The sequence below is a fragment of the Pedobacter sp. GW456-11-11-14-TSB4 genome (assembly GCF_059424425.1).
This window is the reverse complement of sequence record NZ_JBWKZK010000001.1, coordinates 969,503-1,027,173: the sequence shown is the minus strand read 5'-3', so window position 1 is coordinate 1,027,173 and position 57,671 is coordinate 969,503. Positions and strand designations below refer to the sequence as shown.

Here is a 57,671-nt window from a genome sequence, read left to right as displayed (position 1 = left end):
GTATGGTAACCCAGGTTTATCTGGTGGATTAAGACCGTCGCAATTACCTAATCCAAGCTTAACTTGGGAAGTATCAAAACAAGTTAACATAGGTTTAGATTTAGGGTTTTTACAAAACAGAGTTACTTTAGCTTTTGATATCTACCGTAAAACAAATTCTGATTTGATATTAGGAAGAACACTTCCTGGTGATTCTGGATTTGGCTCAATTAATGAAAACGCTGGTAAAGCTAAAACTGAAGGTGTTGACATTGATTTGAATACAGTTAACGTTAATAGTAGAGATTTAAAATGGACTACAAATTTTAATATCGCCTTTAACAGAAACGAATTAATCCAGTTAAATAACGGCCTAACCAATATTAGTGATTTCTTCTATACTGTTGGTATGCCACTTTCACAGATTTTCACCTATAAATATGCTGGTGTTAATCCTTCAGATGGTAGAGTAATGTATTATGATAAAAATATGAACATTACTTACAGTCCAACAAATACTGATCGATATTATATTGGTGATCAAAATCCTGATTTCTTTGGTGGATTAACAAATACAATTACTTACAAAGGGCTAAGCTTAGATTTCTTATTTCAATATGAGTATGGAAAATCTGCTTACCTACAAAGCGCACAATATATTGAGCTCTCAGGAAGTATTGCTAACAACCAAGTAACTTCACAATTAGACAGATGGACAACTCCTGGTCAATTAACAGCTGTGCCAAGAGCATATAATACGCTTATTGAGCCTGGAAGTCTTTCACAACAAACACTCTCAAGTAGATTTATTGAAAAAGCATCTTACATACGCTTAAAACAAGCTAATTTAAGCTACAGAATACCAGAAAGCATTTCTCAAAGAGTTAAAATACCAAACGTTACGGTATCAATACAAGGACAAAATCTTTTAACATTTACCAATTATAGAGGAGATGATCCTGAAAACACTGGTAATAACTTAAATTTTTATCCTAATCCAAGAATAATCTCTGGCGGTTTAAGCATTCAATTTTAAAATATTAGAAATGAAAAACAAGTTATATATATGTTTAGTTGCAGCATTAGTGGTTACTGCAACTAGCTGCGAAAAAATTGTGGAGATTGACCCACAAAACTCAGTTACCCCAGAAGTTGCTTTAGGTGATGTAGATGGATACCAATCTGTATTGATATCTGTTTATGACAGATTACAAGCCTATGGTTATTATGGTAGAGATATGGCATTAATGGGCGATGCTTTATCCGATAATATTTGGACAATTGCCGCACAAGCTGGAAACAGGTATGCAAACCAAAATTTGAATACTAGAAATTCGCATTATGGAATATGGGGCAATGCATACAGTGCAATTAATGAATTAAATAATATTATAGCAGGAATTGACAATATCCCGAACATGCCAGCAAGTAAAGCAGGTTTACGTGCTAGGGTTAAAGCTGAGGCATTGGCTTTAAGAGCTTTGATATATTTTGATATTGCTAGAGTATACGGCTATGAGCCAAACAGAGTGCCTACTACTGGAACAAATGCAAATTTTAATAAAAGTGCTGTTATAAGACTGGTGCCAACAAAACTAGCATCAGAAGCTACATCAAAGCCTAGAGCTACAATTCTAGAAACTTATGCTGTAATTGAAAAGGATTTAACTGACGCAATTGCTGCATTTAAAAGCGGGCCTACGGTAGATCCCGCTTTCGCTGTAAAATCCACAAATCCCTATAGGGTAACAGAAAGTTTTGCCCATGCATTATTAGGCAAAGTTTATTTGTATTGGGGAGGTAAAGATGGGCTTGCAGTTCAAGAATTTGATAGAGCTCTAAATACAACTATTGCTTCTGCTGTTCTTTCTCCTGCAGGCAACGCTGCAGCTGACTTTAAGAAAGTTCCGCACCCTGAATCTTTATTCGAATTAAACTATGTACAATCTGTTGAAGTTGTTGGTGTAACTGGAAGTAATGATGGGTTATTTACTTACACGCAACCAACCACAAGAAATGCAAGTAATTTAGCAACTTTTGGTGGTCAGACAGTTCCAAATGAGTTAATTGCATTATTCGAAACTACTGATGACAGAAGACCATTAATTTTTAGTTCAAATACTGGAACTACATCAACTGTTTATAACTGGGCAAATAAATATCCTAGTGCAAACGGTGCTTATACAGATAATGTAAAAGTGATGAGATATGCAGATGTTTTGTTAATGAAAGCAGAAGCGTTAGCAAACCAAGCTTTGTATCCAGAGGCTGCCGCATTAGTAGTGCAATTACGTGCTGCTCGTAATGCTAGTGTGATTGGTGTGCCAGCAACAATTGCGATTATAGATTATATTCAGAATGAAAGAAGAAGAGAATTGTTTTTTGAAGGCCATAGATGGTTTGATCTTAAACGTTTAGGCAGGACTATTACTAAACCAGCTCAAGCCCCTTCTGCTGCGGCAGTTCTTTCTACTGATTACAGAATATTAGCCCCAATTCCTACTGGTGAAATTTCTCTAAATCCAGCATTACCACAAAATCCAAACTATTAATATTATGTTAAAGAAATATATCATATACCCAATCGCATTATTAGTTCTAGGAACAACTTTTGTTGGGTGTTTCCCAGAAAAATCGGAAACTGCACTTATTTACGATGGCCCAGTTGTAGTAGAAGTGAAAAACTTTACATTGGGTCAATTGGCTTCCGTCCTTTCTGCTAAAGGAGTTTCAACAACTGCCGGAACACAGACCGATTCTACTAGAACAGTTTTATTAAATACTAGAGGCACGGATAGTGTTTTAGTTCAGTTGGTTGGGCCTCAAAGCGCTGGCGCTATAGATGTAAACTTTAGAGTTAGAGCAACAAGTACAGCAGTAGAAGGCACTCATTATAATTTTAATCCGGCTGGAGTTAGAAAAGTTACTTTCGCTCCAAATACATCACAAGCGTTTATTAAAATTAATATGGTTCCTAACAGCTTAACAACTGTTGGCGATCAAAGAACAGTACAAATTGATTTATTAAGTGATGGTGAGGTTAAGCCAAATCCTAACTTTAGCAAGTTTTTTGTTACTTTAAGAAGATAATTAAGTTTAGTTTAAAAAAAGTCCGTTGAATTTCAACGGACTTTTTTACATATAATGTGAGATCTAAATTCAACCTACTTAAACACACAATTATGAAAAACATATTTTTAATATTGATTTCTTTAAGTCTCCCATTATTTGGTTTATCACAAGACAGAACATTAAATCAATTATATTTAACCAGTGGAGTTAGTGTTCCGAGTGATATTGTAGGTAAAGATGATTTTACAGGCACTCCATTTTTAAATAACTCTTGGGCTGACGCAATTGTTAAAACCCAAAAAGGTGAAGTATATAAAAATATCAAAGTGAAGTTTAGCATAGCTGAAAATCAATTATATTTTTTAGGTGAAGACAATATGACAATGAAATTCGTCCTCCCTATTAAAGAATTTTCTATATTTTCTGAACCAATACCTCAAGTTTTTAAAAGTGGCTTCCCTAAAATTGCCAATTTAGATGGTAGTTCATTCTACCAAATTTTAGCAGAAGGAAAGATTTCCATGTTAAAAAAGGTTACAAAAAGAATAATTGAAAATCGAGAATATAATTCTGCCATTACTAAAGGAAAATATGTAGACAATGTTAAATATTTTATTTTTGATAATAGTACTATAACTGAGTTAAAAAGGGACAAAAAATTTATAGATGCTAACTTCGCAAAAAATGTAAAAGTTAACAATTATTTAAAGGAAAACAATGTTGATTTTAAGAATGAAAATCATTTAATTAAGCTTATAAATTTCTATAATTCAATATTATAATTTACTATTTCCAATCTTCACTACATTTACCAAGGTCAATAAAAATCAAACCTAAAACAATTTCCAATTCAATAACATGGATTGCTCCAGGCATCGCATATGACAAAATGTATTAAATGAACATTGAAACTGTAGGGAAAATATTTTACAGGCAATCTTTAAATCACTACCCTCTAAAGGGCGTCTACAATCTCAGAATGTTCGCAAAAGCTTATGCCTATTATTTTCATGTTGTTGCATAATCCAACAAAGATCTTTTGCCTTTCATATTTGGTATAATATGTGAATTATCATTGTTAATCGGCCAACCATTAAAATTAACAATAAGATGTTTCAGTATCTGCCTAAAGTTTCTAAAATTGCCATTATTATAAATAATTAAAATCTATTTATTTTTTTGTGAAGATAACTTTTTCCAAAATCCACGGCTTAGGTATAAGCAATGCCCATTTTGGGAATAGAAACAGAATGGAAAATCATATTCTTTAAAGAGCAAAAAATTTATATCTTCTGGCGTTTGTTCATAGGCGATTCTTTCTATTTAAACTCAGGTAAATACGCCAACTATTAATCGTTAAAGATTAGAAAGTTTATTTGCAATCTTAATCTGCAAATTGCTCCATTTTTAAAATATTTCATATCACCAAAGGTTTTCAGTTTTAAAAAAATTATACTAAAAATCCTAATTTTTAACTATAGGTTATTAAAATATTTCTTGAGTTATTTTTTTAATCAAACAGCAATGAAAATTTCTTAAGGATTTATTTTTACAAAAATCAGTAATTGTTTATGACTTTTTTGTGACAATAAAATTTCTTTAAAATTTAAGTTTTTAATTCATAAGAAAATTTACACCAGTTTTTTTAATTTTTCGTAATCAATCTGTATTTCAATGCTTTATAAAGTTTGTGTTACATGTCATTAGTTATTATGTTTGGTGCTAATAACTAAACTAAAACTGTCCAAATGATAAAAAATTTATGCACCTACTTAGAGTAAAAACAAACGTTTTTACTCATCCTTTTCTAGATTTTAAAATTTAAAATCTAACAACAAATCAAACGGCTTTTACTTAACTACTAACTCAAATAGTGGCAACTAATTTTTTATGATTTGTGATCAATTTTTTTTAAACATTTAAATTATTTTATGAAAAAATTTATACTATTTTTATTTTTCTTTGTAACAACTGCTATTAGTAGTTTTGCTCAAGATCGTACTATAACTGGTATGGTAACGTCAAGTGATGATGGGCTGCCAATCCCAGGCGCATCAGTAAGAGCTAAAGAACTTTCTGGCGTAGGAACTACAACAGGAGCTGATGGAAAATATTCATTAAAGGTTTCTGCATCAGCAAGAAATTTAACAATATCTTACATTGGTTTTACTACAAAACAAATTGCAATTTCTGGCAATGTACAGAATGTTTCACTTTCTCCAGATCAAAAAGTTTTAGGCGAAGTAATTATTACCGGTGTTGCTGGTGCAACAGAAAAGGCAAAAATGACTGTTTCTGTAACTAAAATTAGTGCAGAGCAAATTAATGCTACTCCAGCATTATCAATGTCATCGGCGTTAAGTGGTAAAGTTTCGGGTGTTAAATCTAGTTCTACAAGTGGCGCTCCCGGGTCTTCAATTGATATTCAGCTAAGGTCGGATAACAACTTAAACAATGTTGGTTCTGGCCCATTGGTACTAATTGATGGTGTTATCTTAACAGGTGGCATATCTGACATTAATGCTGATGATGTTGAGTCTATGGAAGTTGTAAAAGGAGCTGCAGCTTCAGCATTATATGGCTCTAGAGCTGGTAATGGTGTTATCGCAATTACAACCAAAAGAGGTAAAGGTCTTGCTTTAAATTCTGTAAATGTAAATGTAAGAAATGAGGTAGGTGTACAGCAAATTGCAAGAACAATAGATTTGGCAACTCATCATCCCTATGCGCTGGCAGCAGACGCAGGTAGTTTTTTAGGACAATATACTAAATATCAAGGTGTAACATATCCTTCTGGATATTCTGGCGCTGGTTTTAATCCAAACATTACTGGTAATAGAGTAATTGATGCAGATCACTATGCAGATAATGCCTATGGTGTAACTAATGATCAACAAGATTTATTTTTCCGTTCTGGAGTAAACTATTCAAATTTTGTTTCTATAGCTACAAATTCTGAAAAAAGTTCAATTTATGCCTCGTTTGAGAACAATGCTCAAAAAGGGATTATTAAATTTACTGATGGGTACAAAAGACAAAATTTTAGATTTAATATTGATCAAAGATTAACCCCTTGGTTAAAGTTTTCTTCTAGTAATTTATTTATCAATACTGCAACCAAATATCCTGGAAGCGGTGGTGGTGTATTTTTTGATATCGTGTTAGCAGAACCTGATGCTAATTTATTACAAAGTAATCCTATTGATAATCAACCATATTATCCAAGAGCATTGCATTTTGTTGGTACATATAATAACCCATTATACAATTTGTACAAACAAGATAGAGATGATAAAACAAGAAGGTGGATTGGAAACTATGCTTTCAATGCTAAAATTGCAAAATGGGCTACTTTTGATATTTCTCATTCAATTGAGATTGAAAACTATAGATTTACACAATATAGCCCTAAAGATACATGGACATCTACTGGAGGCACACCAGCAACATACGGTATGTCTTATACCAATGGTTCATTAAGAAAGTTCTCTTCTGAAAGTAATAGCCAAAATACACAGGCTACTTTAAGTTTAGAACATAAGTTCTCAGACTTAACAGTAAGAGGAAAATTATCATATTTATATGAGAATAGAAAATATGAAGATTTTGATGTGAGCTCATCTCAATTTAAAATTAAAGATATTCCAACATTTGATAATTTCTCTACAATCAATAACGCTGGTTCAAGTCAAGAAACCGAAAGAGCTCAAAACTATTTCGCGATTTTAGGATTGGATTTTAAGGATAGGTATTTGTTGGACGGGATGTTCCGTTATGATGGTTCATCATTATTTGGTTCAGAAGCTAGATGGAACCCATATTACAGAATTTCTGGTGCATACCGTATCAGCAAGGATGTAACAATTCCTGGAGTTGACGAGTTAAAGGTTAGAGCAGCTTATGGTACTGCAGGTATTCGCCCAGGTTTTGCATGGCAATATGAAACGTATAATCTTTCTTCAGGAAATACATCTCCTAGTCAAAAAGGTAATATAAACTTAAAACCATCAAAAACTGCTGAAACAGAGTTCGGTTTAAATGTTGATTTCTTAAAGAAATTTAGCTTTGAAGCAGTTTATGCGAGTTCAAAAACTACAGATCAATTTATTAATGTGCCATTAATAGCATTTTTAAATGATGGTTATACTAATCAATACCAAAACGCAGGTACAGTTAAAGCAAACACAATTGAATTAACTTTAGGCGCAAAATGGCTAAAAACACCTAGCTTCACTTGGTCATCAAACATTGTATTTTCAAGAGTTAGACAAAAAATCACCGAACTTCCAATTCCTCCTTATTTGTTTGGTACAACTGATGGAGGTGGTGCTCAAATGTTTTATGTTAAAGAGGGCGAAACATATGGCGCTATGTATGGTAATGATTGGGTTAAAAGCTTAGATCAAATGAGCCAACAGTTACCAGCTGGTAAAACAATCTCAGATTATGAGATAAATAGTGCTGGTTTTGTAATTGCAAAAGGCACACAAGGTACACTTAATGAAAAAGCTATCAAACGTTTAGATGCTAGTGGAGCAATTTGGTATGGAAAAATAGGCGACGGAAATGCTGATTTTAATATGGGAATTGCAAATACTTTCAATTATAAAGGCATTTCATTATACTTTTTGCTAGATGTTAAAAAAGGTGGAGATGTATATAATTCAAAAGCTCAATGGATTACCAGAGATTTCAGAAATGCTGAAATGGATATGAGTAATGTGCCGGCTGGTGAGAAGAAAACCTATGATTATTTCTTAAACTTTTATGATGTAAATAATGTAAATAGTTATTGGGTAGAAGATGCTAGTTATATTAAACTTCGTGAACTAGCCATTGGTTATACTTTTCCTAAAAAAGCCTTAGCTTTTGCTAAAGGCGCTATTAAAGGAATATCCGCTAAAGTTGTAGGTAGAAATTTATTTACCATAACTGGATATTCAGGTTATGATCCAGAAGTTGGCTCGTTAAGACAGCCTTATGATGGTACTGCCAAATATCCAAATTTCAGAAACTATGCTTTCTCTTTATCTCTTGATCTTTAATTGATTAATAAAAAATATTATTATGAAAAAATGTAAATTATTATTATTACTAATAGTTGGACTAGTATTCACACAGAGTTGCAAAGACGATTTATTAGAAGTACAAAATGAAAATAATCCTGATTTTGCTAAAGTATATAGTAGTGGAGAAGATTTGGAGAATCTTGCATCTGCATTATTTAATACTCTTTATACAGGTATGCACTCTGCTGGAGGTGTAGAGCCAATGTTAGCAACGGCATCAGACAATGTGAGTTGCTCTTGGGGTAATTTCGGTATGAGAGATATGTCTTTTGAACCTAGAAATAATGCTTGGAATAATGCGCCAAGTTATTCATATAATGCCAATACAAAATATTATTTTGATAAAAACTATGCTTCTATTAATACCGCGTCAAACATCATTAAAGCGATGAATGGTGGTGTTCAAATTGGAGCAGCGGGGGTAAATAATAATAGAACAAAAGCATTTTGCAGATTTGCACAAGGCTTGGGCTATTCAAATTTAGCGATGGTTTTTGATAAGGCTTTTATTGTTGATGAAGTAACGACAATAGACAATGCTACGTTGAATGATGCAAAAGCTTATGGTGTGATTGCAGCGGCAGCTTTAAAATATCTTGATGAAGCTATAGCTTTATCTACAGCAAGTACTTTTACAATTCCAAAATCATGGTTAGGTACGGCATCCGATATTTCAAGTGCAGATTTTGCTAAAATTTGTAATACTTATGCTGCTAGATCATTAGCTTATACGCCACGTAATAAGACTGAATTGGCGGCTGTAAATTGGTCTAAAGTTAAAACTTATGCTGATGCAGGCATAACATCGGATTTTACAGTAATACAAGATGGTTACACAAATTGGTATGATGAAGCAGGTGATTATTTAGTTTATAGTGGATGGGGGGTAACTGATATGTATGTAGTAAATAAAATGGATCCAACTAAACCAGCTCACTGGGATGATAGAGCATCATTTCCTTATCCAACACCTTCAGTAAATCCATTAGATAAAAGAATGAATACTGATTTTGAATACTTGCCTTCAAACTGGTTTCAAGCAGCAAGGGGATATTACCATTTCTCTAGCGTTCGTAATAAAAGATATGATGCGATGTATGTTGCAGGTATCGGTCCTAAGCCAGAAGTGATGAAGGCAGAAAACGACATGCTAAAAGCAGAAGCAAGGGTATATTCATCTTCTCCTGATTTATCTGGAGCTGCGGCCATTATCAACTCTAGTACTTATGTTACAAGAGGCCAAATGCCAATTGTTACAGCAGTTGCTACAAACTTAGTTAAGGCAATAAGTCACGAACGCCACGTTGAAATGTATACAACTGGTTGTGGATTACAGTTTTTTGAAATGAGGAAATTAGACTTATTACAAAAAGGTACGCCGTTACATTTGCCACTTCCGGCAAAACTTCTCGAAACATTTGGTGTAACATTACCATTTTATACATATGGTACTGTAGCTAAAGCAGATGGAATTAATGTTTCTAATGCAGGTTGGAGATAATGCAAAACTTCTAATTAAAAGCGGCAGAGAAAACATTTTCTGCCGCTTTTTTTTTGCATTAAATTAAAATTTAGTAATAGGTTATATCGAAAAAAATTTAAAATATTCTGGCTAAAATATTAAGGTTGTTGAGAATAACCTATAATGATACCTCTAAAGTTACTATGAATCCAGAAAATTAGCAGCATCAATTTGATTTAGGCGAGTTGTTGGCATTTTAATATAAATCCTTACTTCTTATCAATACTATATTTACCTGGCCCAATAAAAATTAAACCTAAAAACACAATACCCAATTCAATGGCATGGCTTGCTCCACTTAGGCCATCGCCTTTGGCAAAATGAACTAGCACTGCAATAAGCATGGTAAAGACTAGCATCATGTTAACTGGCCTAAAAAATAAACCCAGAATTAGTAAAAAGCCGCCTAAGCCCTCGCTAATTGCTGCAAGAAATCCCCAAACAGTTGGTAAAAAGTCTATGCCAACTACTTTCATACTTCCGCCTAAATCTGCCCAGCCAGATGGCCCTCCCATTATTTTCGGTAATCCGTGAGTCATCATCATTACACCTAAACCCACTCTTAAAATTAATAATCCAGTATTTCGGTATTTGCCTAAGCTGTCGAAAATTGCCATTGTTATAAATATTTAAAATCTACTTTGTTCGTATCAACTGTTAAATTTACGGTTTTTCCCAAAACCATAGCACGGTTATCATCAATATGTCCTGTCGGGAAGTTAAAGCAAACAGGGTATTCATATTCTTTTACCAAATCCCAAATAATTTCTTCTGGAGTTTGGCCGAAGGGGATTTTTTCTTCACTAATTTCATTAAAAGCACCAATTATTAAACCTTTTAATTTAGCCAATTTTCCTGCTCTTTCTAACAAGCGCATCATTCTGTCTATTGAATATTCATGCTCGCCAACATCTTCTAAAAATAAAATTTTATCGGCATAATCCATTTCAGATTTAGAGCCTTCTACAGCTACCAATAAGCTTAAGTTTCCACCAATTAATATTCCTTCTGCTTTGCCTATTCTGTTTTTGATTTCACTCGTGTAACTATATTCAGAAGGTTCGCCAAATAGACTTTTTCGTAAGCTTTCTAACGCTTCTGGTGTGCTTTCATCAAAGGTATATGGCATTTGACCATGAATACTTTGCGTTTGTAGCGCAGCAAAGGTATGCGATAATAGAATAGTAATATCACTAAAGCCAATTAACCATTTCGGGTTTTTATTAAATATGGTAAAATCTAATGCATCAATAATCCTTATGGTGCCATAACCACCTCTGCCTGCAATAATTGCTTTTATGCTTTTATCGTCTAAAAATTGTTGCAAATCTGCAGCTCGCTCTTGGTCTGTACCAGCAAATTGATGAAAAGAGCCAGACACTGTTTTGCCTATAACAACCTCTAATCCCCAATCCTTTAAAATGCTAATTCCAACATCAATACTTTTTGGTAATTTTTTTGCCGGACAAACAATTGCAATTTTGTCTCCTTTTTTTAAATACGCTGGCTGTTTAATCATTTTTAAAACACTTATCTTTGCCAAAATAAATAAATAGTTTTGGATAACAGTAAAATAAAAAGATATACCGTAACGGCAGCTTTGCCTTACACTAATGGTCCGGTGCATATTGGTCATTTGGCAGGTGTATATTTGCCAGCAGATACCTACGTTCGTTACCTACGCTCAAACAAAAGAGACGTAAAATTTATTTGCGGATCTGATGAAAATGGGGTGCCAATTACCTTAAAGGCGAAAAAAGAAGGCATAACACCCCAAGAAGTAGTAGATAAATACCATAAAATTATTGGAGATTCATTTAAAGAATTTGGTGTTTCTTTCGATATCTATCACCGCACTTCATCATTAACACATCACCAAACAGCTTCTGCTTTTTTTAAAAAATTGTATGATAATGGTGTTTTCACTGAAGAAGTTACTGAGCAATATTACGATGAAAAGTCACAAACCTTTTTAGCAGATAGATATATAACTGGTACCTGCCCTAAATGTGGAAATGAAAATGCCTACGGTGATCAGTGCGAAAGCTGCGGAAGTACTTTAAATGCCACAGATTTGATCAATCCGAAATCTATCCTTTCTGGAGAGCCGCCAATTAGAAAGGAAACTAAAAACTGGTTTTTACCATTAGATCAATACGAAGATAAGTTGCGTGCTTACATCGAAAGTCATAAAGAATGGCGACCAAATGTTTATGGCCAATGCCAAAGTTGGTTAAATGCGGGTTTGCAGCCAAGGGCAATGACAAGAGATTTAGATTGGGGAGTGAAAGTGCCAATAAAAGGTGCTGATGGAAAAGTTTTATACGTATGGTTTGATGCGCCAATCGGCTATATTTCTGCTACTAAAGAGCTTTGCAACTATGCAACTTTAGATGTTTGGAACCCAAAGGCTGAGGAATATTATATAGATCCGGCAGAAGACGACAAATGTAGCTTTGAAGAATATTGGAAGGATGATAGCACTAAGCTTGTTCATTTTATTGGTAAAGACAATATCGTTTTCCACTGTATTATTTTTCCAGCAATGCTGATGGCACATGGCGATTATATTTTAGCTGATAACGTGCCAGCCAATGAGTTTTTGAACCTAGAAGGTCAGAAAATATCTACTTCTAAAAACTGGGCTGTTTGGTTAAACGAATATTTGTTAGAGTTTCCTGATCAGCAGGATGTGTTGCGTTATGTATTAACGGCAACAGCTCCAGAAACTAAGGATAATGACTTTACTTGGAAAGATTTTCAGGCTAGAAATAACAACGAACTGGTAGCTGTTTTTGGTAACTTTATTAATCGTGTAACTGTACTTACCCACAAATATTTTGATGGTAAAGTGCCAATGCTAATGGAAATTACTGAGCAAGATCAAACAGTGATTGATGAGTTAGCAAGCTATCCGGCAAAGATTAGTGCCTCAATAGAAAATTATAGGTTTAGAGAAGCATTAGGCGAAGTAATGAATGTGGCTCGTTTAGGCAACAAATATTTGGCTGATACAGAGCCCTGGAAAGTAATTAAAACCGATGAGGATAGGGTTAGAACAATCCTACATATTGCTTTACAAATTGCTGCCAATTTAGAAATCTTAATTGAACCATTTTTACCGTTTACAGCAGATAAATTAATGAAAATGCTAAATTATGGTGGTCATAAATGGGAAGATGCTGGCACATTGAACTTGTTAGCACGAGGACATCAACTTAATGAACCAACGCTTTTATTTGCTAAAATTGAAGACGAACAAGTGCAAGCTCAAATTGATAAATTGAACAATAGTAAAGCACAAAATATTCAAGCTAATGCTAAAGCAGTGCCGGCAAAAGAAAACATTCAATTTGATGATTTCGGTGCAATGGATATCCGTATAGCCACTATTACTGCTGCCGAGAAAGTTGAAAAAACTAAAAAATTGTTGAAACTAACTGTAAATACTGGTTTAGATGAAAGAACTGTAGTTTCAGGCATTGCAGAATTTTACAAACCCGAAGATATCGTTGGTCAGCAAGTGAGTTTGTTGGTTAATTTAGCGCCTAGAGAAATTAAAGGTATTGTATCGCAAGGCATGATTTTAATGGCAGAAGATTCTGAAGGCAAATTAACTTTTGTACAGCCCGCTACTAAATTTGAGAATGGTAGCGTGGTAAGGTAATCATACCTAAAATAAATAAAATGCTCCTTAATGAATATTGAGGGGCGTTTTTTGTTTAATAATCTTCCGTGGGTTCGCTTCTTTTTTGTCTTGAACTTTTAGCAAATCGGGCGCCTATAATAATTAGAAAAATCGAAATAACTAAAAATAGCAGGAAGCCAACAATGGTTCCTAAAAAATAACCAATTCCATTTGCAGTTGAATTTAAATTGGCAAAAGCCGTTAAAATCTGTTGAAAGCTACCCATTAAAGTTGCCAAGCTTAATAATGAACCAATAAAAATTAAGATGATGCCAAATACTTTCTTCATAAAACTAAGTTAATCAATCTTGTTAATTTTTATTTATCTTTTTGGATAGGATGTATTTAGTATACATGTATTTTGATAATTTCTTAAGTACTTTTTGTCTGTTAGATGGATAGTCTCCTCCAATTGTATAATATTCAATGCTATCATAACCAATTTTAATGTAATATCTTTTGTTGATGTCACTTTCGGTTAGCGTATCTGGGCGCATAATTCTTTTTTGATGGGAAACTAAAAATCTATTAAGTGCAATTTTATCAGCATTGATTACTTCATCATTACAAGAAATTGGGATGTAGCTTGTTCCGTTCCAATACATGCATTGCTCAGGATTTATGCCTTTTCCAACATAAATTGTTCCTACAGCAGAAACCACTATTGCAAATGCTATCAACGCAGATTTAAATTTGCTATTAAATCCTATGGGGTTGGTTTTTTTACTTTCTGTACAATTAGATGGCTGATTTGGTTTCCAGTTTCCAAAAGGTCTAGCGTTAAAATTTATTAACCAGGCTAATAACTCTACATTTTTAACATCAGACTTTTTTTTTGGATCGTTAATCAAATTTATTAAAGGTCTAAATCGATCAATATCTATACTTCTTATAACCTCAGCATAGTCGTCATTAAAAACGCCAGAACCAAAAAACAATTTAAGGGAATCAATATCAGTTTTAAGGTTTCTTTCTAAGTAGATATTCAAACACTCTTCTCTTATTCTGGCTGGAGAAGGTATTGATAAATTAAGGGATAAAGTTCCCTCATTCTTCATTTTTAGGTAGCAAGCAAGTACTTCCTTTTTATAATCATTAAACATTTTGAGTGCGTTATTTAAGTAAAACTAAAATAAATTTCTGATAAGTAAAATCATTTTCGGAATTCTACCGGAATTAACGGAATCATCGGAATTACTTAGCTGAAGCAGCTTTTACCCCTCAATTTTGTATCAGCAAACAGCAAATGCATTCGGTTCGCTACCGATTTAAAATGCATTAAAACTTTTGCCAAGAGTAAACATCGCGGTAACAAATCGCCGAATGGGAAGCAGTGATTTGCTTACCGCGATACAAGCTCGAAAAACTTCCCAAAAATTTCAGAAGGCCTTCTGATTTACACCGCAGTGAACCCCGCGTAGGGCGGGGAGCTGCATAGTTTATCATTTCTAAATTTTTGAACAATGTTTTTACCTTATTTTATCGCACTTTTTTTAGGCTTGGTGTCTCCAAGCGAAACTTCAAATTATCATTCTAACACGGAAACCGTTAGCACTTCAAATGATGGAGAACCAGAAGGAGATTTTGGCGACGGTGATGACGATGGTACTGGCGGAACTGGAGGTGGTTCTACTGGCGGTGGTACAGGTGGTACAGGAAGTACTGGCGGCGGTGTCGGTGGTGGAGGTACTGGTGGCGAAACCGGATCAATCCCTCCACCAAATCCATAGTCCCAAATAGACAAAATAGGTGTTTAAACACCTATTTTGTTATTCTGATAATTGTACTTGTAACTCGGATGGGTTAAATAACCCAATCGTTTCTTTAATTTTTCTATTTTTGGGTTAAATCCCTTATTGTGAAAAATCTAAATCTCCTACTGCTCTCATCAATATTATCGTTATTTTCTTGTCGCAGTGAAAAACCAAAAAGCATAAAAGTTGATCGTTCGATCTATGAAAAAGCGATAGAATTTCGCAATAAAAATCAATACGACAGTGCCTTTTTTTACTTCAATAACGCAAAAGATTTTTACCTACAGCAAAAAGATAGCTTAGGTGTCGGGAAGTCTTTTTCCAATATGGCCTATATTCTTTGTAACCAGAAAGATTATTTTGGAGCACAAGAATCTGCTCTTAATGCTATTTCATATTTCGATCATAACAACAAAGAGCAGTATAAAAATCTAGAATCTAATTATAATACATTGGGTCTTGCGACAGGAAACTTGGCTGACTACCAAGGGGCAATCTTGTTTTATCAAAAGGCGATATATTATTCTTCTAATATTGCATCAAAAAATATAATTAACAATAATATAGCAACAGCGTATCGTAATTTGGCTAATTACAATAAATCAATTTCTATCTATAACGAAATTTTACGACAAGATGTAGATAGCATCCAATATGCAAGAGTTTTATCAAACTTAGCATATACAAAATGGTTACAAAACCCCAATTATATCCCCACATCTACACTGTTAAAAGCCTTAAAAATAAGAGCATTAAAAAATGACAATGATGGCTTAAATGCAAGCTACGCACATCTTTCTGATTACTATGCTAACAAAAACCTTGATTCTTCAGCTTATTATGCTAAAAAGATGTATCTAATAGCAAATGCGAATAATAGTCCTTTTGATCAAATTCAAGCGCTACAAAAGTTAGTTAGGTCAAGCCCGGCTATTCAGGCAAAACAATATTTTTTAAGGTATCAAAATTTGGTCGATAGTGTTCAAATTGCCAACAATAAGTCCAAAAATCAATTTGCAGTCATCCGTTATGAGGCCGAAAGAAACAAAGCAGAAAACTTATCGCTTCAAAAAGAAAATGCAGATAAGAAATACCAAATTGTTAAAAGAGAAATTATACTTTTCAGTACGCTTTTGATATTTATCTCTGGTGCTTTGGTAGCATTGATCTGGTATCGTAAAAGAAAACAAAAAATAGAGCTAGAGGCACAACAAGCCATTCAAGAAAGTAAACTTAAAACTTCAAAAAAAGTGCATGATGTGGTGGCCAACGGCTTGTATCGAATAATGGCCGAAGTAGAAAACCAAACAGCAGTAGAAAAAGATGGTTTGCTAGATAAGATTGAAGAACTGTACGAAAAATCTCGCGACATATCTTATGATGATCTCAATGTGGAAGAGACAGACTTCAATGAAAAAATTGCAGAACTCATTAAATCTTTCGCAACAGATCATGTAAAAGTGCTTATTGCTGGTAACGATTTTGAACTTTGGAAACCCGTGAATGTGAACATCAAATACGAACTTAAGAACGTTTTACAAGAGTTAATGGTTAATATGAAAAGGCACAGCAAGGCTAATAATGCACTTGTTAAATTCGAAATTCAAAATCAAAAGCTCTATATTTTTTATAAAGACAACGGTATCGGACTACCAAAAGCACTTAAGTTTAACAACGGGCTGCGTAATACGGGAAACCGTATTAATAGTATTGGTGGCACAATTATCTTTGATGACAAAGTTGACAAGGGAACTTCAATACAAATTATAATTCCTTTAGATTAATAAGGATAATATGTTTAAAAAGGTATTAATAGCAGAAGATCACGAGAGTACAAACATTTCGGTTCGTAAAACATTGGCAGATTTGGGTATAAAAAATACCGATTACGTTTACTATTGTGATGATGCTTTGGTACGAGTTAAAAAGGCAGCACAAAACAAAAACACATACGATTTACTGATCACAGATTTATCTTTTGAAGAAGACCACAACGTACAACAAATTACTGGCGGCGTGGCACTCATCAAAGCTGCCAAACAAATACAGCCAAATTTAAAAATCTTAGTTTTTTCTGCAGAAAATAAGCAGGCATTTATCGAAATGCTTTTTAAGGAATTAGAAATTGATGGTTACGTACGCAAAGCTAGGTACGATGCACAAGAACTTAAAGCTGCAATTTTGGAGATTAGCGAAGGCAAAAAATACGTTTCAGTTAGTTTAAGGCAGGCGTTAAAGCAAAAAAATTCTCACGAGTTTACAACTCTCGATGTAAATATCATTGCGCTGCTTTCTCAAGGCATTCATCAAAAAAACATCCCCACTTACTTGCAAGAAAAAAACATCAAACCATCTGGCTTAAGCAGTATAGAAAAGCGTTTGGGTTTAATGAAAGATGTATTAGGCTTCACCAAAAACGAGCAACTCATTGTCTTTTGTAAAGATATGGGCATTATTTAATTTTTTAAATTTCTTGTTCGTAAAGCAAAAACAGTGGTTTTTATCAGTGTTAGTCGGGCTGTACACTAAATCTTTTTTGTTAAAGGTAGTATTGTATTTTAAGGTAGGTAAACAAAAAAGGATACCGCTTCCATCCCGTTTATATCACAAACTGCGGTGCAAATATTAAGGCTTAAAAATAAATCTCCGTTTTACGGTTTCCCGTAAGGAATGCTCTTTTTGCGTAATTACTTTTGATATCATCTCTGTTAACAAATTTAGTTTATGCCCAATTTCTATCTCAATAGTCAAGCTCAAGCCAACGGCGATCACGAAGTGCACAAAGAAGATTGTACATTTTTACCTCGACTAGAAAACAGGATTTTTTTAGGGGACTTTAATTTCTGCAGTGATGCAATTTTTGGTGCAAAAGAGAAATATCAAATCTCGAAAATAAATGGCTGCTATTTCTGCGCAAAAGGCTGTCATACAAGATAAAGTTTAGTACGCTCAACAAAAATGTAGGGGGTTGTATCCATAATAGCGTTGGAGCAATCTCCTCATTTTAAAAGGAGCTAAAAATAATTAAGCATGAGCTGTTAGCATTTTCTAGCGGTTAGATTTTAAATAAAAACTAGTTTTGATAACTCAAGTTTAAATTACCTCTAATAGAAATAATGAAACCCCAGCTCAAATTCCCAATCCTTTTATTCATATTTCTTCAGTTATCGTGCAGCCAAAATACCACACAACCCTTACTCACCAGCTTCGAGAACCAAGTATTTACTGCTAAAGTTATCCGAATTATAGATGGCGATACCATGGAAGTACTATATGAAGAAATGCCAATTAAAATACGTTTAGCACATATTGATTGCCCTGAGAAAAAAGGTAAACAACCTTTTGGTAATAATGCCAAAATAGCGCTGTCTGATTTATGCTTCGGCCAAAATGTAGCGATTTATGGTGAAAGATATGATAGATATAAACGCTTATTAGCGGTTGTTATAAATGCAGCGAAGCAAAATGTTAATCAAGAATTGGTAAAGCAGGGCATGGCTTGGCATTTTAAAAGATACTCAACCGATCAAACTTATCATCAACTTGAGATGCAGGCTAGGAAAAATAAAGTTGGGCTTTGGCAAGATAAAAATCCTGTAGCGCCTTGGAACTGGAGAAAAGCAAATACGTTATAGGAATAATTTTATAGTAAGATAAATCAACTCGCCTAACAAAAAATAGTACCAAATTTTAGCCTCAAATTTTTTTGTAACATTAAGTCTATAATTAATAACTTTTCGCATAAATTAAATTTGTGAAAAATACTTTTATTACATTTACTTCTTAATCTGGCCAAACTATATGGCTAAAAGCTTGTTTACATTTTACAGGCAATTTTAACAGAGATTTGCGTAAATGAAACCAGACAAAGACATACTCAACAGCTTAATAGAACGATCTCCTTATCCCATCTATCTAATTCTAGGAGAAGATTTAATTGTTGCCGTAGCTAATTCAGCTACACTTAAAGCTTGGGGAAAAGACGAATCTGTAATCGGTATGCGGTTTAGAGATGCTTTACCAGAATTGGCTGGTCAGCCATTTGAACATTTGCTATTAAAAGTAATTGCAACAGGCGAGCCTTACCATGCAATAAACGATAGAGCAGATTTAATGATTGATGGAGAAATGCGTACTTCTTATTATACGTTTTCTTATGAACCCGTATTCGATCAAAATAAACATGTAATTGGCGTAAGTTGCTATGCAACAGATGTTACTAGATTAGTTGAAACTAATAAGCAGGTAGAAAGTATGAGCGAGCAAACTCATCAGATTAATGAAGAGTTAGCGGCAATAAACGAAGAACTTACATCATCTAATGAAGAATTAGCGGCGCTCAATGAAGAGCTTGCTGCAACAAATGAAGAGTTAACCGAATCGCATCGCATGTTAGAATTGAGCGAGCGAAGATTTAGAAATTTAATTTTACAAGCGCCTTTTGCTATTTGTGTTATTAGAGCATCTGATTTAATGGTTACTGATGTAAATGATTTATATCTAGAACTAGTTGGTAGAGAAAGGTCAAAGATAGATGGTGTAACAATTTGGGAAGCAGTACCAGAAGCAGCAGAAGCGTATGCCCCGGTAATGCAAGAAGTTGTAGATTCTAGAACCGCTTACATGGCTAAAGAAGCTGAACTCACCTTGGTTAGAAATGGAGTTTCTGAACACCTTTTCATAGATTTTGTGTATGAGCCAGTTTTAGATTTAATGGGTTCTGTATCGGCCATCATGGTGGTTGGTATCGATGTTTCAGAGAAAGTATTGGCCAGAAAATCAATTGAAGAGATTGAAGAACGCATCCGCCTTGCGGTACAAGCAGCAGAAATTGGAACCTTTGATTATCATTATAGCAAAGATGAGTTGGTTGTGTCCGACAGATTTAATCAAATTTTCGGTATTAATCCTGGAACAACTAGAAGTGAAATTATTGCTAAATACCATCCTGAAGATCAAAACTTGAGTGCTGAAGCTCATGCGATTGGCAAAACCACAGGTAAAATTTTTTACGAGGCGAGGGTTATGCGTAGTGATGGAATGCGTTGGGTTCGTTTTCAGTCAAATATTTATTTTGATGCTAACGGAGAAGCAGAAAGAACTTTAGGTACTGTGATAGATATTACTGAATATAAGGCTTTACAACAGCAGAAAGATGATTTTATTTCCATTGCTAGTCATGAATTAAAAACCCCAATTACAAGTTTAAAAGCATCATTACAATTACTTAGCAGGATGAAGGAAAACCCTAATCCGGCGATGTTACCACGTTTAATAGACCAGTCTACCAGAAGCATGGATAAAATTACCGATTTGGTTGATGATTTGCTGAATGTAGCCAAAATGAACGAGGGTCAGATTAGGCTGAAAAAAGATTGGTTTAATTTTTCAGAAATGATTAATAAATGCTGTAATCATGTTAGGGAGGTTGGCAACCACGAGCTTTTATTTGATGGTGATAAAGAACTGATGGTTTTTGCAGATGAGCATAGAATTGACCAAGTTATTGTAAATTTGGTTAACAATGCCGTTAAATATGCGCCAGATTCTAAAGAGATTATAATCGGGATAGAAAAAAAGGGCAACATTATAAAGGTACAGGTAAAAGATAGTGGCCCTGGGATTAGCGATGATAAAATACCACATTTGTTTGATCGCTTTTATAGGGCAGATCAAACTGGTTTACAAGTTTCTGGCTTAGGCTTAGGGCTCTATATTAGTGCAGATATTGTAAAACGCCATGCAGGTGAAATTGGAGTAGAAAGTGAATTGGGAAAAGGAAGTACTTTTTGGTTTACTTTACCAATTGATGGAGAAACGATTTAATTTTTGTAGCCCCGAGCAGAATCGAACTGCTATCTAAAGTTTAGGAAACTTCTATTCTATCCGTTGAACTACGGGGCCAATTAATAGCGCAAATATATAAATTTAATATGCTTGCTGAATAAATCTCTATCAAACTTTGTTGAAATCTATTTATAAAAGAGCTTAGATCTTTTTATAATTTACATGACAATACTGGATATGGGATTAATAAAAGATATTTACAACGAGCAATTTTACCAAGCCTTTGCTTTATCGTTAACTAAAACTTTGCCAAATTTTGATCAGGCAAAGTTTATGGACTTAGTTTTAGCGGACGCTTTTTACCAGATGGAGTGGAAAGAAAGGGTAAAGCATACAACAAAAGTGCTTCATCATTTTATGCCTGAAGATTTTGCTACAAGTTCTAAATTGGTAGAAAAAATAGTAAAGCAACTAAGGGTTGATGGTTTTGGTGAACAACAGTTGGTGTTTATGTTTTTGCCAGATTACATTGCCACTTATGGCTTGGATGATTACAAAAATTCAATCAATTCGCTAATTTTTTTAACCCAGTTTATTAGTGCAGAATTTGCCATTAGACCTTTTCTATTAAAATACGGAAATCAATTGATGGGAGATATGCTGAAAATGTCTACCCATGAAAATTACCATGTTAGGCGTTTTGCAAGTGAAGGTTGCCGACCGCGTTTACCTTGGGGTGCTGCAATACCTGCTCTTAAAAAAGATCCATCCACAATTCTTCCAATATTAGAAAATCTAAAAAATGATTCTTCAGAATATGTACGCCGAAGCGTGGCTAACAACCTCAATGATATTACAAAAGATAATCCGGATGTGGTAATTGGCATTGCCAAAAAATGGGCCGGACACAGCAAATATACCGATGCAATTATTAAACATGCCTGCAGAAGTTTACTGAAAAGCGGTCATCCAGAAATTTTAACTTTTTATGGCTTAGATGCAAATCAGTTGGCAATAACTGATTTTACCATAGCAACGCCAAAAATTAGCATCGGCGATAATGTTGAGTTTTCATTTACCATTAAAAACAATGATCAAATAGAACGCTACATCAGACTTGAATATACGGTTTACTACCTCAAAAATAATGGAAGCTTAGCGGGTAAAGTTTTTAAAATTAGCGAGAAATCTTATCCCGCAGGTGCGGAAGTAAAAATAAAACGCAAGCAAAGTTTTAGGCTAATTACCACCAAAACATTTTATGCAGGCAGCCATAAATTAAGTGTATTGGTAAATGGAAAAGAAATGGCAGTTGGCGAGTTTGAGTTAGGTTAACATCCAAGTATCACGAAGGATTTATCAAGCTTGATAACTTCATTTTACATTAGCTTCAAATTACCCATTCCACCGTCTACCGCTACAATTTGTCCGGTTATCCAGCTTGCCTTTTCGCTCAAAAGAAAAGTAATAGCGTTGGCAACCTCATCGGCACTGCCTACTTTTTTAAGCGGATTTCTTTTCTCTGCAGCTTCTAATTTCTCTGGGGTATTGGTAAATTTTTCGCTTAATGGCGTTTGGGCTAGTGATGGCGCTATGCAGTTTACTCTAATTGCTGGAGCTAACTCTGCCGCCAAGGCCTTTGTTAAACCTTCTATAGCGCCTTTAGCCATCGCAATTGATGAGTGAAATGGCATGCCGGTACCTACTGCTACAGTGCTTATAAATACAATGCTTGCTGCCATACTCATTTTTAAATTTGGCAAATACGCCTGCGCAAAAGCTACGGCGCCTAAACTATTTATCTGATAATCGCTTAAAAAATCTGCCGCTGTAATTCTGTTAAATGGCTTTAAATTTATGGTGCCCGGAAAATATACAACGCCGTCAATTTGAGTTTCTAATTTTGGGAAATAGTCACTTTCATATTTTTCTATGGTATAAAAATCGTTGTATACAGATTTCTCGTTTTTTGTTGATAAACCAATAATTTGATGTCCTTCAGCTTGTAATTGTTTAGCTGAGGCGATAGCAATGGCGCTAGATGCACCTGCGAAAAGATAAGTTTTTGAGCTCATTTAGTTTTGTTTATTTTTTTGGTTTCTACAACGGTCACTGCAATACTTCACTTCATCCCAATGTTTTTCCCATTTTTTGCGCCAAGTAAATGGCCTGCCGCAAACTATACAAATCTTTGAAGGTAAATTTTCTTTTTTAACCGCTTTCATGAATATTCTTTACAACTTACGGATTTAAAGAAGAATAGGATTTTAGGAAAATGAAATTTAAAAATTAGGTTTTTCTCTTATTAAATTACTTAGAAAAGTACTTGTTGAGGCTTGGTTAAAGCTCTAAAAGCTGATTAAGCGATGAGCAATTATAGCTTCACCCTGTGAAAAATTGTTTCTGTTGCTTTTGCTTCTTCACCTTCTGGCGAAATATTAAATGCGGTAATGATAAACTGGTCTGGATTGATAATCTCTAATTCGGTTCTCCAACCCCAAGGCTCGCCTATTCCTATCCAACCATAAGCTCCGGTTACCGTAAATCCATTTTTAGTTTCTTGGCCCTCACTATGCATAATTGCTGTGCCCATATGAAAGCTATCTACCCAACTGCATTGGCATTTTTCGTTACCCAAATCATAAGCCCAAGTCATTACACCTTGGTATGGTTTACCATTTAGGGTACTTTGGTATTCGTAATTAATAAATCTTCCTTCCAATAGTTCGGTTATTTTTGCCTGCATTGGTGCTTCATCAGCCAATACATCTTTTTCAAACCAGGTCGAAGTTTTACCTTCCCAGTTACCAACTAAATTTATCAATCGTAAGTGTTGCCCACTTTCTTTACTAATTTCGAATTTACTTTTGCTCATCAATACTAAATTACATAATTTATTTAATTATATATTTATGCATAGCTTTAAAATTGGCTACTATTCAAAACTTAAATTATCTTCGCTCCATGTCTTCACATCATATAGTTAGAGAAAAACAAGAGCCAGCGTTATACATTCATCAATTAGGTAATTTTGATGAAGAATATTTAGGCCAACTTTTAGAGTGGAGCCCAACTTTAATTGTAGCGGCAAGTCAGTACGAAAAAGTAATTTCTATGGGTTTAAAGGTTGATATTGTTTTTGGTAACGATGAAAATCTCATTATTCAAGAAAACACAAAGTGGATGTTCGCACCTATGGAAAGTTTACCCACTGTTGTAAAATATCTTATTTCAGAAAAATATCCGGCAGTAAATATCATTAGTGCAGAAAATAAATTTGATGATTTAGCAGGCTTTTTAAATCAGATTAATATTGTTTTATTTACAGAGACTGAGAAAAGTTATGCGGTAAAAAAAGATTTTAGTGTATGGAAACCAGAAGGATCTATCTTTAAAATCGATATTGTTTCTTACTTTGAAACCGATAATTTAAAGCAAATCGATAATGGCGATTTTGTTGTGATTAAAGATGGTTTTGTGAGTTTCGATTTTATGGTAGATTACCTGTTTTTATCTGAACCATTGCACTAAATTATGATAGTATTAAGAAAAGCCAAAGAAGCCGATATGCAAATCATAACCGATTTAGCAGAACGCATTTGGCCACAAACCTACAGCGATTATATTAGCGAAGCACAGTTGCGCTACATGTTAGACTTAATGTACAACAAGGCAGAACTGTTATCGCAATTGCAAAAAGGTTATAATTTTATAATTGCTGATGACGGTAAAAAAGATGTCGGCTTTGCTTGTTCATCGTTAGTAGTGCCCGAAACTTCAACTTATAAATTACATAAATTATACGTTTTACCTCAAATGCATGGTAAAGGTGTTGGTAAAATATTGATTAACGAAGTTAAAAATTTATGCGTTCGCAATGGCGGAAAATTTTTACAGCTTAACGTAAATAGAAATAATAAGGCAGCCGAATTTTACAAAAAAATAGGTTTTTATATCAAAGAAACCGTTGAGGTGAATATCGGCAACGGTTTCTTTATGAATGATTATGTAATGGAACTAGAAATTAGCTAACTAGTTGTTCCATGCCAAAATCTATACTTTATTTTTAATATATAGCTTTTGTCTATAACAGAATGTTTTATTGTCTTGGTGCTAATTTTGGGATGCGAGATGGAGTATCAATTCCTTTAACAATACTAACCGCACTTTTAGCAATTGCCGTAATGGTTGATAAAATATTCTCTACATCTAAAGTTTTATATTCGTCTGTTACTTGGTGGTAATGCGGATCTACGTCAATTTGATCTGTACTAATGGTATGTGCCGGAACACCCAAAGCAGCTAGAGTTGCATTATCACTTCTGTAAAATAACTGCTCTTTAATATAAGGATCTGGATGGAAGGTAAATTCAGTTCCTTCTAAATTTTTCTGTAAAATTTTACCGAAATCAGATTTGTCATAACCAGTTATGAAAGCTGTGTTTTTGCCGAATTTACTGTCTTTACCAATCATTTCGATATTAAACATGGCTACCACATCATCAGGATTTAACTGTTGTGAGAAATATTGTGAACCATATCCGCCAACTTCTTCAGCTGTAAAAGCTACAAAAATTAAAGTACGTTCATTGTTGTTGGCTTTCTTGTAATATTTAGCTAAAGCAATCATAGCAGATGTTCCTGAGGCATCATCATCAGCGCCATTCATAATGCTGTCTCCATTTTTAGCCTGAACTATGCCCATATGATCATAATGACCAGAAAACACCACCAGTTCTTTGGCTTTAGATTTACCTGGAATAATGCCTGCCACGTTAAACAAAGGCATTTGAACAACTTCGTTTTTTAAATCTACCTTAAAATCTTTAGCAACGTTATCTTTATCGAGTACAAAAACTAACGCACTTTGCTTAGCAGCATTTAAATCCTTTTCATCAACTGGTCTGCTAGTTTGGCCTTGTAAACGTTTAAAAATATCTACAAATTTCACATCAACCAAAATCAGTTGCTTCTTGCCACTTCTGCTAATGGTTCTATATTGGCTCATAAAATCTTTTTCAGGATCTAACTTAATCCAGCCATCACTATTAGTTTGATCAAAAGAAAGTTCTTTGGTATTGTTTCCTATAACTGCTATGTTTTCTTTAGCTATAGCTTGCCCATCAATAGTAACAGAAACTGTAGTTGGTTTCAATTGATATTTATAAAAAGTTTGGCGATATCCAGCTGAACCCGTTAATGGTTTTAAGCCAATCTGTTTAAATTCGTTTTCTATAAATGTTGCAGCTTTATCAATACCTGGCGTAAACGTTCTACGGCCTTGCATTTCATCGCCAGCTAAAGTTTTAATCAAATGATCTACGTAATCTTTGGTGATAATTTTATTAATGTCTTGCGCATTTGCAACGCTTGCTACAAAAAGCACAAGAAGTGTGTAAATTGTTTTTTTCATCTTATTCTGTGTTTAAGCCCTTTTGCGGGTTTTGTTTGGTTATTTAAGCTGTGAGTTTAGCCAATTATCTCTAAAACTCTGCATTTCGGGAGTTAATTTGCCACCAGTTTTTTCAATAGATACAATTTCTAATGCAGGGTTTTCTGCTAAAGTAAGTTTAGTATTTTTTTGTGAACCGTAATAAGTATAGGTAATATCTATCACATCGCCAGGGTTGTGTGCATCTGTAATTTTAGTTAAAGCTGCTTGGTCTTTAATTTCAATTCCATCTACAGTTAGCAAAATATGATCAATGTCTAAACCTGCGTTATAAGCAGGTGTTCCTTTTAAGGTGGTACCTAAAGTTGCTTTTCCATCTTCAAAACTCACTCTTCCAAATCCAGTAAATGCCTTACCAGGATTAGCTTTTCTTAAAACATAACCAGCGTTTAGCAATAATTTCGCGTAATCATTTTTAGCCGTTCCGTGGACATAGTTTTTAAAGAAATCTGCAGCGAATGCTTCATTATTTGTTACTTGAGCTAAAACCTTCTCCAAATCTTGCATGGTGTAGGCAATTTCAGGTCTGCCATGAGCCTTCCATAAAGCTTTCATGTAATCATCAAGTGTTAGCTTAAATTCTGCTCGTAGGCGTAAATCTAATGCCAACGCTACCGATGCGCCATAAGTATAGTAAGAAGTAAAAATGTTGGCTTTGTTAGTTTGGTCTATTGCCACTCCAGCATCGGCAAAAACAGCATACTGACTAGCCTGAATTGGCGAAAAATTCTTCGCCCCTGGCGACGTTAATACCGTATTGATGATTCCGTTGAAAGTTTGTGCGGCATTATCATGAGTTCTAAAACCTGCCCTAGTTAATAAGAGATTACCATAATATTGGGTAAAACCTTCGGCTAGCCACAAACCATCACTAATGTTCGAATGTTCAAAATTAAAAGGTTCCAAAGTTTTTGGCCTTAATCTTTCTACATTCCAAGCATGGAAAAACTCATGAGAAAAAGTGCCTAACAAACCCGATTCATAACCTGCAATTTTTGGTGTACGCTGTACAATTACAGTAGAGTTTCTATGCTCCATACCGTCGCCAGCATATTGAGGTAAAACATCATGTAAAAAATAATAATTGCCATTGTCAAATTTTGGTAGTTCACCCCAAACAGCTTCCTGCTCGGCAACAACTTTTTTAAGCATTGTTGCATAATTATCTATGGTGTTTTGGTCGTCATTAGAGTGAGAAACCAAATGGATGGTTTGTATTTTTCCATCAGCTGATTTTACCTCCCAGCTGGCAGTTTTGTAAGCCGAAATTTCAGTAGGGCTATCCATAAAGTATTGCAAATTTGGTGCAGCATAAACTCCATTAGCTTCTGGTTTTAACTGTGTAGCCACTTTCCAATTCTGCTTCTCATCAAAAATAAATTTCACCTTTCTAGCTCGGTTATCCCAACCAATTGGATAGATAAAAGTTGCCGGCATATTCATGTGGGCATGTGTTTCATCAAAACCAGCATAAGTGCCATCAATCCAATTACCAAAAAGTGTGTAGGTGATGCTAACGCTTACCCCATGATTAGCGATTGTGTATTCATCGCCAGCTGGCTGAGTAAATTTTAGTTCTTTACCACTGCCATCAAAGGCTTTAAGATTGTAAACGTTTTTACCAAACTCATGCGTGGCATATCTACCTGGTGATGAACGGCTCATTCTTATCTTTAATGGGCCACTTGGCACATCTCTTAAAAGCATGGTTATTTCTGCTTCGTGATGTACGGCATTAGGGAAACTTACTTCGTAGTAAACGGCGTTTTGTTGTGCTGAAATGGCAACTGATGAGATTAAAAAGCCTAAACAGAGTATAAATTTTTTCATCAAACTAAATTTGCCTTTAAGTTAAGGCTATTGAGCTAAAAAATAGAATTGTGTAAGAATTATTACTGTTTACACGATTTCGCATCGTAATTATTTTCACTTAATTCATTAACCACAAAGGCAGAAAGACCACGAAATTACGCATTCAAAATCGATTAATATCGGCTAAATATCAAAGAGTTATTCTTCATTTAATTCTCTACGAGCCTTGTTTCTGATCTGCTCTTTTCGCTTTTCTATTTCAGTACCAACTCTAGTTTCGTGAATGCCATCCGCAACTTCAATTTCAAAATCTTTATCCTTGCCAGAGAGGTGAACTTGTGTGGTTTCTACATTTTCAACCGCATAATCATACGGACCTCTACTGCTCATTAGTTTTACAAAAACAGGCAAACACTCAAAAAAGATAAATAGTAAACCTATAAAGGTAACTGCTATAGCCGTATTGTTATCTCTACTTCCGTCAACGTTGTAACTGAGTTGACCCAAAGCCCAATTTCTGTCAGCAAAACCCGCAATACTGCTTAAACTATCCAATTGTTTGCTGGTATACAGTTTTTCTGTCATTAAGCCATCAAACTGTTTTCTCCCGTCAACAAATGCTTCCATTCTTCGTACATCTTTAGTCAAAGTATCTAAATTTTGTTCGCGTTGTTTAAGTTCCGCTTCCTTTCTTTTAGCATAAGGGCCATAACCCATCACTCCCGAAGTTTCATTTGTTTTATTTCCAAAAATTTCGAAATTAAGTTTCTGTCTATCAGCTTTAATGGCAGCAGCTAATGAATCTCTTTCGGCTTTGGCAGTATTAAGTTTAGTAATTTCTATGGTGTATTTTTTGCCGAAAGCCTTGTTTAAAGTATCAATTTTAGAACGTTGCCCGTTCAAGTAGCTCACATTTAAACGCTCTTTAATTTCCTTATCAAAAATTTTCAACTCTAATGGTCGGGATATAACCATTCCAATCATGATAGCCAGTAAGATTCGTGGTGTAGCTTGCCAAAATTGCTTGTTTGTAGAGGCGTTTTTATTGATACTGGATACAATATATCTATCCATATTAAAAATGGCCAAGCCCCAAATAATGCCGAAGAATAAAGCAAATAACCAAGCAAAATCTCCACCCTTAAACACAAAATACATGGCATAACCGCCAGATAAAGCAGCAAATAAACCAGTAAAAAATATGGTAGCGCCAATACCAAAGTATTTATTGTGTTCAGTTGGGTGTTTCTCTAAAGTTTCAAGGTGTACTCCAGAGCAAAACCAAAAAAAGCGGGAGATATTATTCATTTGCAGGGATTAATGTTGTAATTAGATAGTCTATTGCTAAAATTGTTACAATGCTAATTTACTCCGTTTTATTGAGCTATTAGGTTAATGTGAATAATTCAAGAGCTTATTTTTTAAAAAATGACCGTATGGTAGAAGGTGGCAGCCTTGGTCCCGCTCTTCTCTTCAATCTTTTTTATGGTTTATGCTAGTCATTAGGTAATTTTAGACGACACTGTTAAAATTTACCGGATGATTCTCTTGGGTAACAAAAAAGTATTTCCGTTTCGATCGGGTTTAAAATGAACGTACTGTAGTCTAAATATCAAACATACTACTAATCCCAAAGGTAAAAGCCAATGGGATTTTGAATTTTAGACTTTCGTAAGACTATACCTTGTTATTCATTTTTGTACATTTGAAAAAATATTAAATCATGAACCGACATAATTTAAGTAATCAATAAATTTCTAAAATGATTATTTAATTTATCAAAGGCTCCATATTTCCATATAGCAAGTAAAACAAACCAATATGAAAGAGATTTCGGTACAAGAACTAAAACAGAAAATAGATAACAAAGAAGATTTTCAATTGATTGATGTTAGAGAAACTTTCGAGTACGAAACCTCTAACTTAGATGGATTAAACATCCCTTTGGGTGGTATTTTAATTGAAACTGATAAAATTGCTACAGACAAACCTGTAATTGTACAATGCCGTAGCGGCAAACGTAGTGCTGCTGCCATTATGCAGTTAGAGCAATTACACGGTTTTGATAACTTATACAATTTAAAAGGTGGTATTTTGGCTTGGCAAGAAGCTTATGACCCAAATATGCCAGTTTATTAATTTTGAATGAGAGAATTTTGAATGATGGAATAGGCAAAACGCATAAATTCACTCATTCAAAATTCAATCCTTCTATCATTTTTATATGAAGAAAAAGATATTTTTGAACGTACTTTTTAATTTGGGTATTATCCTTTGTATAATTGGTATTGGTTGGGCTTACAACAACAATAGTCCTTTAGTTGTTGCCTTTTTTGCCGCAGCTTTAGTTGCCTTTGCTTATGTAAAAATACAGCTGATAAAAAGTTTGAACAAGGATTTTAAGAAGTAGGTTGTTCAAACAAATCTTTTTCCGTGGTCTGTGTGCCACAGAATACAAAAAAGTAAATAGTAATTTATCTACTCTTCACCATCCTCATCAGTTTGGGTATTAATAAGCTGTTTAACTGCATTTACTAATCCCTCATCACTACCTTTCTCATGTATCTCATATATCAATTGTATCATTACCCTCATAGGTAATTCAAATAACAGACACAATTGATATAATTTTTCTAAATCTACACTTACCCTGCCATTTTCTATATTAGCCAATGTTGCTGTGGTAATGTTTAATTTGTCTGCCACAAAATTTTGAGTATAGCCCAAATGCTGCCTTATGGCTTTAATAACTTTTCCGGTAGCTGTTTTCATAAAATAGGTTGTTTAGCTAAAATAGCTAAATATTGCGATTTACAATTTTGGCGCTATTAAAAACGGCGTGATTGAGGATAAAAAACATACTTTTTAACCTCAATTTACGGTGATATTGGCTCAGTTTTAAAACTCTTTCCATATTTTATAAATTTTTCTTGCAAATAATATTGGCGTTGTATTTAACTACATAGAAAAAAATAAACCAAAATTTAAAATATTTTCTATTAACGAGGGGGGGGGGGTAAACTATTAAGCAAATAATTTATTGCTGTAAATAAATACGCTTTTTCTAATTTTTTACCCTAAAAAAAATGTAGGGCAGTTTTTTATTTTTTTTAAAAAACCGCCATTATTTTTGGTTTAATGTTTGGCCTAACAGCAAGAGGTTGCCGAAAATCTTTAAAAGAGTAGGTGAAATTTTTAAATATTTAAAAACTATGAAAACTTTAGATTTAAAACAAATGGAAGTGATTGAGGGAGGGAAGCCATGTTCACATGAGCAAGTATTCTTCTTAATTGGTTTTGGAGCTGCTTTAACCATTGCAACTGGTGGTGTTGGGGCATGGATAATGGCCTCATCTTTATACGCGTGTGCTTTAAAAGAAAATAGTTAAACTTAAAGCGGAATTTTATGAGAAATATAACAATACAACAAATGGAAGAGCTCCAAGGTGGTAGTAAATTTACGGCCTTTTGTGCGGGCTTTGGAGTTGGTCAGGCCAGTATATGGGCTGCGGTAAAAATTGGTTTAATTGCAGCACCCGCTGTAGGTGTCGGGATGGCTACAGTAGTGGGTTTAATTGATATTGCGTGTGCTGTTGCAACAATTGATGAGTTTTTTTAAATGAAAAAATATATTAATACTGGGTTATTAGTGATATGCATTTTATTAATTATTATTGATTTAACAGATTATTTTAAAACACCGAAGTATGTAATGGCCATATACATGCTAATTTTAGCCTATATATGTTTTGATACTTATGTATTTAACAAAAAGAACAAGTAATTATAAAGACTGTTAAATCAGTCTTTATAATTACTCACCATAAATATTATGCTAAATCAGTTTAAGGCTTATTCATTGTTATGGCTATTTATTACCTATAGTCTTTTTTCTATATGCGTTTCATACTTAATGCAATCATTAATATTGAGTGATAGTGTATATTACAATAGTTATGCTGAGCAATTAAGTTACGATAGAATTGAAAAAATGATTGAAGGTCAAAGTAAATATGCCTGGGTGGGTTATTCAATTATTCCATTAATTTCTGCCATAAAATTCTTTTTGGTTGCCTGTTGCCTAATGGTAGGCTCCATGTTTTTTGATATTAAACTTAAATTTAGCGAGACTTTTAAAATAGCTTTATTAGCTGATGCGGTTTTTTTTGTACCTATGCTCATTAAAGTTTTTTGGTTTTTAGTGATACAAAAAGATTATGTACTGCAAGATATACAACTATTTAGCCCGCTTTCTATGCTCAATATTTTTGATATTAAAACTTTGGGGCTATTGTGGTTTTATCCGCTACAAACTATTAATGTTTTCGAGTTGCTTTATATCTTCTCATTAGGTTATTGGGCATACCAATTTGGCGCAAAAAGTTTCGAAAAAGGCTTAAATATGGTATTTGCAAGTTATATACCTGGCCTAGTAATTTGGATAATCTTGGTAATGTTTGTTACACTTAATTTAAACCCAGCTGCTTAGTATGAAGAAACGAATTATCTTTCTGAAATTGCTGGTTTTTATAATAACCATTTTTACAGGATATGTGGTATACAAAATTGTTAAAACGAAAAAGCAAAATAACGCTGTTGCTGTTACCAAACAAACCTTACCCAATTTTACCTTTTACAATTTAGATAGCATTGCTACAACTAATAGTTTCATCGCAAAAGATAACCCAGTTTGTATTTTTTATTTTAATGCAGACTGTGAGTATTGCCAATACGAAGCAGTAGAAATAAACAAGAATATTAAATTATTTAAGAACACGCCTATCGTAATGGTTAGTTTTAATACCATTAAAGAGATCAAGAAATTTCAAAAAGAATACAACCTCAACTATCCAAATATTACTTTTTTACAAGACCCTAAATACGAGTTTAAAAATTGGTTTGGTAAAACAAGTGTGCCAGCCGTTTTTATTTACAATGCACAGCACAAATTGGTAAAAGAGTACCATGGCGAAACTAAAATAGAAGCAATACTAAATAGCCTCTCTCTCCAATAAATCAGTGACAAATCCTTCATCTCCTCAAGAGTTGATAAGATGGTTTTTCTAAATGGTCGTTACCCTGAATTTATTTCAGGGTCTTTCTTGCTTGAAGATGCTGAAATAAATTCAGCAGGACGAGTCGCATAAGATTGTAAATAATTCTTCAATAACTACAAACTATTTAAAAGCAAGAACAAGAAAACTCTTTTTTGTCTTATGTGCTTTTTGCGGTTTAAAAACAAAATTAATTATGCTCAATCTATCTAAATTAAAAAAAACCTTCACGTTACAGCAAGACCAGTCTGATTGTGGCGTAGCTTGTTTGCTTTCGTTAACACAGTATTATGGCGGCATAAATACACTAGAAAAACTACGTGAATTAAGCGGAACAAACATTACAGGCACAACTCTTTTGGGCTTATATCAATGCGCTAATAAAATTGGTTTTACAGCAGAGGCCTTTGAAGCAGATATGCCTAACCTTAAAGCATTAAATGAACCGTGTGTTTTACATGTTTTAGTTGAAGAAAGCCTTCAACATTATGTGGTTTGTTACGGATACGATGCTTATCTTGGGGTATTTATTATTGGTGATCCTGCAAAAGGATTAACCCAACTCAAAGAAACCGAACTAGACAAAATTTGGCAAAGCAAAACATTACTTCAACTCATACCAAATGAAAGTTTTGAGCATAAAAAACAGCAAACTAACAGCAAATGGTTATGGTTTAAGGGCTTAATCAAAGATGATATCAATATTTTAACCATTACCATGGTATTGGGCATATTGGCTACGGTGTTAAATTTAGCTACGGCCATATTCTCACAAAAGCTCATAGATAAAATATTGCCATCTGGTAACCAACAAAAACTAATAACCAGCTTAGTTTTATTGTTTTTTGTATTGTTAATTAGAGCTGGTTTAAGTTTTATAAGGCAACATTTTCTTTTACTGCAAAGCAAAGATTTTAACAATAGAATAGTGGGTAGTTTTTTTAAAGCCTTGGTACATTTGCCTAAATCTTTTTTCGATACCCGCAAAACAGGGGATATGATTACCAGAATGAATGATACGGCTCGTATTCAAAAAAACATCGCCTATATTTCGGGTTCGGTATTTATAGATATTATCATTTTATTAACTACTTCGTTTTTCTTGATAAACTATTCACTAACCATTGCACTCATTACATTTGCTTTTATTCCTGTAGTTGTATTGATTATTTTAAGTTATACCAAACCCATCAAAAAACACCAAGCGGCAGTTATGGCGGCAAGTGCTGTAAACGAGAGTAATTACATAGATACCATTAACGGCATTATGGTAATTAAGGCACATAGCCAAGAAGATTTGTTTACCAACAAAATAAATACGGTTTATGGCACTTTGCAAAATCAAAGTTTTGCATTAGGTAAATTAGGTAATCGTTTTGCTATAACCACAGATGTAATTAGTTTAGTTTTAAGTTTAGTGCTAATTACGGCAGCCTCTTTTATGGTGCTAAATAAACAATTAAAGGTTGGCGAGATGATGGCCATTATTTCTTTGGCTGGCTCATTGATTCCTGCAGTAGCGAGATTAAGTCAAATTAATTTACAATTGCAAGAAGCCAAAGTTGCCTTTGATAGGATGTACGATTTTACATCTATTAAACCAGAATTTGAAGCGAAAGAAATTACACCATTAGATTTTAAAAAATTGAATGTTAAAAATATTTCCTTCCGCTTTGCGGGAAGAAAACCGGTTTTACAAGACATTAATTTTGAGTTAGCCAAAGGCGAAATGATTGCTATTTTAGGAGAAAGTGGATGTGGTAAAAGTACTACGATGGCAATATTAGAAAAATTTTACCAAGCAGAACATGGAGAAATTTTGGTAAATGGTATATCAATTGAAAATATTTATACCCCAACTTGGCGGAACATTTTAGCTACTGTATCACAAGAAATAAAACTGTTTAATGGCACTTTGCTAGATAATATTGCCATAGGAAATACACAAGAAGAAATTTTAGCTATTGTAGATTTTTGCAATGCGAATGGTTTTAACAAATACTTTGAAGCTTTGCCACAAGGTTATTTTACTTTAGTTGGCGAAGAAGGAATAAACCTTTCTGGTGGACAAAAACAATTGGTGGCTTTAGCCAGGGCATTATACCGCAAGCCTCAAGTTTTGTTATTAGATGAAGCTACCGCTTCAATGGATAGAAATACAGAACGGTTTATCTTGCAATTGCTAAACCAATTGAAAAATGAAATGGCAATTGTGTTAATTACGCACAAAATGCAAACTGCTAAAATTGCTGATAGAATTTACGTAATTGAAGATGGAAAGATTACAGCAAATGGCACACCTTCAAAATTATTAGAAACAGATAACTTTTTCAGTCAGTTAGTTGCTGATGCTGTGGTTTAATTAATAATTCTACCCAAACAAGCCCTCACCCCCAACCAAGCCCAAACCCGGCAAATCGTTTAAAACATGCTTCCCATCTTCAAATATTGGCTGCTCAAAAGGATTATTAACCGTTAAAAATGGGCCATCTAAATCTGCCCAATCGCAAAGTGGCGCTAACGCTGCACCGGCTAAAGTAGCAATAGAAGTTTCGCTCATGCAGCCAATTAAAACCTTCATACCAAAGCTACGTGCTTTCAAAATCATTTGGTGTGCTTCGTACATGCCTGCACTTTTCATCAGCTTAATGTTAATACCATGGTAAGCGCCTTTTAGCGTTTCCATATCGCCAATTCTTTGTACGGCTTCGTCGGCAATAATGGGTATCGGACTGCGTTCGGTTAGCCAAGCATTGCCATCCAAATTGTTTTTATCCATTGGTTGTTCAATCAGTAACACACCTTGATCGTGCAGCCAATAACACATTTCAATGGCCTGTTTTCTATCGCTCCAGCCTTGGTTGGCATCAACATATAAAGGTAAATCGCTTACGCTGCGAATGGTTTGGATCAACTCTTTATCATTATCTCTACCCAATTTAATTTTTAACACTTTAAAACCTTTTGCATCGGCAACTTTTTCTTTTAAAACTTCAGGCGTATCAATCCCTAAAGTGTAAGAAGTAATGGGCATTTTGTTTTTATCGGCGCCATAAATTAAAGCACAAGTTTGATTTAAGATTTTGCCATTTAAATCGTTTAAAGCTATATCAATAGCTGCTTTTACTGCCGGATTTCCTTTTTCAATCTCATCTAAATACGCATGAATTTCAGCAAAATCAAACGGATGTTGAAACCTGTTAAAATCTACTTTGGCTAAAAAGGCTGCTGCGGTTGCTTGGCTCTCGCCCATGTAAGGAACCATGCTCGCTTCGCCATAACCTGTAAAACCTTCGTAATCCAGTTTTATCAGCAATAATGGAGTACTTGTTCTGGTAAATTTCGCTATCGAAAATGGGTGTTTTAATTCTAATTCAAACTGCTTGCAACTTATTTTCATTGTTTATCGTCTAATCATTAAAGGGTTTCACAACCTTAGGTTATATTTGTTCATCTAAACGCCAATAGCCATGAAAACTATCTCAAGATTACGGTATTTTCTTTATTTATCCATACTAATTGTTGGATGTACCACTGGAAAAAATGCTTTGCAAAAAGGCAACTACGATTTATCTGTATTTAAAGCCATCGATCGTTTAAAAAATGCTCCGAAAAATGAGGAAGCATTATACGTTTTGCCAATTGCATACGATTTAGCTTTAAAGGAGCATTTGCGTAAAATTGATGAAGCTAAATTATCATCAGACGTTTTAAGATGGGAGACTGTTTTGGGGCATTACCAAAAGATTAATCAATTAAGTGATGAGGTGAACAGCTCGCCTGTGGCATTGGGATTGATTAAAAATCCACCAAAATACATCAACGAAGTTGAAGATACCAAATTTAAAGCAGCTGAGGTTCGTTATGCATTAGGGGTTAATCAGCTTAATGAAAATAATCGAGTTAGCGCTAAAAATGCTTATTACAATTTCGAAAAAGCACAATATTTTTATCCTGCCTATAAAGATGTTAACCAAAAATTAGATGAAGCTTATTGGGCGGCTGTTGTGAAAGTTGTGGTACAGCCAGTTAGGGTAAATAGCAGTTATTACCAATTGAGTAACCAATATTTTCAGGATCAGGTTGCTCAGTTTATGAAAAATTACCAGCAAAATCGTTTTGTGATTTTCTACTCAGAACAACAAGCAAATGCACAAAAAGTAAATCCAGATCAAATTTTAAGATTAAACTTTGAAGATTTTATTGTGGGACAAACCTATGTTAAAGAACGTGTAGAGAAAATTAAACGCGACAGTGTGGTAATTGGCGAAACCAGATCCAAAGCTAAAATTTACGGAACTGTTACTGCTACGTTAAGTATTTTCGATAAACAGGTTTCATCGTCTGGTTTATTAGCAATGACTATTTTTGATAACCAAACTCAGAGAATCATCCGCCAACAAAATATACCAGGCACTTATATTTGGCAAGATAGCTGGGCCAATTACCGTGGTGATGAAAGAGCGTTAACCAACCAACAGTTGCAAATGACTAGAAGAAGAGAAATTGCACCGCCACCACCAGCAACTTTATTTGTAGAATTTACCAAGCCTATATATTCACAGTTGGTAAATGAGATCAGTAATTTTTACAATAGGTATTAGGGTTCTTATCATTCTGGGTAGATTGTCATTCTGAGCTTGCGAAGAATCTCCTTGTTAAGTGCTCATTGAGATTCCTCGTTCCTCGGAATGACAAATTTTTTTATCAATAACCAAAAACCTTTTTACTTCCTGTTGATTTTCTCAAAATCTATGTAATATTGGTCGAAAGAAGTTTTATTTCCAATAAGTAATTTTTTTCTCAATCTGAGTTTTAAGATCCATCATTTTTTTGCCTTTTGGATCATAAGTTACATTAAACACTTTTTGCTTAATCCAATTCCCATTATCATCATATTGATATTCAAATTCTTTATAATTGATTATGCCACTACTTAATTTTGTTTTTGCTGAAATAATATTTCCATCATATTTAAAATTAGGCTCAGGATATTTATAAGCATTTCTAAAATTTATATTTGCTGTATCTTTATTAACTAGTGACCCATCGTTGTTAAATACGCTAACGATAACTTTATTTTTGTCTAAGAGATATTCTGCTTTCTCACTGCCAAAGAAATATTCTTTCGGTTCATAAAGTTTTAGCTCAATAGGTAAACCTTGTTCATTGTTCTTAATTAATAATTCTGAAAGAACAGCTCCATATTTGTTCAATTGTTGAAGCTTATAAAGACCTTTATCATCATAAAAATAAACAGTCTTTAATTTGTTGGTTGGATTTTTTGGATTTTTCTCTACGATATTACTTTCAAGTAAAACTCTTTTAACTGTATCAAATCTGTAATTTACTGTTGATGAAATCGAACCGTCATCTCTTAAAAAGGTTTTTGACAATGGCAAAGCATATTGATCAAAACTTGTTATTGTTTTTTGAACTGATGTCTCGCCTGATTGATAATAAGAAGTGTTTGTTTCTTTTATTTGCTTGGGCTTACCTTTAAAATAAATCATATTCTCATGCAAATACAGCAAAGATTTTATGGTTTGCGCCCTTAATGAAAGATGAAATGATAATGTGCAAATTAGTAGGATGATAAATTTCATAAGGGCAATTAGGTTACTTTTTGAATGTAAAAACAGTCTATTGGATTAACGCTTTTAATAATTAAAATTAAAAATTTTAATTAAATAGCTAACGATTATAATCCAAAAGTTAAAATTTCTACCGTAAACTCTTAACAAAAATTTATTCACTAATATTGCAGCAAATGAGTACAGCTGTATACAATCCTTTCAAAAATTTCGATTTTAAGAACGACAAATGCTTTTTAAGTGGTGATACTTTTTCATCGCCTTTGGCAACGGTTAATGTTTTGCCCGATTGGTTATTGAGTATGGCTAATTTAACTGGCGATGAAAAAATCCAATTATTGGACGAGACAATAAGAACCTATAGAAGTTTAGTTGTGCCTTGTAGCGCCAAAGTTTATGATGAATTTGTTTCGCCATTAGAAGATAAAATTGCTTTAGCTTTTGGTAAAGGTTATGCTGGTGTTTCGGCTTTGCCAGAAGTTGATTTATTTAATTGGATTGGTAAACTGATGTATAGCTTTTTATATATCGAAATGCAGGGAGCTATTCGTTTACAGCAATTAAGTGGCGATGGAATGAACATGTCGCAAGGTTTGATGCACAAATTTGGCAACTTACACACCATGTTGCAAAGTATTTACCGCAAAGTAGTTTTAGAAGATTTTACGGCTTGGTCTATCGTTGTTTTGCCATTAGAAAATGAAGAAACGGCATTTAGTTTTAGAGATGAAATTAACACCTTAACTTTCTCTCTAAAATTTAAAGATTTCGGGATTGTGGCTTGCTTGCAAGACAACGGAACAAACAAAAGATACCATCAAGAAATTTTGAACGCTATTAATGGCCAAAAACTTTCTGAACAGCAGTTCGAAGAAATTGCCGCTCGCTTTTTTTACTCGGCTTATTTATTTAATCGCTTACCAGAATATACAGTAATGCCAGTTGATGGCGTGATTTACATTGATGCCATGCCTCTGCAAGGCATGCAAAACAAACCTCTTTTTGATGCTTGGGCTCATAAAACTTATGGACAGGTTTTAGAAAATTTCTGGAAACCATGGGGACATACGCTTTTTGAAATCATTAAGGATCCAAGAGCACCAATGAGTTATTTTGAAAGTCCTTTTTTACCCGCCCAAGCCTAACTCACCCAAAAAATGTGGGATTATTCCGGGTGTTAAAATTAGCGTAATTACAATGCCAGATAATGCCCCAAAAAGGTGGGCATCGTGGTTAATGTTGTCTCTCGACTGTTTAGACATGTAGTAACAATAGATCAGGTATAAAACTCCATAAGCAATTGCCCATATTCCAAACGGGATCGGAAATATAATCAGTTTGCTTAATGGGAAAAACAAAATGTAGCTAAACACAACAGCACTAATTGCTCCAGAAGCTCCCAAACTATTATATCTAAAGTCTTCTTTGTGTTTTAATACCGATGGGATATCTGCTAAAACCATACTTGCAAAATATAGTAAGCCAAATTGCCAATGACCTAACAAGGTTTCTAGTTTAAAGGCAAAAGCTACAAAAGTAAACATGTTAAAAAATAGGTGCATCCAATCTGCATGAATTAGCCCGCTAGTAATAAATGTGTAGTATTTTTTGCCATTGGCTACAGAATAGGGATGTAGCATAAATTTGCCATAAAGCGAAGCATCATTAAAAGCATAGACACTCGTAATAATGGTAAATAAAAATATAATTGAAGCTACAGGAGTTTCATTTAAGTATTGCATCATATTATTTTAGGTTTAGTTTGGTGTTTTGCGTTAATCTCCCTATCGGATAACGCATGGTTGTTTTTTCGAAATAATCAGAGTTTTTATACACAAAATCTAATTGCATTCTGGCGCTTTTGGCAAGGTCTGGATTTTTTTGCTTTTCTGCATCAAGCTTTGCTTTTAACGATAGATCTTTTTTCAATAAATCTGCTCCAGTATCTTCAAAAACGTAATTAGAATAGCCTTCTTTCTGCCCCAAAATAGAATCGAAAAAGTTCCAATTAAAGAAAGAATCAACTGCTTGTGGTTCTAGTGTTTCTACAATGTATCTGTTCGCTGGCTGGTTAACATACACCACATAATCACCTTGGTAAAATTGAATATTTTGTGAAGTTGTAGTTAAATTAACTGCCGAGTGCTGGTAATGACCTTCGTAAGGGCGAGTGCTCGTTTTCAGATCTCCAATGTAATACATATCCAAGTCTAACTTAACATCAGACGCTAATTGATACATTTTTACATTGTTTAATTTTAGCAGAGCGATAACTTTATCCCAAGCTTTTGGTATAACATAGGCGATGGGTTTGCTAACAACTAAGCTAGGCTCAAAATTATTGTAATATTTAATGGTTTTAGTAAAAGGCTCACTTCTATCGTAATATAATCGGTTTAAGCCACTAATTTCACTTGGTTTATATTTTGCAGCATAACCTTTAAATTCAATGCTATCATAAACAGACCTGTCTAATTTCCAATCTATGGCAAACTCGTTTTTTTTAGCAGTATACTCATCCGCTTTGCGTTTATTTTCTCCAATAATTTTGGCATCTCTTGTTACAATATCCTTATAGGTAACTAGTAATTTATAGGTTGATGCTACACGTTGATCGAAACTTTTGAGCATATGTGTTTCTGGCATAAACCCGATGGTATTGTGCAATGCAGCATAACCAGTTGAATAGCGTGGATATTCAATAAAACCAGTAATTCCTGTTTCTGGTGTTTCGCCAATTGAGTTTACATAGGGTATCAATTCAAAACCTTTGGTTTTCATTTGGCTATACAAATCTGGCACCATTGTTTCTGTTAAATACTTCGCCAAAATTGGGTTCAGTTTATCTTTCTGGGTTGGTATTAAAGTCATGGTGTACTGATAGTCAGCGCCATTACTTGTGTGTGTATCTACAAAAATTTCTGGTTGCCAAGTATTAAATATTTGCTGAAAAGCTTCAGAATTTTTCGAATCAGTTTTAATAAAGTCTCTATTTAAATCGTAATTTTTGCTATTACCTCTAAAACCGTAAGCAATTGGCCCGTTTTGGTTGGCACGAGATGTGCCTGTGCGGTTATGACTGCCATCAATATTATAAACTGGTATAATGCAAATTACCACATTGTTGGGCAGCTCATTGGCCTTTAACAAATCTCTGGCAAACATCATACTTGCATCTATTCCTTCGGGTTCTCCCGGATGAATACCATTATTAATTAATAAAACTCTTTGGTCGGCTTTTTTTATAGATGTTGGATCAAAAACCCCGGTTTTAGAAAGTACTATTAAATGTAAAGGTTTGCCAAAGTCGGTGTTTCCATAGGTAAATAGTTTGGCCTGTTTCGGATAACTTTTTGCTAAACTTTCATAAAATTTAATTGCTTCGCTATATGTGGTAGTTTCTTTTTGATTGCTTACCTCATAAGGCGTTTGTTGAGCCCAAACATTTAAGGTAAAAAAAACTAATATGATTAGGGATAATCGCTTCATAGAATGACTTATTGAATAACGCCCTAAATTACTTTTTTTATTTAAAAACGATAGCAGTTATCTTCTTCTATCCAATCCAAACGGACCAAAGTGGTATTTTAATCCGGCAGAAGCAAATGTATACATGTCATTATGCTGAGAAGCTGAAGAAGCATAACCATCTAAACCTTCGCCAATTACAATGGTGTGTTGTAAATTTAAATTTAATGCTAAGCGATTGTGCCCCCATTGGTTAGGGAAATAGAAATTTATTCCGAAATTAAAAGGAACTAGGCTTTCGGTGCTTGAATCTGCCCCTGGGTAAAAATTATCACCATAATATCTCACATTAGAGATCTTGTTTTTAATGTATCCAAAGCCTACGCCAGTATATAATCCGCGGATATGATATAAAAAATCGTTTCTTAAATGATACGAGGTTAAAAATTCTCCCAGGGCAACTTTTACATTTGCTGAGCCGGCAATGTATGAGTTTATAAATTGTCTATTATTTGGATCAAAAGTAATACTGCCTCCTGCTAATTCTCCCTTTTGTCCTTCTAAACCGATAGAAACATAAGGAGTAATTAAATAATCTATGGTACCATATCCTGCAAATGCAAAAGTATTATCCTTTAAATCTGCAAAAGCAACAGCAGTTCCTGCTCCAGCGCCTATAGTAAACTTATAAAAGTTTGTTTGAGCATTTGCAGTTATACCTACGAGTGTAAATAAAATAAGCGTAATTTTTTTCAATTTACGATATTAATAAGTGAAAATTCTTTTTGAATAACCTGTTGGGCCAAAGTTGTATTTAACGCCAACAGATAAAAATGAATAAATATCTGGAGCCTTATTTTTGAAAACGGCCATTGGATCATCATAGCCATCTAAGCCCTCACCAAAAGTTAAATTACCTTGATAATTAACATTAAAAATATATCTCAATTGATCGTTGCCATCTTTAAAATAAAAGTTCATCCCTAAATTAACAGGCATTAATAAGTTTGTGCTTTTGTCATCTCCAGGAAATTCATATCCAAGTGGAGGATATTGTGCTTCGGTATTAGGTTTATAACGAACAATATATTTCATGTTGTTTTGTATTGCACCTAAACCCACACCAAAATATAGCCCTTTAATCACGTTCAAAAAGTTATTTCTCTCGTAATCAAAAAATTGCCCAATAGCCACCTTACCATTTAAGGTTAGCGCTTTAAAATTATTTTTAAATTGTCTGTTATGAGGGTTTGTTATAATATCGCCACCTTTAATTTGTCCGGCCTGAAACTCTAAACCTGCAGTAACAAATGCGGTAAGGTTATAATCTGCTGAAATATATCCTGCATAACTTTGGCTTTTTTCTCTTACATCAGCATAAGAAATTGTTGTGCCCAAACCAGCACCAACTCCAATTTTATAAAAATTTACTTGGCCAAAAGCAATTGTTGTTAGAGATATAAAAGAAAGAATAGCTAGTATTTTTTTCAAGTGCTTGTAATTTATACGTTTATGTACAAAAATATAATCTTTATTCCATTTTTTAAGTATTAATTTTGAAAACCATGAATACTTACACCAATAACAACTCAAAATTACAAGAACGTTTTATTAAATATGCTCAAATAGATACCCAGTCTGATGCAAGTTCTTCAAGTTGCCCATCAACCCAAAAACAAAAGAATTTGGGCAAAGAGTTGGTAGCAGAACTTTTGGAAATAGGTATTGCAGATGCACATATGGATGTAAATGGATATGTATACGCAACAATTCCTGCCAAAACAAATAAAGCTGTACCAGTAATTTGCTTTTGTTCTCATATGGATACCTCGCCAGATTGTAGTGGGGAAAATGTAAAACCGATTATTCATAAAAATTACCAAGGAGAGGATTTAGTTTTGCCAGATGACAATGCTGTAGTCATTAAATTAAAAGATCATAAAGATCTAATTCACCAAATAGGAAACGACATTATTACTGCAAGTGGAAAAACGCTTTTAGGTGCAGACAATAAAGCTGGAGTAGCCGAAATTATGGAGGCTGCAGCATTTTTAATGCAAAATCAATCTGTAAAACATGGTGAAATCAAAGTCTTATTTACTCCTGATGAAGAAATTGGACGAGGTGTGGATAAAGTAGACTTAAAAAAGCTTAATGCTGATTTTGCCTACACTATTGATGGTGAAACTTTAGGTTCAATTGAAGATGAAACTTTTTCTGCAGATGGTGTGCAACTGATTATCAATGGGGTAAGTGCGCATCCAGGTTTTGCAAAGGGTAAAATGGAAAGTGCAATTAAAGCATTGGCTGATATTTTATCTGCTTTGCCTAAAGATAAATTAACGCCAGAAGCAACTAGTGTCAAAGAAGGATTTATTCATCCGGTTGATATTAAAGGTAATGCCGAACAGGCCGAAGCACATTTTATCATTAGAGATTTTGATGATGAATTGTTAAAGGCACATACATCAACCTTAGAAAATGTGGTGAAAGAAGTGATGCATTCGTATCCAAATTCTACTTATCTGTTGAGTGTGCATGAACAATACCGTAACATGAAAAAAATGCTTGATCAGTATCCTCAAGTTGTGGCATATGGCTTTGAAGCAATAGAAAGAGCAGGTGTGCAGCCAATTAAAAGAAGCATAAGGGGTGGTACAGATGGTTCTCGATTATCTTTTATGGGACTGCCTTGTCCTAATGTTTTTGCTAGCGAGCATGCTTTTCATAGTAAACAAGAATGGGTTTCGGTGCAGGATATGGAAAAAGCTGTACAAACGATAATTAATATAGCTTGTATTTGGGAAGAAAAAGCTTAGTTTTTTATTTGTGCATTTCGCTATTCTGAGGTGTACATACAGTTATCGGTAGCATAGTCTAAGTATTTGGTTATGTCTCAGACTAGGCTAACTTTCTTTTAATCTATATTCAAAGTCAATTTCGCTAAATATTGATCTTCACCGTCTTCAAAAATAATTTCTAATTTCCAGCCGTTTTGATCGGCAATTAGAGCTAAGGTAGCTTGATCTAAATATAACCAATTGAACCAGCTACCTTTTTGGTTTTTGTACTCGTAACAATAACTTACTTCGCCAAAATACTGGTTTGTTGGTTTTTCTAAATCTTCGTATAAATAAGAAATATCTGATGTGTCAAAAATTAGCTGCCCTCCTGGATTAATCATTTCTTTGGCTTTTGTCAAAAAATCAGTAAAACCTTGTAAAGTTCCAGTTAGGCCAATTCCATTCATTAAGAATAATAACGTGTCGTATTTTTCTTTTAGTAAATAAATGTCTTGCTTGAAGGCTTTTTCAACGCCACGTTGTTTCATTATTTTTACCGCATCGGCGGAGATATCAATGGCGGTTACATCAAAACCAATTTCTTGCAAAAACAAAGCATGGCTACCAACACCTGCACCAACATCTAAAATTTTGCCGAAGCATAAACTAATAGCTTTATGTTCTAAAAAAGGCATTTCATCTTCGCCCCTAAAGAACAAGTCGATAGGCATTTCTTCTACTTCTCCGTATGAGTTGTGTAGCCACAAAACATCGGCTTTGCCAGTTTTATAAAAATCGCTAATGGCGTTTCCAAATGCATCCATTTGGTAAAGGTAAAAAATTGTTTATTGGGCAGATGAGCCAAAAAGATTTTTTTGAGACGGATTAATTTCCAAACGCGTTTTTGGTAAACTATCAGGGTAATTTTCTCTAATAAAAGCAATCATGTTTTCGCGAATATCGCAGCGTAAATCAAATGCTTGTCCAGAATTTCTTGCGCTCATTAGAAAACGCACTTCAACATTTAACTCTTTATTATCTGTAACCTGCACCACATTTACTCTTTTATCCCAAAGGGGATGAGCATTTAAAAGCCTAGTTAATTCATCCCGTAAAGGCGGAATAGGTAAGTTGTAATCTACATACAAAAACACAGTTCCCAATAATTCTGCAGAAACTCTGGTCCAATTCTGAAATGGTTTTTCAATAAAATAGGTAATTGGTAAAATTAATCTACGTTGATCCCAGATGCTTACCACCACATAGGTTAAGGAAATTTCTTCAACTCTGCCCCATTCACCTTCAACTACCAAAACGTCGTCAATTCTTATGGGCTGAGTAAAAGCAATTTGAAAGCCCGCCAGTAAGTTGGTTAAAGATTTTTGTGCAGCAAAGCCGATGATAATTCCGCCTATGCCAACACCTGTAAGTAAACCAGCGCCAATTTTTCGCATGCTTTCAAAACTGAGCAACACTATAGCCGTGGTTACCAACACAATCAGTACAATTACAAATTTTCTTAAAAATTGTAACTGTGTTCTTATTTTGCGTTCTCTTAAATTGTTTTCTTTGTTTAAATCATACTTATGCGCAACTATATCTTTTAAAACACCAATAGCCCCGATTAAAATTAAAGCAAAATTTATAGTTAATAAAACTTCTAGTAGCTTTAAAAATTGTAATCTTGAGCCTGTAGATATAAGCATATAATTGCTGGATATGCTCAAAAATAGAAGCGGAATAAAAAATCCAATCGGGCTACTTAAATGTTTAAGTATCGATTGGATTTGAATTTTTGCCCAAAAACGAGCAAAAAATTTAAAAGATTTAACTAGTATAAATTTTATTGTAAGGCCAAGTAAAACTGCGCCAATTCCTAAAATTATGGTTTTTAAGAAAGCCGAAATTGTTAGGCCTAAAAAGTCACTAGTTGCCTCCAAATTAACTAGGTATTTTAACGTTAGCTAATTTATCTTTTACGTTATCTTTAATAGTAGAAAATTTATCTTTAGAACTATCTAAAAGATCGCAAAACCAATCGCTTACTTTTCCTTTTAATTCATCATCTTTATCTGATGCAATTACCAATGCTACTACTGCACCTAATGCAGCTCCAGCTAAAACGCCTGCTAATATTTTTGTTTGCTTTGTCATAATCATAAGTTTTAATGTTTTTCTAACAAAATAGAATTGATATTGTTCATTAATATTGTAAAAAATAGCGGTTAGTTATATGCTTCAAAAAATCTCGTACTTAAATTTAATGCTTGTTATAGTTTATGTATTGTTTTACTTTAAAACAATAAGCATCAATTCAGTAGGTATATTTTTTGTTATTATTTTTAGCTGGTTAGCCTTAAGGGCATGCCAGCAAGAAAATTTGAAGTGGAGCATTTGGCATTTTATAGTTGGGTTTTGGAGTTTGTATTATGTTAGCTTTACGGCGTACGGAATTTATAATATCATAAGCGCATCTTTAGCATATGGATTTGTAAGTAATGATGTAAATACCTATTTAATATTTGGAAGTTTTTTTATCATTTCAATTGCTGTACATTTTATTTTATATGGAGTAAAAGCGCTAAAGAACAAATAGTTAGTTCAATTGTTTAAATTAGATTAACCATTAACAAAAATTATAATAATGAAAAAATTAATCATGTCTTTAAGCTGTTTGGCCTTATTAGCAAGTGCTTGCAACAGTGAGAAAAAAGCTTCTACAAGTGATAGTCCTAAAGTTGAAGCTTCTAAAAATGTTGATACTGCCGCCATGAACAAGGCTTGGGCTGCCTATATGACGCCTAGCGAGCCACACCAAATGTTGGCGAAAGCCGACGGAAAATGGGATGCTGAATTAACATTTTACATGGGCGCAGATAGCAGTGTAAATAAAGCTGTTTGTGAAACTGAAATGATTTTAGGTGGAAGGTATCAACAATCGGAATATGAAGGCGATGTTGATGGCATGCCCTTTAAAGGAATGAATACATTGGCTTTTGATAACTCACGGAAAGTTTATATTAGCACTTGGATTGATAATATGGGAACTGGCTTAATGTACTTAGAAGGTACATTTGACGATAAGACCATGACCATGAATTTAAAAGGAAAAGCTACCGATGTAACTACCGGTAAAGATATCATGATGAGAGAAACCGTAAAAATTATTGATGATAAAACTCAATATATGGAAATGTTTGATACAAAAGATGGTGAACCAGAAGTTAAAACCATGGCTATTATGTTGAGGAAAAGATAGGCTAACCATATAATTAATGAGAGCCCAAGTAATTAATGTTTGGGCTTTTTTAGTTTAGAGGCTTTTTGAAGTCGCAAATTGCGACCTCAAAAGCCAAAATATTTTCATATCTGGTATACCTATAACCAAAAAACAAACTCTTGCAATACTATCAGATGATATTGTTGTGAATAAAATTTATGTAATAAGAAATCAAAAAGTGATGCTTGATAGCGATTTAGCAGAACTTGGCGTAGAAACGAAAAGACTCAATGAGCAAGTCAGTAGAAATATAGACAGATTTCCTGAAGATTTTATGTTTCAGCTTTCTGATGAGGAATTTAAATCTTTGATATCGCAAATTGAGATATCAAAGAAAGGGCGTGGTGTAAGAAGAAAATTACCATATGTTTTTACCGAACATGGGGTGTTAATGTTGTCTAGTGTTTTAAATAACCAACAAGCTATACAAGTGAATATTCAAATTGTAAGAATTTTTACAAGGCTGAGAAATTTACTAAATGAACATACAGAATTGAAACTTGAAATTGCCGACATTAAAAACATCTACAACACAATGATAAAAATATAGAATTGGGTTTTAGTTATTTAGATAAACTAATTGACAAAGAAAACTAACCCAGAAAACGAATTTGTTTTAAGCCTGATGATTTGTAGCACAATTTACAACCTCCATTTCTTTACACAACCCTTGCCATCTAAACTGGATTGCAGCGATATCCTTTTTGGTTGCGTCATTTCGAAGGAGGTACGACTGAGAAATCTGTTTGATATCTTCTTCCGACTTTGAAATTTCTATCTATGGTTTGATAGGACGATAAACGAACGCCAAAAAGATTAAGCGCAAAGCCAGACCTGTTCTAAAAAAAGCTGCAGTTCCTGCTTTTCAAAGCTCAATTAATAGATTGATTTTGAGCTTTTTTATAACTAAACCACATCATCGCTGGCCGCCAAACCCAAATCGTCAAACTTTTTTCTCTCAACTGTTTGACAATTAAAGTATTCTCCCTATCTTTGCAGTCCCTAAAAAACAGGGAATAAATATATTTTTTAACAAATTAAATAAAAGCAAGTGAATACGTTAAGTTACAAAACTGTCTCTGCCAATGCCAAAACTGTTAATAAACAGTGGGTTGTAGTTGATGCACAAGGAGAGATTTTGGGGCGCTTGTCTTCTAAAATCGCGATGATTATTAGAGGAAAACACAAGCCAGAGTTTACCCCAAACGTAGACTGCGGTGATAACGTTATCGTTATTAATGCAGACAAGGTAAAACTGACAGGAAACAAGTTTAGTGATAAACAATATGTTTCTTATACTGGTTATCCAGGTGGTCAGAAATTTATTTCTCCTAAAGAATTAATGGCAAAACACCCTACTCGCGTAGTTGAGAAGGCTGTTCGTGGTATGTTACCAAAAACTAAATTAGGCAAAAAATTGTACACCAATCTTTTTGTTTACGCAGGAGATGCACACCCGCACTCGGCACAAGCACCAAAAACCATTAAACTTTAATTAAAAGAGAAAAGAAATGTCAGTTACAAATACTTCAGGTAGAAGAAAAACTGCAGTTGCCCGTATCTATTTAAAAGAAGGCAGCGGCGTTATTACCGTTAACGGTAAAGACCACAAAGAATATTTCCCAACATTACCATTACAATACGTTGTTAATCAAGCTTTAGAAGTTTCTGAATTGCTTGGTAAATATGATGTTACCGTAAATGTAAAAGGTGGTGGAGTGAATGGACAAGCAGGAGCTGTTCGCTTAGCAATTGCTAAGGCTATTGTTGAATTAGATGCTGAGAAAAAACCAGCATTACGTGCTAAAGGGTTAGTTACCCGTGATATGCGTATGGTTGAGCGTAAAAAACCAGGACGTAAAAAAGCACGTAAGAAATTCCAATTCAGTAAACGTTAATCTTAAAGGAGACAAACACAATGGCAAGAACTACATATCAAGACTTATTGGATGCAGGTGTACACTTTGGTCACCTTACCCGCAAATGGAATCCGAAAATGGCACCATATATTTTTATGGAACGCAATGGGATTCACATTATAGATTTAAACAAAACTTTAACTAAAACTGAAGAGGCTGCTGCCGCGATTAAACAAATCGTAAAATCAGGTCGTAAGATCTTATTCGTAGCTACTAAGAAACAAGCTAAAGAAATTGTTGCTGAGCAAGCAAGAAAAGTAAACATGCCTTTCGTAACCGAGCGTTGGTTAGGTGGTATGTTAACCAACTTTGCAACTGTTCGCAAGTCAATTAAAAAGATGGTTACCATCGATAAAATGACTAAAGATGGTACTTACTCAATTCTTTCTAAAAAAGAGCGTTTGATGATTCAACGTGAGCGTATCAAATTAGAAAGTTTATTAGGCGGTATTGCAGATTTAAACCGTTTACCGGCTGCAATTTTCTTAATCGACGTTAAAAAAGAGCATATTGCTGTAGCAGAAGCGATGAAATTAAACATCCCAACTTTTGCAATGGTTGATACTAACTCTGATCCATCTAACATCGATTTCCCAATTCCAGCGAATGATGATGCAACTAAATCAATTTTATTGATTACTGATGTAATTATCAAAGCAATTGAAGAAGGTTTAGATGAGCGCAAACGCGAAAAAGATGATGAAGCTGAAAAAGAAGCTGTAGCTGTTAAAGCTGCTGCTGATGCTCCTGAAACTAAAGAGCCTAGAGCTGCTGGTGAGAAAAGACCAACTAAAAAAGAAACTGCTGAAGCTCAAGCTGGAGCAGAAGATTCTACAGAGGGATAAGCCCCTCCTAAATCCTCCCCAGAAGGGAGGACTTTTTAATAAATATTAGATAAACATCTCGCTCCTCCCCCCATCTGGGGGGAACGAGGGGGGCTAAAATTCATAAAATGTCAACAGTACAAATTACTGCCGCAGATGTAAATAAACTTCGCCAACAAACTGGCGCTGGTATGATGGATTGCAAAAAAGCTTTAGTAGAAGCTAATGGCGATTTCGAGGCTGCGGTTGATTTATTGCGCAAAAAAGGTCAAAAAGTATCTGCTGCTCGTTCTGGTAATGCTACCTCTGAAGGTTTAGTATCAATCCAAGTTTCTGCAGATGGTACAAATGGTAAATTAGTAGCTTTAGCTTGCGAAACTGAACCAGTTTCTAAAGTTGAAGATTTCCGTAATCTTGCTCAAGCTGTTTTAGCTGCAGCAGTTGCTAACAATCCTGCTTCTGCAGAAGAATTATCAGCAATTACATTAGAAGATGGACGTACAGTTGCAGAAACTATTACTGAATTGACTGGTAAAATTGGCGAGAAAATCGTAATTCAAGAATACGCAAACGTATCTGGCGAAAAAATCGTTTCTTATATCCACTCAAATGGTAAAATGGGCGTTTTAGTAGTATTCGAAGGTGCTAATGGTACAGATATTACTGATGCTGGTAAAGATGTTGCAATGCAAATTGCTGCTATGAACCCGGTTGCAGTTGATAAAGATGGTGTTGATCCAGCTACTATTGAGCGTGAAATCGAAATTGCTAAAGATGTAATTCGTCAAGAAGGTAAACCAGAAGAAATGGTAGAAAAAATTGCTGCTGGTAAATTGAACAAATTCTACAAAGACAGTACTTTATTAAACCAAGAGTTTGTAAAAGACGGTTCTATGGATGTTCGTAAATTTTTAGACAATACAGTTAAAGGTTTAACTGTAACTGCTTTCAAACGCGTACAATTAGGTGCTTAATTAGCATTTAAATCATATTTAAAAAGTCCCGAGCAATCGGGACTTTTTTTGTTTTATAGCCTACCCGTTATTGCCAGGAGGCAACGACGTGGCAATCTTACTTGCCAAGCTCTTTTTGAAGAATTTTTTTGGTAAAGCAAATTCCTGTTCCAACTTATCTTTCGTCCCGCTTTTTGCTCCAATCTTTTTTGTTTCCTTCAACAAGCTCAGGATGACAACAAAAAAGTATTTACGCTGCAATCGGGTTTGTAAAACTCAAGCTAATGCATTTATTAACAGTTGCAAAGTTTAAAAGCACAGCTATGTGCACTTATATTTCTATGTGATAAAATATCTGCTCATCTGCGGCATATTTTTCTAATATAACAACGTTATATTTGCAACATAACATCTTCCTATGCTAGCAATAACAAACTGCCGCTTTTTTAGAAATAACGAATTAATCGCCAATGAAACTGTTTTAATTGATGGTGATAAAATTGCAGCATTTACCGATGGTACAATACCTGATGGTTTTGAAGTTTTGGATGCGGAACAGGATTATTTGGTACCAGGATTTATTGAGCTGCAGATTTATGGTAGTGGAGGAAATCTATTTTCTGCTTATCCAACTGTAGAAACTCTAGCACAGATGGATGATGATCTCATTAGCAAAGGAACTACTAGTTTTTTAGCTTGTGTGGCTACAAATTCTTCAGCAATTGTTCATCAAGCTATTGTAGCTGCAAAAGCATATCGCCCAATGGCAAAAAGTTTTATGGGTTTGCATTTAGAAGGACCATATTTAAATGCAAAACGTAGAGGTGCGCATATTGAGGAGTATATTAAAAAAGCAACTTTAGAAGAAGTTAGAGCTTTATTAGAACACGCCGATGGTGTTGTAAAAATGATGACGATTGCGCCAGAACTACAAAGTGATGAGGTTATACAGCTTTTATTAGCTCATAATGTAGTGCTTTCTATTGGGCATAGCGATGCAAGCTTTGAGCAGGCAACCAATGCTTACAATAAAGGTATAACTACAACAACGCACTTGTTTAATGCAATGCCTTCAATCCATCATCGTGATCCGAATTTACCAACGGCATTTTTAAATCATCCAACAGCAATGGCAAGTATTATTGCGGATGGTAATCATGTAAACTTTGAGGTAATTAAAATGAGCCATAAGCTTGCAAAAGATCGTTTATTTTTAATTACCGATGCCGTAACGACATGTAATATTGGTCCTTATCAGCATCAATTGGTTGGCGACAAATTTATAACAACGGACGGAACACTTTCTGGTTCTAACATTACCTTGGTAGATGCAGTTAGAAATGCAGTAGCATATTGCGATATTACTTTGCCCGATGCTTTAGCTATGGCTACTTCAATTCCAGCCAAGGTAATTCAAAAACAAACTGACCTAGGTAAAATTCAAATCGGTTATGCCGCTAACTTTCTAATTTTAACGCCATCACTTAAGACTAAAGAAATTATTTTTCAGGGAGAGAAAGTTAATTCAACCTTTCGGCATTAATACTTTCCATCTTTAAAACATTTACCTATTTTTGAAGTCATGAAGTACAAACGGATTTTACTGAAACTAAGCGGCGAATCGTTAATGGGCGATAAGCAATATGGCATTGACAATGAGCGTGTTAGGCAGTACGCTGAAGATATTAAAGCAGTTCACGATAAAGGACTGGAAATAGCAATTGTAATTGGTGGTGGAAACATTTTTAGAGGTTTAAGTGCCGAAAAATCTGGTATGGATAGAGCACAGGCCGATTATATGGGTATGTTAGCTACCGTAATTAACAGTATGGCTTTACAAGATGCACTTGAGAAAGTTGGGTTAAAGACCCGTTTGTTATCAGCCATTAAAATGGAGCAAATTTGCGAACCTTTTGTACGTAGAAGAGCTGTTCGTCACTTGGAAAAAGGTAGAGTTGTAATTTTTGGTGCAGGTACAGGAAACCCCTATTTTACTACAGACTCTGCCGCTGCTTTAAGAGCTATTGAAATTAACGCAGATGCGGTTTTAAAAGGTACTCGTGTTGATGGAATTTACACAGCAGATCCAGAAAAAGACCCAACCGCTACAAAATATTCTGAAATTACTTTTAGAGAAGTATATGCAAAAGGTTTAAATGTAATGGATATGACCGCATTTACCCTTTGCGAAGAAAACAAAGTTCCGATTATTGTGTTTGACATGAACAAAAACGGCAACTTTATGAAAATTGCCAATGGCGAAGAAATAGGTACTTTGGTACAGGGCTAGTTTTAAGCTTTTTTTATATTTTTGTACAAACACTACAAATCATGAATGACCTCATAAAGAAACAATTGGTAGATGCTCAGGCAACAATGGATAAAGCTATTGCACATTGTGAAGCTGAGTTAACTAAAATAAGAGCTGGTAAAGCATCAGCAGGGATGTTAGATGGAATTATGGTTGATTATTACGGTAGTCCAGCTCCTTTGGCTCAAGTTGGCGGTATCACTACACCTGATGCTCGTACCTTAATTATCCAACCTTGGGAAAAATCACTACTAGTTCCTATCGAAAGAGCAATTATGGAAGCTAACATTGGTATTAATCCACAAAATGATGGTGTAATTATTCGTTTGGTTGTACCACCTTTAACTGAAGAGCGCCGTAAAGATTTAGTGAAAAAGGTAAAAGAAGAAGCAGAAAGAGGCCGTATTACCGTTCGTAATATTCGTAAAGATGCCAACACTAAAATTCAAAGACTAAAAGGTGAAGGTGTTTCTGATGATGAAATTAAAACTGGTGAAGGCGAAGTGCAAAAAATTACCGATGCTTACATCGTAAAAGTTGATAAACACGCAGAAATTAAAGAAAAAGACATCATGACGATCTAACTTTCTTTGACAAATTTATAGCGTTCGAGAAAGTAATTTTTCAAAGTTTTTAAAAGAAAATTTAACAAGTTATGTTCATCATAAAAAAAGTTTGTTAAATTAAGTATAGTCTAATTGTAATATAAAAGGGAATGTAGCTAAGCTTCATTCCCTTTGTTTATTTTTGCACCCCAAACAATAAATTTATGAAATTACTGCTCAACTATTTAAAAGACTATAAATGGATTGTTGTGCTTGCACTCGTTCTTGCAGCATTTAACATTGGCTTTTCGCTAATGGATCCATATTTTACCGGACAAATATTAGATAAATACATCAATAGACATAATGAACTAAGCAGAGATGAATACATTTGGGGTGTTTTAGGCTTGGTTGGTTTAGCCGTAGGTGCTGCCATGGTATCAAGAATTGCAAAAAACTTACAAGATTATTTTACCAGCATTATAGTACAAAAAGTTGGTGCTAAAATGTATGCCGATGGTTTAAAACATTCATTAGAGTTGCCTTATCAAGTTTTCGAAGATCAGCGAAGCGGGGAAACCTTAGGTATTTTACAAAAAGTAAGAACAGATAGCGAAAAGTTCATCACCTCATTTATCAGTATTCTTTTTGTGAGTTTAATCGGACTGATTTTCGTGATCGTTTATTCACTAAGCGTGAGTTATAAAGTTTCGTTAATTTATGCAGCATCCATCCCGATTATTAGTTTTTTAAGCTGGTTTTTGAGCAGAAAAATCAAAACCATACAACGTTCTATTATTTCAGAAACAACTGCTTTAGCGGGTTCAACAACAGAATCTCTTCGCAACATCGAATTGGTTAAAAGTTTAGGTTTAGCTACGCAAGAGATAGATCGTTTAAATAAAACTACCTACAAAATTTTAGGTTTAGAGCTACGTAAAGTTAAATATGTGCGCAGTATGAGCTTTGTACAAGGCACAACAGTTAACCTAGTTCGTAGTACAATGGTGGTAGTTTTATTGATGTTAATTTTTGATAAAGCAATTACACCAGGGCAATATTTTTCGTTTTTGTTTTACTCATTTTTCTTATTCGGGCCACTGCAAGAATTGGGCAATGTAATTTTAGCATGGAGAGAAGCCGAAGTTTCGCTGGGTAATTTTAAAAAGATTTTAAACACACCAATTGATATAAAACCAGCAAATCCTGCAAGGATAGAAAAGGTAGCAACTTTAGCTTTCGAAAAGGTTAGTTTTAGACATTTATCGGGTAAACACAATGCCTTAAATGGTGTAAGTTTTTCAGTAAATAACGGCGAAACAATCGCTTTTGTCGGTCCATCTGGTTCTGGTAAAACAACTTTGGTTAAACTTTTGGTAGGTTTATACCAACCGGTAGAAGGTGAAGTTTTTTACAATCAGATTTCTGGCAAAGAAATAGATTTAGATCAGCTACGTGAGAAAATCGGCTTCGTAACGCAAGATACGCAGTTGTTTTCGGGCACCATTAGAGAGAATTTACAATTCGTAAAACCAAATGCTACCGACGAGCAAATTATGAAAGTTTTGCATCAAGCGGCTTGCCATAATTTATTGGCAAGAGCTGATAAAGGTTTAGATACGGTAATTGGCGAAGGTGGTGTTAAAGTTTCTGGAGGCGAAAAACAACGTTTATCAATCGCTAGAGCGCTTTTGCGTAACCCTGATATTCTGGTTTTTGATGAAGCTACTTCTGCATTAGACTCATTAACAGAAGAGGAAATTACCGCAACCATTCGCGATGTTTCTGTTTTAACAACTCATATTACCATTTTAATTGCCCACCGTTTATCAACCATTCGTCATGCAGATCGAATTTTTGTATTAGAAAAAGGAAACATTATTGAGCAAGGTAAACACGCAGATTTATTGTCTGAAAAGGGTTTGTATTACGCTATGTGGAGACAGCAGGTTGGCGAGCGATTAGATAGTTAAATGTGATTACACTAGAGGTTTTTTTGTTTCGTCATACCCAGCTCGACTGGGTATCGTAATGCATTTAATATTTGAAAAACAATGTCAGTTTTTTATCGGCAATTGTAGCCCCGCCAACGCTATCATATTTTTGTGCTTCGACAGGCTCAGCATGACAAAAATATTAGCGCTAATGTCGGGTTTAATTAACAAAGTTGGTGGGGCTTGGCAAATTGCAACCCCTCATAGTAGCAAAAAAAGTGCCTTTTAAACCGGATTGAAATGGCATCCTGTGAAGCGAAGCGAACAGATATAATAGAAAGCCGGACTAATATTGATAGCTGCAGAAATATTGCTTTTCAAAATTTTAAAACTATTTGTACCGTAAAACTATTTAATACGTATGCTTTTAGAATTTTTAAACTTAGGTGGTACCGAAATCGGAATAATTTTAGCAATAATAGCCGTACCGGTTTTGCTAATTGTTTATTGCATTGTAGATATTTTAAGATCTGAGTTTAAAGTTGGACTAATGAAATTGGTTTTCTTGGCTTTGGTGCTATTTGCACCTTTTGTTGGGAGCATTATTTACTTAGTAATCAGAAAAAATTACTTAAAACAAAAAATCAATACCCCAATGATTTAAATCTGATCCTCCAATTTGTCTGCCGGCTTAATATCATTTAGAGTTAGCGGCAACAAATTTTTGGTTTTTAAGAAGGTGATAAAAACGATAATGAGTGTCATACTTCCACCAAAAACAACGGCTGGTACAGTTCGCATTAACTTGGCGGTTAACCCAGATTCGAATGCGCCAATTTCATTTGATGAACCTATAAACATGCTATTTACT

The 57,671-nt window shown here is 34.3% G+C and carries 58 protein-coding genes and 1 tRNA gene (2 of these 59 running past the window's edge); 37 read left to right on the top strand and 22 right to left on the bottom strand.

All coding sequences use genetic code 11. The annotated features are described in order from the left end of the window. The 6 genes from AC07XU_RS04640 to AC07XU_RS04615 all read left to right on the top strand — a co-directional run. Positions 1 to 1,015, top strand: partial view of a SusC/RagA family TonB-linked outer membrane protein gene (locus AC07XU_RS04640; RefSeq protein WP_494942450.1) — the 3' portion only. It extends 1,985 nt beyond the left edge of the window; 1,015 of the gene's 3,000 nt are visible here — the last part of the coding sequence; the start codon falls outside the window, past its left edge; the stop codon is at positions 1,013 to 1,015. A 10-nt stretch (positions 1,016 to 1,025) separates the two neighbouring features. Beyond that, positions 1,026 to 2,531 (top strand): RagB/SusD family nutrient uptake outer membrane protein, encoded by a 1,506-nt coding sequence (locus tag AC07XU_RS04635; protein ID WP_494942449.1) that lies wholly within the window; start codon positions 1,026 to 1,028, stop codon positions 2,529 to 2,531. Positions 2,532 to 2,535: 4 nt separating this feature from the next. Then, the gene (locus tag AC07XU_RS04630; protein ID WP_494942448.1) at positions 2,536 to 3,069 is read left to right on the top strand and encodes a hypothetical protein; all 534 of its coding nucleotides are present in this window, start codon (positions 2,536 to 2,538) and stop codon (positions 3,067 to 3,069) included. A gap of 92 nt (positions 3,070 to 3,161) precedes the next feature. Beyond that, positions 3,162 to 3,833, top strand: coding sequence for a hypothetical protein (locus AC07XU_RS04625; protein WP_494942447.1), 672 nt, complete (start codon positions 3,162 to 3,164; stop codon positions 3,831 to 3,833). Between the two features lie 1,149 nt (positions 3,834 to 4,982). After that, on the top strand, positions 4,983 to 8,096 hold the full coding sequence (locus AC07XU_RS04620) for a SusC/RagA family TonB-linked outer membrane protein (RefSeq protein ID WP_494942446.1): 3,114 nt from the start codon (positions 4,983 to 4,985) through the stop codon (positions 8,094 to 8,096). Positions 8,097 to 8,118: 22 nt separating this feature from the next. Further along, positions 8,119 to 9,621, top strand: coding sequence for a hypothetical protein (locus AC07XU_RS04615; RefSeq protein WP_494942445.1), 1,503 nt, complete (start codon positions 8,119 to 8,121; stop codon positions 9,619 to 9,621). A gap of 230 nt (positions 9,622 to 9,851) precedes the next feature. Here AC07XU_RS04615 and AC07XU_RS04610 read toward each other — a convergent pair whose 3' ends face one another. Together AC07XU_RS04610 and AC07XU_RS04605 are read right to left on the bottom strand one after the other, a co-directional pair. Continuing rightward, the gene (locus AC07XU_RS04610) at positions 9,852 to 10,259 is read right to left on the bottom strand and encodes a DoxX family protein (RefSeq protein ID WP_494942444.1); all 408 of its coding nucleotides are present in this window, start codon (positions 10,257 to 10,259) and stop codon (positions 9,852 to 9,854) included. Positions 10,260 to 10,261: 2 nt separating this feature from the next. Further along, positions 10,262 to 11,161, bottom strand: a complete 900-nt coding sequence (locus AC07XU_RS04605) for a S66 peptidase family protein (RefSeq protein ID WP_494942992.1) — start codon at positions 11,159 to 11,161, stop codon at positions 10,262 to 10,264. A 39-nt stretch (positions 11,162 to 11,200) separates the two neighbouring features. Here AC07XU_RS04605 and metG point away from each other — a divergent pair, with 39 nt between their 5' ends. Beyond that, positions 11,201 to 13,309, top strand: a complete 2,109-nt coding sequence (gene metG, locus AC07XU_RS04600; RefSeq protein ID WP_494942443.1) for a methionine--tRNA ligase — start codon at positions 11,201 to 11,203, stop codon at positions 13,307 to 13,309. Between the two features lie 55 nt (positions 13,310 to 13,364). Here the strand turns inward: metG and AC07XU_RS04595 are convergent, their stop codons facing one another. Further along, on the bottom strand, positions 13,365 to 13,619 hold the full coding sequence (locus AC07XU_RS04595; protein ID WP_494942442.1) for a hypothetical protein: 255 nt from the start codon (positions 13,617 to 13,619) through the stop codon (positions 13,365 to 13,367). Between the two features lie 22 nt (positions 13,620 to 13,641). Continuing rightward, positions 13,642 to 14,388 (bottom strand): hypothetical protein, encoded by a 747-nt coding sequence (locus AC07XU_RS04590; RefSeq protein WP_494942441.1) that lies wholly within the window; start codon positions 14,386 to 14,388, stop codon positions 13,642 to 13,644. 405 nt (positions 14,389 to 14,793) lie between these two features. On the opposite strand from AC07XU_RS04590, the gene AC07XU_RS04585 reads away from it, so the two are divergent. The 5 genes from AC07XU_RS04585 to AC07XU_RS04565 all read left to right on the top strand — a co-directional run bounded on the left by AC07XU_RS04585 (position 14,794) and on the right by AC07XU_RS04565 (position 20,910). Then, the gene (locus tag AC07XU_RS04585; protein ID WP_494942440.1) at positions 14,794 to 15,060 is read left to right on the top strand and encodes a hypothetical protein; all 267 of its coding nucleotides are present in this window, start codon (positions 14,794 to 14,796) and stop codon (positions 15,058 to 15,060) included. Positions 15,061 to 15,188: 128 nt separating this feature from the next. After that, positions 15,189 to 16,868 carry a tetratricopeptide repeat-containing sensor histidine kinase gene (locus tag AC07XU_RS04580; RefSeq protein WP_494942439.1) on the top strand — a complete coding sequence of 560 codons (1,680 nt, stop codon included), beginning with the start codon at positions 15,189 to 15,191 and terminating at the stop codon, positions 16,866 to 16,868. Between the two features lie 10 nt (positions 16,869 to 16,878). Beyond that, a complete protein-coding gene (locus AC07XU_RS04575) occupies positions 16,879 to 17,544 on the top strand; it encodes a response regulator (protein ID WP_494942438.1) in 666 nt (221 codons plus the stop codon). 656 nt (positions 17,545 to 18,200) lie between these two features. Next, positions 18,201 to 18,719 (top strand): thermonuclease family protein, encoded by a 519-nt coding sequence (locus AC07XU_RS04570; protein ID WP_494942437.1) that lies wholly within the window; start codon positions 18,201 to 18,203, stop codon positions 18,717 to 18,719. Positions 18,720 to 18,939: 220 nt separating this feature from the next. Then, entirely contained in the window at positions 18,940 to 20,910 is a 1,971-nt protein-coding gene (locus tag AC07XU_RS04565; protein ID WP_494942436.1) for an ATP-binding protein, read from the top strand. A gap of 6 nt (positions 20,911 to 20,916) precedes the next feature. Here AC07XU_RS04565 and AC07XU_RS04560 read toward each other — a convergent pair. Continuing rightward, positions 20,917 to 20,988: transfer RNA gene (locus AC07XU_RS04560), tRNA-Arg, on the bottom strand. A 120-nt stretch (positions 20,989 to 21,108) separates the two neighbouring features. On the opposite strand from AC07XU_RS04560, the gene AC07XU_RS04555 reads away from it, so the two are divergent. Further along, the gene (locus AC07XU_RS04555; RefSeq protein ID WP_494942435.1) at positions 21,109 to 22,206 is read left to right on the top strand and encodes a DNA alkylation repair protein; all 1,098 of its coding nucleotides are present in this window, start codon (positions 21,109 to 21,111) and stop codon (positions 22,204 to 22,206) included. A gap of 44 nt (positions 22,207 to 22,250) precedes the next feature. Here AC07XU_RS04555 and AC07XU_RS04550 read toward each other — a convergent pair whose 3' ends face one another. The 3 genes from AC07XU_RS04550 to AC07XU_RS04540 all read right to left on the bottom strand — a co-directional run bounded on the left by AC07XU_RS04550 (position 22,251) and on the right by AC07XU_RS04540 (position 23,746). Then, positions 22,251 to 22,946, bottom strand: coding sequence for an SDR family NAD(P)-dependent oxidoreductase (locus AC07XU_RS04550; RefSeq protein ID WP_494942434.1), 696 nt, complete (start codon positions 22,944 to 22,946; stop codon positions 22,251 to 22,253). Then, positions 22,947 to 23,096 carry a DUF2256 domain-containing protein gene (locus tag AC07XU_RS04545; protein ID WP_494942433.1) on the bottom strand — a complete coding sequence of 50 codons (150 nt, stop codon included), beginning with the start codon at positions 23,094 to 23,096 and terminating at the stop codon, positions 22,947 to 22,949. A gap of 149 nt (positions 23,097 to 23,245) precedes the next feature. Further along, positions 23,246 to 23,746, bottom strand: coding sequence for a DUF1579 domain-containing protein (locus tag AC07XU_RS04540; RefSeq protein ID WP_494942432.1), 501 nt, complete (start codon positions 23,744 to 23,746; stop codon positions 23,246 to 23,248). 89 nt (positions 23,747 to 23,835) lie between these two features. Here AC07XU_RS04540 and AC07XU_RS04535 point away from each other — a divergent pair, with 89 nt between their 5' ends. Continuing rightward, a complete protein-coding gene (locus AC07XU_RS04535) occupies positions 23,836 to 24,402 on the top strand; it encodes a thiamine pyrophosphokinase (RefSeq protein ID WP_494942431.1) in 567 nt (188 codons plus the stop codon). A gap of 3 nt (positions 24,403 to 24,405) precedes the next feature. Beyond that, positions 24,406 to 24,903, top strand: a complete 498-nt coding sequence (locus AC07XU_RS04530) for a GNAT family N-acetyltransferase (RefSeq protein WP_494942430.1) — start codon at positions 24,406 to 24,408, stop codon at positions 24,901 to 24,903. 67 nt (positions 24,904 to 24,970) lie between these two features. On the opposite strand, the gene AC07XU_RS04525 is transcribed toward AC07XU_RS04530, so the two are convergent. From AC07XU_RS04525 to AC07XU_RS04515, 3 genes are all read right to left on the bottom strand, one after another. Then, on the bottom strand, positions 24,971 to 26,284 hold the full coding sequence (locus AC07XU_RS04525; RefSeq protein WP_494942429.1) for a M20/M25/M40 family metallo-hydrolase: 1,314 nt from the start codon (positions 26,282 to 26,284) through the stop codon (positions 24,971 to 24,973). A gap of 39 nt (positions 26,285 to 26,323) precedes the next feature. Beyond that, positions 26,324 to 28,153 carry a M61 family metallopeptidase gene (locus tag AC07XU_RS04520; RefSeq protein ID WP_494942428.1) on the bottom strand — a complete coding sequence of 610 codons (1,830 nt, stop codon included), beginning with the start codon at positions 28,151 to 28,153 and terminating at the stop codon, positions 26,324 to 26,326. A gap of 180 nt (positions 28,154 to 28,333) precedes the next feature. After that, positions 28,334 to 29,443: a DUF4407 domain-containing protein gene (locus AC07XU_RS04515; protein WP_494942427.1), complete on the bottom strand. Its 1,110-nt coding sequence runs from the start codon at positions 29,441 to 29,443 to the stop codon at positions 28,334 to 28,336. A gap of 513 nt (positions 29,444 to 29,956) precedes the next feature. Between AC07XU_RS04515 and AC07XU_RS04510 the strand changes: the two genes are divergently transcribed. Further along, entirely contained in the window at positions 29,957 to 30,274 is a 318-nt protein-coding gene (locus AC07XU_RS04510) for a rhodanese-like domain-containing protein (RefSeq protein ID WP_136838965.1), read from the top strand. Between the two features lie 85 nt (positions 30,275 to 30,359). After that, positions 30,360 to 30,545, top strand: a complete 186-nt coding sequence (locus tag AC07XU_RS04505; RefSeq protein ID WP_494942426.1) for a DUF6358 family protein — start codon at positions 30,360 to 30,362, stop codon at positions 30,543 to 30,545. Between the two features lie 68 nt (positions 30,546 to 30,613). Here AC07XU_RS04505 and AC07XU_RS04500 read toward each other — a convergent pair whose 3' ends face one another. Then, a complete protein-coding gene (locus AC07XU_RS04500; protein WP_494942425.1) occupies positions 30,614 to 30,907 on the bottom strand; it encodes a helix-turn-helix transcriptional regulator in 294 nt (97 codons plus the stop codon). 440 nt (positions 30,908 to 31,347) lie between these two features. On the opposite strand from AC07XU_RS04500, the gene AC07XU_RS04495 reads away from it, so the two are divergent. The 5 genes from AC07XU_RS04495 (at position 31,348) to AC07XU_RS04475 (ending at position 35,551) form a co-directional block, all read left to right on the top strand. Then, on the top strand, positions 31,348 to 31,524 hold the full coding sequence (locus AC07XU_RS04495; protein ID WP_494942424.1) for a hypothetical protein: 177 nt from the start codon (positions 31,348 to 31,350) through the stop codon (positions 31,522 to 31,524). Positions 31,525 to 31,541: 17 nt separating this feature from the next. Continuing rightward, positions 31,542 to 31,754: a hypothetical protein gene (locus tag AC07XU_RS04490; protein WP_494942423.1), complete on the top strand. Its 213-nt coding sequence runs from the start codon at positions 31,542 to 31,544 to the stop codon at positions 31,752 to 31,754. A gap of 294 nt (positions 31,755 to 32,048) precedes the next feature. After that, on the top strand, positions 32,049 to 32,624 hold the full coding sequence (locus AC07XU_RS04485; protein WP_494942422.1) for a hypothetical protein: 576 nt from the start codon (positions 32,049 to 32,051) through the stop codon (positions 32,622 to 32,624). A gap of 1 nt (position 32,625) precedes the next feature. Next, positions 32,626 to 33,150: a peroxiredoxin family protein gene (locus AC07XU_RS04480; RefSeq protein ID WP_494942421.1), complete on the top strand. Its 525-nt coding sequence runs from the start codon at positions 32,626 to 32,628 to the stop codon at positions 33,148 to 33,150. Between the two features lie 235 nt (positions 33,151 to 33,385). After that, positions 33,386 to 35,551, top strand: coding sequence for a peptidase domain-containing ABC transporter (locus AC07XU_RS04475; RefSeq protein WP_494942420.1), 2,166 nt, complete (start codon positions 33,386 to 33,388; stop codon positions 35,549 to 35,551). Between the two features lie 9 nt (positions 35,552 to 35,560). Here the strand turns inward: AC07XU_RS04475 and AC07XU_RS04470 are convergent, their stop codons facing one another. Further along, entirely contained in the window at positions 35,561 to 36,589 is a 1,029-nt protein-coding gene (locus tag AC07XU_RS04470) for a dipeptide epimerase (protein WP_494942419.1), read from the bottom strand. Between the two features lie 70 nt (positions 36,590 to 36,659). Between AC07XU_RS04470 and AC07XU_RS04465 the strand changes: the two genes are divergently transcribed. Then, complete coding sequence (locus AC07XU_RS04465) at positions 36,660 to 37,793, top strand: hypothetical protein (protein ID WP_494942418.1); 1,134 nt, start codon at positions 36,660 to 36,662, stop codon at positions 37,791 to 37,793. A gap of 174 nt (positions 37,794 to 37,967) precedes the next feature. On the opposite strand, the gene AC07XU_RS04460 is transcribed toward AC07XU_RS04465, so the two are convergent. Further along, a complete protein-coding gene (locus AC07XU_RS04460) occupies positions 37,968 to 38,795 on the bottom strand; it encodes a hypothetical protein (RefSeq protein ID WP_494942417.1) in 828 nt (275 codons plus the stop codon). Between the two features lie 164 nt (positions 38,796 to 38,959). On the opposite strand from AC07XU_RS04460, the gene AC07XU_RS04455 reads away from it, so the two are divergent. Further along, complete coding sequence (locus AC07XU_RS04455) at positions 38,960 to 39,928, top strand: hypothetical protein (RefSeq protein ID WP_494942416.1); 969 nt, start codon at positions 38,960 to 38,962, stop codon at positions 39,926 to 39,928. Here AC07XU_RS04455 and AC07XU_RS04450 read toward each other — a convergent pair. Genes AC07XU_RS04450 through AC07XU_RS04435 form a run of 4 tightly spaced genes read right to left on the bottom strand, consistent with a single transcriptional unit; the run spans position 39,911 to position 43,742 of the window. After that, on the bottom strand, positions 39,911 to 40,525 hold the full coding sequence (locus AC07XU_RS04450; protein WP_494942991.1) for a rhomboid family intramembrane serine protease: 615 nt from the start codon (positions 40,523 to 40,525) through the stop codon (positions 39,911 to 39,913). The two genes, AC07XU_RS04455 and AC07XU_RS04450, sit on opposite strands and share 18 nt — an antisense overlap. A 4-nt stretch (positions 40,526 to 40,529) precedes the next feature. Continuing rightward, positions 40,530 to 42,272, bottom strand: a complete 1,743-nt coding sequence (locus AC07XU_RS04445; RefSeq protein ID WP_494942415.1) for a M14 family metallopeptidase — start codon at positions 42,270 to 42,272, stop codon at positions 40,530 to 40,532. A 57-nt stretch (positions 42,273 to 42,329) separates the two neighbouring features. Next, complete coding sequence (locus tag AC07XU_RS04440; RefSeq protein ID WP_494942414.1) at positions 42,330 to 43,007, bottom strand: putative outer membrane beta-barrel protein; 678 nt, start codon at positions 43,005 to 43,007, stop codon at positions 42,330 to 42,332. A 9-nt stretch (positions 43,008 to 43,016) separates the two neighbouring features. After that, positions 43,017 to 43,742, bottom strand: coding sequence for a hypothetical protein (locus AC07XU_RS04435; RefSeq protein WP_494942413.1), 726 nt, complete (start codon positions 43,740 to 43,742; stop codon positions 43,017 to 43,019). Between the two features lie 74 nt (positions 43,743 to 43,816). On the opposite strand from AC07XU_RS04435, the gene pepT reads away from it, so the two are divergent. Beyond that, positions 43,817 to 45,070 (top strand): peptidase T, encoded by a 1,254-nt coding sequence (gene pepT / locus AC07XU_RS04430; RefSeq protein ID WP_494942412.1) that lies wholly within the window; start codon positions 43,817 to 43,819, stop codon positions 45,068 to 45,070. A 98-nt stretch (positions 45,071 to 45,168) separates the two neighbouring features. Here pepT and AC07XU_RS04425 read toward each other — a convergent pair whose 3' ends face one another. The 3 genes from AC07XU_RS04425 to AC07XU_RS04415 form a co-directional block, all read right to left on the bottom strand. Beyond that, positions 45,169 to 45,858 carry a class I SAM-dependent methyltransferase gene (locus tag AC07XU_RS04425; protein WP_494942411.1) on the bottom strand — a complete coding sequence of 230 codons (690 nt, stop codon included), beginning with the start codon at positions 45,856 to 45,858 and terminating at the stop codon, positions 45,169 to 45,171. A 21-nt stretch (positions 45,859 to 45,879) separates the two neighbouring features. Then, positions 45,880 to 46,740, bottom strand: a complete 861-nt coding sequence (locus AC07XU_RS04420) for a mechanosensitive ion channel family protein (RefSeq protein ID WP_494942410.1) — start codon at positions 46,738 to 46,740, stop codon at positions 45,880 to 45,882. Positions 46,741 to 46,975: 235 nt separating this feature from the next. After that, the gene (locus AC07XU_RS04415; RefSeq protein WP_494942409.1) at positions 46,976 to 47,188 is read right to left on the bottom strand and encodes a YtxH domain-containing protein; all 213 of its coding nucleotides are present in this window, start codon (positions 47,186 to 47,188) and stop codon (positions 46,976 to 46,978) included. Positions 47,189 to 47,297: 109 nt separating this feature from the next. Between AC07XU_RS04415 and AC07XU_RS04410 the strand changes: the two genes are divergently transcribed. From AC07XU_RS04410 to AC07XU_RS04355, 12 genes are all read left to right on the top strand, one after another. Continuing rightward, the gene (locus AC07XU_RS04410; protein ID WP_494942408.1) at positions 47,298 to 47,630 is read left to right on the top strand and encodes a hypothetical protein; all 333 of its coding nucleotides are present in this window, start codon (positions 47,298 to 47,300) and stop codon (positions 47,628 to 47,630) included. Positions 47,631 to 47,678: 48 nt separating this feature from the next. Then, positions 47,679 to 48,293, top strand: coding sequence for a DUF1579 domain-containing protein (locus AC07XU_RS04405; RefSeq protein ID WP_494942407.1), 615 nt, complete (start codon positions 47,679 to 47,681; stop codon positions 48,291 to 48,293). 166 nt (positions 48,294 to 48,459) lie between these two features. Then, positions 48,460 to 48,864 (top strand): ORF6N domain-containing protein, encoded by a 405-nt coding sequence (locus AC07XU_RS04400; protein ID WP_494942406.1) that lies wholly within the window; start codon positions 48,460 to 48,462, stop codon positions 48,862 to 48,864. A 501-nt stretch (positions 48,865 to 49,365) separates the two neighbouring features. Further along, complete coding sequence (gene rplM / locus AC07XU_RS04395) at positions 49,366 to 49,809, top strand: 50S ribosomal protein L13 (protein ID WP_136873623.1); 444 nt, start codon at positions 49,366 to 49,368, stop codon at positions 49,807 to 49,809. A 16-nt stretch (positions 49,810 to 49,825) separates the two neighbouring features. After that, on the top strand, positions 49,826 to 50,212 hold the full coding sequence (rpsI, locus tag AC07XU_RS04390; RefSeq protein ID WP_494942405.1) for a 30S ribosomal protein S9: 387 nt from the start codon (positions 49,826 to 49,828) through the stop codon (positions 50,210 to 50,212). Positions 50,213 to 50,232: 20 nt separating this feature from the next. Further along, positions 50,233 to 51,078 carry a 30S ribosomal protein S2 gene (gene rpsB / locus AC07XU_RS04385; RefSeq protein WP_494942404.1) on the top strand — a complete coding sequence of 282 codons (846 nt, stop codon included), beginning with the start codon at positions 50,233 to 50,235 and terminating at the stop codon, positions 51,076 to 51,078. A 107-nt stretch (positions 51,079 to 51,185) separates the two neighbouring features. Next, entirely contained in the window at positions 51,186 to 52,031 is an 846-nt protein-coding gene (gene tsf, locus AC07XU_RS04380) for a translation elongation factor Ts (RefSeq protein ID WP_494942403.1), read from the top strand. A gap of 397 nt (positions 52,032 to 52,428) precedes the next feature. Next, the gene (gene nagA, locus AC07XU_RS04375) at positions 52,429 to 53,553 is read left to right on the top strand and encodes an N-acetylglucosamine-6-phosphate deacetylase (RefSeq protein WP_494942402.1); all 1,125 of its coding nucleotides are present in this window, start codon (positions 52,429 to 52,431) and stop codon (positions 53,551 to 53,553) included. 39 nt (positions 53,554 to 53,592) lie between these two features. Next, the gene (pyrH, locus tag AC07XU_RS04370; protein ID WP_494942401.1) at positions 53,593 to 54,300 is read left to right on the top strand and encodes a UMP kinase; all 708 of its coding nucleotides are present in this window, start codon (positions 53,593 to 53,595) and stop codon (positions 54,298 to 54,300) included. Positions 54,301 to 54,341: 41 nt separating this feature from the next. Next, positions 54,342 to 54,905, top strand: coding sequence for a ribosome recycling factor (frr, locus tag AC07XU_RS04365; RefSeq protein WP_494942400.1), 564 nt, complete (start codon positions 54,342 to 54,344; stop codon positions 54,903 to 54,905). Positions 54,906 to 55,090: 185 nt separating this feature from the next. Continuing rightward, on the top strand, positions 55,091 to 56,839 hold the full coding sequence (locus AC07XU_RS04360; protein WP_494942399.1) for an ABC transporter ATP-binding protein: 1,749 nt from the start codon (positions 55,091 to 55,093) through the stop codon (positions 56,837 to 56,839). Positions 56,840 to 57,221: 382 nt separating this feature from the next. After that, positions 57,222 to 57,464 (top strand): PLDc N-terminal domain-containing protein, encoded by a 243-nt coding sequence (locus AC07XU_RS04355; protein ID WP_494942398.1) that lies wholly within the window; start codon positions 57,222 to 57,224, stop codon positions 57,462 to 57,464. On the opposite strand, the gene AC07XU_RS04350 is transcribed toward AC07XU_RS04355, so the two are convergent. Then, a protein-coding gene (locus AC07XU_RS04350) for an MFS transporter (RefSeq protein WP_494942397.1) crosses the window boundary here: on the bottom strand, positions 57,461 to 57,671 show its end. The gene runs 1,076 nt beyond the window's last position; the window shows 211 of its 1,287 coding nt (coding positions 1,077–1,287); the start codon falls outside the window, past its right edge — the gene reads right to left on this strand; it ends in the stop codon at positions 57,461 to 57,463. The genes AC07XU_RS04355 and AC07XU_RS04350 overlap by 4 nt on opposite strands.

Excerpts from the sequence above, each read along its gene's own strand:
- AC07XU_RS04635 (WP_494942449.1), top strand. The coding sequence starts at position 1,026 with ATGAAAAACAAGTTATATATATGTTTAGTTGCAGCATTAGTGGTTACT.
- AC07XU_RS04630 (WP_494942448.1), top strand. The coding sequence starts at position 2,536 with ATGTTAAAGAAATATATCATATACCCAATCGCATTATTAGTTCTAGGA.
- AC07XU_RS04625 (WP_494942447.1), top strand. The coding sequence starts at position 3,162 with ATGAAAAACATATTTTTAATATTGATTTCTTTAAGTCTCCCATTATTT.
- AC07XU_RS04620 (WP_494942446.1), top strand. The coding sequence starts at position 4,983 with ATGAAAAAATTTATACTATTTTTATTTTTCTTTGTAACAACTGCTATT.
- AC07XU_RS04615 (WP_494942445.1), top strand. The coding sequence starts at position 8,119 with ATGAAAAAATGTAAATTATTATTATTACTAATAGTTGGACTAGTATTC.
- AC07XU_RS04610 (WP_494942444.1), bottom strand. The coding sequence starts at position 10,259 with ATGGCAATTTTCGACAGCTTAGGCAAATACCGAAATACTGGATTATTA.
- AC07XU_RS04605 (WP_494942992.1), bottom strand. The coding sequence starts at position 11,161 with ATGATTAAACAGCCAGCGTATTTAAAAAAAGGAGACAAAATTGCAATT.
- AC07XU_RS04595 (WP_494942442.1), bottom strand. The coding sequence starts at position 13,619 with ATGAAGAAAGTATTTGGCATCATCTTAATTTTTATTGGTTCATTATTA.
- AC07XU_RS04590 (WP_494942441.1), bottom strand. The coding sequence starts at position 14,388 with ATGAAGAATGAGGGAACTTTATCCCTTAATTTATCAATACCTTCTCCA.
- AC07XU_RS04585 (WP_494942440.1), top strand. The coding sequence starts at position 14,794 with ATGTTTTTACCTTATTTTATCGCACTTTTTTTAGGCTTGGTGTCTCCA.
- AC07XU_RS04575 (WP_494942438.1), top strand. The coding sequence starts at position 16,879 with ATGTTTAAAAAGGTATTAATAGCAGAAGATCACGAGAGTACAAACATT.
- AC07XU_RS04570 (WP_494942437.1), top strand. The coding sequence starts at position 18,201 with ATGAAACCCCAGCTCAAATTCCCAATCCTTTTATTCATATTTCTTCAG.
- AC07XU_RS04565 (WP_494942436.1), top strand. The coding sequence starts at position 18,940 with ATGAAACCAGACAAAGACATACTCAACAGCTTAATAGAACGATCTCCT.
- AC07XU_RS04555 (WP_494942435.1), top strand. The coding sequence starts at position 21,109 with ATGGGATTAATAAAAGATATTTACAACGAGCAATTTTACCAAGCCTTT.
- AC07XU_RS04550 (WP_494942434.1), bottom strand. The coding sequence starts at position 22,946 with ATGAGCTCAAAAACTTATCTTTTCGCAGGTGCATCTAGCGCCATTGCT.
- AC07XU_RS04545 (WP_494942433.1), bottom strand. The coding sequence starts at position 23,096 with ATGAAAGCGGTTAAAAAAGAAAATTTACCTTCAAAGATTTGTATAGTT.
- AC07XU_RS04540 (WP_494942432.1), bottom strand. The coding sequence starts at position 23,746 with ATGAGCAAAAGTAAATTCGAAATTAGTAAAGAAAGTGGGCAACACTTA.
- AC07XU_RS04535 (WP_494942431.1), top strand. The coding sequence starts at position 23,836 with ATGTCTTCACATCATATAGTTAGAGAAAAACAAGAGCCAGCGTTATAC.
- AC07XU_RS04530 (WP_494942430.1), top strand. The coding sequence starts at position 24,406 with ATGATAGTATTAAGAAAAGCCAAAGAAGCCGATATGCAAATCATAACC.
- AC07XU_RS04525 (WP_494942429.1), bottom strand. The coding sequence starts at position 26,284 with ATGAAAAAAACAATTTACACACTTCTTGTGCTTTTTGTAGCAAGCGTT.
- AC07XU_RS04520 (WP_494942428.1), bottom strand. The coding sequence starts at position 28,153 with ATGAAAAAATTTATACTCTGTTTAGGCTTTTTAATCTCATCAGTTGCC.
- AC07XU_RS04515 (WP_494942427.1), bottom strand. The coding sequence starts at position 29,443 with ATGAATAATATCTCCCGCTTTTTTTGGTTTTGCTCTGGAGTACACCTT.
- AC07XU_RS04510 (WP_136838965.1), top strand. The coding sequence starts at position 29,957 with ATGAAAGAGATTTCGGTACAAGAACTAAAACAGAAAATAGATAACAAA.
- AC07XU_RS04505 (WP_494942426.1), top strand. The coding sequence starts at position 30,360 with ATGAAGAAAAAGATATTTTTGAACGTACTTTTTAATTTGGGTATTATC.
- AC07XU_RS04500 (WP_494942425.1), bottom strand. The coding sequence starts at position 30,907 with ATGAAAACAGCTACCGGAAAAGTTATTAAAGCCATAAGGCAGCATTTG.
- AC07XU_RS04495 (WP_494942424.1), top strand. The coding sequence starts at position 31,348 with ATGAAAACTTTAGATTTAAAACAAATGGAAGTGATTGAGGGAGGGAAG.
- AC07XU_RS04490 (WP_494942423.1), top strand. The coding sequence starts at position 31,542 with ATGAGAAATATAACAATACAACAAATGGAAGAGCTCCAAGGTGGTAGT.
- AC07XU_RS04485 (WP_494942422.1), top strand. The coding sequence starts at position 32,049 with ATGCAATCATTAATATTGAGTGATAGTGTATATTACAATAGTTATGCT.
- AC07XU_RS04480 (WP_494942421.1), top strand. The coding sequence starts at position 32,626 with ATGAAGAAACGAATTATCTTTCTGAAATTGCTGGTTTTTATAATAACC.
- AC07XU_RS04475 (WP_494942420.1), top strand. The coding sequence starts at position 33,386 with ATGCTCAATCTATCTAAATTAAAAAAAACCTTCACGTTACAGCAAGAC.
- AC07XU_RS04470 (WP_494942419.1), bottom strand. The coding sequence starts at position 36,589 with ATGAAAATAAGTTGCAAGCAGTTTGAATTAGAATTAAAACACCCATTT.
- AC07XU_RS04465 (WP_494942418.1), top strand. The coding sequence starts at position 36,660 with ATGAAAACTATCTCAAGATTACGGTATTTTCTTTATTTATCCATACTA.
- AC07XU_RS04460 (WP_494942417.1), bottom strand. The coding sequence starts at position 38,795 with ATGAAATTTATCATCCTACTAATTTGCACATTATCATTTCATCTTTCA.
- AC07XU_RS04455 (WP_494942416.1), top strand. The coding sequence starts at position 38,960 with ATGAGTACAGCTGTATACAATCCTTTCAAAAATTTCGATTTTAAGAAC.
- AC07XU_RS04450 (WP_494942991.1), bottom strand. The coding sequence starts at position 40,525 with ATGCAATACTTAAATGAAACTCCTGTAGCTTCAATTATATTTTTATTT.
- AC07XU_RS04445 (WP_494942415.1), bottom strand. The coding sequence starts at position 42,272 with ATGAAGCGATTATCCCTAATCATATTAGTTTTTTTTACCTTAAATGTT.
- pepT (WP_494942412.1), top strand. The coding sequence starts at position 43,817 with ATGAATACTTACACCAATAACAACTCAAAATTACAAGAACGTTTTATT.
- AC07XU_RS04425 (WP_494942411.1), bottom strand. The coding sequence starts at position 45,858 with ATGGATGCATTTGGAAACGCCATTAGCGATTTTTATAAAACTGGCAAA.
- AC07XU_RS04420 (WP_494942410.1), bottom strand. The coding sequence starts at position 46,740 with ATGCTTATATCTACAGGCTCAAGATTACAATTTTTAAAGCTACTAGAA.
- AC07XU_RS04415 (WP_494942409.1), bottom strand. The coding sequence starts at position 47,188 with ATGACAAAGCAAACAAAAATATTAGCAGGCGTTTTAGCTGGAGCTGCA.
- AC07XU_RS04410 (WP_494942408.1), top strand. The coding sequence starts at position 47,298 with ATGCTTGTTATAGTTTATGTATTGTTTTACTTTAAAACAATAAGCATC.
- AC07XU_RS04405 (WP_494942407.1), top strand. The coding sequence starts at position 47,679 with ATGAAAAAATTAATCATGTCTTTAAGCTGTTTGGCCTTATTAGCAAGT.
- rpsI (WP_494942405.1), top strand. The coding sequence starts at position 49,826 with ATGTCAGTTACAAATACTTCAGGTAGAAGAAAAACTGCAGTTGCCCGT.
- rpsB (WP_494942404.1), top strand. The coding sequence starts at position 50,233 with ATGGCAAGAACTACATATCAAGACTTATTGGATGCAGGTGTACACTTT.
- tsf (WP_494942403.1), top strand. The coding sequence starts at position 51,186 with ATGTCAACAGTACAAATTACTGCCGCAGATGTAAATAAACTTCGCCAA.
- nagA (WP_494942402.1), top strand. The coding sequence starts at position 52,429 with ATGCTAGCAATAACAAACTGCCGCTTTTTTAGAAATAACGAATTAATC.
- pyrH (WP_494942401.1), top strand. The coding sequence starts at position 53,593 with ATGAAGTACAAACGGATTTTACTGAAACTAAGCGGCGAATCGTTAATG.
- frr (WP_494942400.1), top strand. The coding sequence starts at position 54,342 with ATGAATGACCTCATAAAGAAACAATTGGTAGATGCTCAGGCAACAATG.
- AC07XU_RS04360 (WP_494942399.1), top strand. The coding sequence starts at position 55,091 with ATGAAATTACTGCTCAACTATTTAAAAGACTATAAATGGATTGTTGTG.
- AC07XU_RS04355 (WP_494942398.1), top strand. The coding sequence starts at position 57,222 with ATGCTTTTAGAATTTTTAAACTTAGGTGGTACCGAAATCGGAATAATT.